Annotated in this window: 50 protein-coding genes (2 of these 50 cut by a window edge); 26 read left to right on the top strand and 24 right to left on the bottom strand. The window is 71.2% G+C overall.

The annotated features are described in order from the left end of the window. Positions 1 to 1,106, bottom strand: the 5' portion of a protein-coding gene (locus DK412_RS24000; RefSeq protein WP_109974015.1) for an efflux RND transporter periplasmic adaptor subunit. It extends 118 nt beyond the left edge of the window; the window shows 1,106 of its 1,224 coding nt (coding positions 1-1,106); the start codon lies at positions 1,104 to 1,106; its stop codon lies off the left edge, out of view. A 277-nt stretch (positions 1,107 to 1,383) separates the two neighbouring features. Beyond that, complete coding sequence (locus DK412_RS23995) at positions 1,384 to 2,358, bottom strand: CoA ester lyase (protein ID WP_109974014.1); 975 nt, start codon at positions 2,356 to 2,358, stop codon at positions 1,384 to 1,386. Between the two features lie 356 nt (positions 2,359 to 2,714). Between DK412_RS23995 and DK412_RS23990 the strand changes: the two genes are divergently transcribed. Both DK412_RS23990 and DK412_RS23985 read left to right on the top strand, forming a co-directional pair. After that, a complete protein-coding gene (locus tag DK412_RS23990) occupies positions 2,715 to 3,431 on the top strand; it encodes a hypothetical protein (protein WP_109973536.1) in 717 nt (238 codons plus the stop codon). Beyond that, positions 3,389 to 4,060, top strand: a complete 672-nt coding sequence (locus DK412_RS23985; RefSeq protein WP_204165412.1) for a transposase — start codon at positions 3,389 to 3,391, stop codon at positions 4,058 to 4,060. The genes DK412_RS23990 and DK412_RS23985 overlap by 43 nt, the downstream gene beginning before the upstream one ends. 121 nt (positions 4,061 to 4,181) lie before the next feature. On the opposite strand, the gene htpG is transcribed toward DK412_RS23985, so the two are convergent. Both htpG and DK412_RS23975 read right to left on the bottom strand, forming a co-directional pair. Next, positions 4,182 to 6,020, bottom strand: a complete 1,839-nt coding sequence (gene htpG / locus DK412_RS23980) for a molecular chaperone HtpG (RefSeq protein ID WP_109974013.1) — start codon at positions 6,018 to 6,020, stop codon at positions 4,182 to 4,184. Positions 6,021 to 6,082: 62 nt separating this feature from the next. Further along, on the bottom strand, positions 6,083 to 6,640 hold the full coding sequence (locus DK412_RS23975; RefSeq protein WP_109974012.1) for a TetR family transcriptional regulator: 558 nt from the start codon (positions 6,638 to 6,640) through the stop codon (positions 6,083 to 6,085). Between the two features lie 100 nt (positions 6,641 to 6,740). Here DK412_RS23975 and DK412_RS23970 point away from each other — a divergent pair, with 100 nt between their 5' ends. After that, the gene (locus DK412_RS23970; protein WP_280953996.1) at positions 6,741 to 7,295 is read left to right on the top strand and encodes a sugar O-acetyltransferase; all 555 of its coding nucleotides are present in this window, start codon (positions 6,741 to 6,743) and stop codon (positions 7,293 to 7,295) included. 267 nt (positions 7,296 to 7,562) lie between these two features. Here the strand turns inward: DK412_RS23970 and DK412_RS23965 are convergent, their stop codons facing one another. The 4 genes from DK412_RS23965 to DK412_RS23950 form a co-directional block, all read right to left on the bottom strand. Beyond that, on the bottom strand, positions 7,563 to 8,015 hold the full coding sequence (locus DK412_RS23965) for a MaoC family dehydratase (RefSeq protein WP_109975461.1): 453 nt from the start codon (positions 8,013 to 8,015) through the stop codon (positions 7,563 to 7,565). A 4-nt stretch (positions 8,016 to 8,019) separates the two neighbouring features. Beyond that, the gene (locus DK412_RS23960) at positions 8,020 to 9,405 is read right to left on the bottom strand and encodes an MATE family efflux transporter (RefSeq protein ID WP_109974010.1); all 1,386 of its coding nucleotides are present in this window, start codon (positions 9,403 to 9,405) and stop codon (positions 8,020 to 8,022) included. Positions 9,406 to 9,892: 487 nt separating this feature from the next. Next, positions 9,893 to 10,804, bottom strand: a complete 912-nt coding sequence (locus DK412_RS23955) for a hypothetical protein (protein ID WP_109974009.1) — start codon at positions 10,802 to 10,804, stop codon at positions 9,893 to 9,895. Between the two features lie 164 nt (positions 10,805 to 10,968). Further along, on the bottom strand, positions 10,969 to 12,045 hold the full coding sequence (locus DK412_RS23950; RefSeq protein WP_109974008.1) for an extracellular solute-binding protein: 1,077 nt from the start codon (positions 12,043 to 12,045) through the stop codon (positions 10,969 to 10,971). Positions 12,046 to 12,376: 331 nt separating this feature from the next. Here DK412_RS23950 and DK412_RS23945 point away from each other — a divergent pair, with 331 nt between their 5' ends. Beyond that, positions 12,377 to 13,090 (top strand): response regulator transcription factor, encoded by a 714-nt coding sequence (locus tag DK412_RS23945; protein ID WP_109974007.1) that lies wholly within the window; start codon positions 12,377 to 12,379, stop codon positions 13,088 to 13,090. A gap of 389 nt (positions 13,091 to 13,479) precedes the next feature. Beyond that, on the top strand, positions 13,480 to 14,649 hold the full coding sequence (locus tag DK412_RS23940) for a PAS domain-containing protein (RefSeq protein WP_109974006.1): 1,170 nt from the start codon (positions 13,480 to 13,482) through the stop codon (positions 14,647 to 14,649). Positions 14,650 to 14,700: 51 nt separating this feature from the next. Here DK412_RS23940 and DK412_RS23935 read toward each other — a convergent pair whose 3' ends face one another. Continuing rightward, on the bottom strand, positions 14,701 to 15,231 hold the full coding sequence (locus tag DK412_RS23935; RefSeq protein WP_109974005.1) for a DoxX family protein: 531 nt from the start codon (positions 15,229 to 15,231) through the stop codon (positions 14,701 to 14,703). A gap of 56 nt (positions 15,232 to 15,287) precedes the next feature. Beyond that, entirely contained in the window at positions 15,288 to 16,559 is a 1,272-nt protein-coding gene (locus DK412_RS23930) for a multidrug effflux MFS transporter (RefSeq protein ID WP_109975460.1), read from the bottom strand. Between the two features lie 320 nt (positions 16,560 to 16,879). Here DK412_RS23930 and DK412_RS23925 point away from each other — a divergent pair, with 320 nt between their 5' ends. Beyond that, positions 16,880 to 18,127 carry a GGDEF domain-containing protein gene (locus DK412_RS23925; RefSeq protein ID WP_109974004.1) on the top strand — a complete coding sequence of 416 codons (1,248 nt, stop codon included), beginning with the start codon at positions 16,880 to 16,882 and terminating at the stop codon, positions 18,125 to 18,127. 85 nt (positions 18,128 to 18,212) lie between these two features. Here the strand turns inward: DK412_RS23925 and DK412_RS23920 are convergent, their stop codons facing one another. The 3 genes from DK412_RS23920 to modA form a co-directional block, all read right to left on the bottom strand. Beyond that, positions 18,213 to 18,479 carry a hypothetical protein gene (locus tag DK412_RS23920; protein WP_109974003.1) on the bottom strand — a complete coding sequence of 89 codons (267 nt, stop codon included), beginning with the start codon at positions 18,477 to 18,479 and terminating at the stop codon, positions 18,213 to 18,215. Positions 18,480 to 18,531: 52 nt separating this feature from the next. After that, the gene (locus tag DK412_RS23915; protein ID WP_109975459.1) at positions 18,532 to 19,242 is read right to left on the bottom strand and encodes a carbonic anhydrase; all 711 of its coding nucleotides are present in this window, start codon (positions 19,240 to 19,242) and stop codon (positions 18,532 to 18,534) included. 187 nt (positions 19,243 to 19,429) lie between these two features. Beyond that, positions 19,430 to 20,212 (bottom strand): molybdate ABC transporter substrate-binding protein, encoded by a 783-nt coding sequence (modA, locus tag DK412_RS23910; protein WP_109974002.1) that lies wholly within the window; start codon positions 20,210 to 20,212, stop codon positions 19,430 to 19,432. Positions 20,213 to 20,397: 185 nt separating this feature from the next. Here modA and DK412_RS23905 point away from each other — a divergent pair, with 185 nt between their 5' ends. The 5 genes from DK412_RS23905 (at position 20,398) to DK412_RS23885 (ending at position 24,302) form a co-directional block, all read left to right on the top strand. Next, complete coding sequence (locus DK412_RS23905) at positions 20,398 to 21,189, top strand: glutathione S-transferase family protein (RefSeq protein ID WP_109974001.1); 792 nt, start codon at positions 20,398 to 20,400, stop codon at positions 21,187 to 21,189. Positions 21,190 to 21,229: 40 nt separating this feature from the next. Further along, entirely contained in the window at positions 21,230 to 21,841 is a 612-nt protein-coding gene (locus DK412_RS23900; RefSeq protein ID WP_109974000.1) for a TRAP transporter small permease, read from the top strand. Beyond that, positions 21,838 to 23,163: a TRAP transporter large permease subunit gene (locus DK412_RS23895; protein ID WP_109973999.1), complete on the top strand. Its 1,326-nt coding sequence runs from the start codon at positions 21,838 to 21,840 to the stop codon at positions 23,161 to 23,163. Before DK412_RS23900 ends, DK412_RS23895 begins: the two co-directional genes overlap by 4 nt. A gap of 57 nt (positions 23,164 to 23,220) precedes the next feature. Further along, positions 23,221 to 23,799 (top strand): NAD(P)H-dependent oxidoreductase, encoded by a 579-nt coding sequence (locus DK412_RS23890; RefSeq protein WP_109973998.1) that lies wholly within the window; start codon positions 23,221 to 23,223, stop codon positions 23,797 to 23,799. 86 nt (positions 23,800 to 23,885) lie between these two features. Next, positions 23,886 to 24,302 (top strand): nuclear transport factor 2 family protein, encoded by a 417-nt coding sequence (locus DK412_RS23885; RefSeq protein ID WP_109973997.1) that lies wholly within the window; start codon positions 23,886 to 23,888, stop codon positions 24,300 to 24,302. Between the two features lie 398 nt (positions 24,303 to 24,700). Here DK412_RS23885 and DK412_RS23880 read toward each other — a convergent pair whose 3' ends face one another. From DK412_RS23880 to pcaF, 3 genes are all read right to left on the bottom strand, one after another. After that, positions 24,701 to 25,741: a KpsF/GutQ family sugar-phosphate isomerase gene (locus tag DK412_RS23880; RefSeq protein WP_109973996.1), complete on the bottom strand. Its 1,041-nt coding sequence runs from the start codon at positions 25,739 to 25,741 to the stop codon at positions 24,701 to 24,703. Positions 25,742 to 25,858: 117 nt separating this feature from the next. Beyond that, entirely contained in the window at positions 25,859 to 26,800 is a 942-nt protein-coding gene (locus tag DK412_RS23875; protein WP_109973995.1) for a helix-turn-helix transcriptional regulator, read from the bottom strand. 315 nt (positions 26,801 to 27,115) lie between these two features. Next, positions 27,116 to 28,330: a 3-oxoadipyl-CoA thiolase gene (gene pcaF / locus DK412_RS23870; RefSeq protein ID WP_109973994.1), complete on the bottom strand. Its 1,215-nt coding sequence runs from the start codon at positions 28,328 to 28,330 to the stop codon at positions 27,116 to 27,118. Between the two features lie 268 nt (positions 28,331 to 28,598). Between pcaF and DK412_RS23865 the strand changes: the two genes are divergently transcribed. The 3 genes from DK412_RS23865 (at position 28,599) to DK412_RS23855 (ending at position 33,477) form a co-directional block, all read left to right on the top strand. Further along, positions 28,599 to 28,856, top strand: coding sequence for a hypothetical protein (locus DK412_RS23865; protein WP_162596285.1), 258 nt, complete (start codon positions 28,599 to 28,601; stop codon positions 28,854 to 28,856). 247 nt (positions 28,857 to 29,103) lie between these two features. Further along, a complete protein-coding gene (locus tag DK412_RS23860; protein ID WP_109973992.1) occupies positions 29,104 to 30,300 on the top strand; it encodes an efflux RND transporter periplasmic adaptor subunit in 1,197 nt (398 codons plus the stop codon). 12 nt (positions 30,301 to 30,312) lie between these two features. Continuing rightward, complete coding sequence (locus DK412_RS23855) at positions 30,313 to 33,477, top strand: efflux RND transporter permease subunit (protein ID WP_109973991.1); 3,165 nt, start codon at positions 30,313 to 30,315, stop codon at positions 33,475 to 33,477. 205 nt (positions 33,478 to 33,682) lie between these two features. On the opposite strand, the gene DK412_RS23850 is transcribed toward DK412_RS23855, so the two are convergent. Next, a complete protein-coding gene (locus tag DK412_RS23850) occupies positions 33,683 to 35,740 on the bottom strand; it encodes a methyl-accepting chemotaxis protein (protein WP_109973990.1) in 2,058 nt (685 codons plus the stop codon). Between the two features lie 264 nt (positions 35,741 to 36,004). Between DK412_RS23850 and DK412_RS23845 the strand changes: the two genes are divergently transcribed. Both DK412_RS23845 and DK412_RS23840 read left to right on the top strand, forming a co-directional pair. Next, positions 36,005 to 37,870: a tetratricopeptide repeat protein gene (locus DK412_RS23845; RefSeq protein ID WP_204165434.1), complete on the top strand. Its 1,866-nt coding sequence runs from the start codon at positions 36,005 to 36,007 to the stop codon at positions 37,868 to 37,870. Positions 37,871 to 37,975: 105 nt separating this feature from the next. Next, the gene (locus DK412_RS23840; RefSeq protein WP_109973989.1) at positions 37,976 to 38,863 is read left to right on the top strand and encodes a 4-(cytidine 5'-diphospho)-2-C-methyl-D-erythritol kinase; all 888 of its coding nucleotides are present in this window, start codon (positions 37,976 to 37,978) and stop codon (positions 38,861 to 38,863) included. A 184-nt stretch (positions 38,864 to 39,047) separates the two neighbouring features. Here DK412_RS23840 and DK412_RS23835 read toward each other — a convergent pair whose 3' ends face one another. After that, on the bottom strand, positions 39,048 to 40,076 hold the full coding sequence (locus DK412_RS23835) for a polyprenyl synthetase family protein (RefSeq protein WP_109973988.1): 1,029 nt from the start codon (positions 40,074 to 40,076) through the stop codon (positions 39,048 to 39,050). A gap of 205 nt (positions 40,077 to 40,281) precedes the next feature. Here DK412_RS23835 and DK412_RS23830 point away from each other — a divergent pair, with 205 nt between their 5' ends. Beyond that, complete coding sequence (locus DK412_RS23830; RefSeq protein ID WP_109975457.1) at positions 40,282 to 40,506, top strand: DUF2007 domain-containing protein; 225 nt, start codon at positions 40,282 to 40,284, stop codon at positions 40,504 to 40,506. After that, on the top strand, positions 40,503 to 41,270 hold the full coding sequence (locus DK412_RS23825; RefSeq protein ID WP_109973987.1) for a methyltransferase: 768 nt from the start codon (positions 40,503 to 40,505) through the stop codon (positions 41,268 to 41,270). The genes DK412_RS23830 and DK412_RS23825 overlap by 4 nt, the downstream gene beginning before the upstream one ends. Before the next feature lie 296 nt (positions 41,271 to 41,566). Here DK412_RS23825 and dprA read toward each other — a convergent pair whose 3' ends face one another. From dprA to DK412_RS23800, 5 genes are all read right to left on the bottom strand, one after another. Continuing rightward, complete coding sequence (dprA, locus tag DK412_RS23820; RefSeq protein ID WP_109973986.1) at positions 41,567 to 42,757, bottom strand: DNA-processing protein DprA; 1,191 nt, start codon at positions 42,755 to 42,757, stop codon at positions 41,567 to 41,569. 37 nt (positions 42,758 to 42,794) lie between these two features. Then, on the bottom strand, positions 42,795 to 43,394 hold the full coding sequence (gene plsY / locus DK412_RS23815) for a glycerol-3-phosphate 1-O-acyltransferase PlsY (protein WP_109973985.1): 600 nt from the start codon (positions 43,392 to 43,394) through the stop codon (positions 42,795 to 42,797). Next, positions 43,394 to 44,692 (bottom strand): dihydroorotase, encoded by a 1,299-nt coding sequence (locus DK412_RS23810; RefSeq protein ID WP_109973984.1) that lies wholly within the window; start codon positions 44,690 to 44,692, stop codon positions 43,394 to 43,396. Before DK412_RS23810 ends, plsY begins: the two co-directional genes overlap by 1 nt. Next, a complete protein-coding gene (locus DK412_RS23805; RefSeq protein WP_109973983.1) occupies positions 44,689 to 45,099 on the bottom strand; it encodes a DUF559 domain-containing protein in 411 nt (136 codons plus the stop codon). The genes DK412_RS23810 and DK412_RS23805 overlap by 4 nt, the downstream gene beginning before the upstream one ends. A gap of 222 nt (positions 45,100 to 45,321) precedes the next feature. Beyond that, entirely contained in the window at positions 45,322 to 46,269 is a 948-nt protein-coding gene (locus tag DK412_RS23800; RefSeq protein WP_093568428.1) for an aspartate carbamoyltransferase catalytic subunit, read from the bottom strand. A gap of 202 nt (positions 46,270 to 46,471) precedes the next feature. Between DK412_RS23800 and topA the strand changes: the two genes are divergently transcribed. Further along, positions 46,472 to 49,249 (top strand): type I DNA topoisomerase, encoded by a 2,778-nt coding sequence (gene topA / locus DK412_RS23795; RefSeq protein WP_109973982.1) that lies wholly within the window; start codon positions 46,472 to 46,474, stop codon positions 49,247 to 49,249. Between the two features lie 345 nt (positions 49,250 to 49,594). Here the strand turns inward: topA and ruvX are convergent, their stop codons facing one another. Beyond that, the gene (gene ruvX, locus DK412_RS23790; RefSeq protein WP_109973981.1) at positions 49,595 to 50,092 is read right to left on the bottom strand and encodes a Holliday junction resolvase RuvX; all 498 of its coding nucleotides are present in this window, start codon (positions 50,090 to 50,092) and stop codon (positions 49,595 to 49,597) included. 110 nt (positions 50,093 to 50,202) lie between these two features. Between ruvX and DK412_RS23785 the strand changes: the two genes are divergently transcribed. The 7 genes from DK412_RS23785 to DK412_RS23755 all read left to right on the top strand — a co-directional run. After that, positions 50,203 to 50,904 (top strand): metal-dependent hydrolase, encoded by a 702-nt coding sequence (locus DK412_RS23785; protein WP_109973980.1) that lies wholly within the window; start codon positions 50,203 to 50,205, stop codon positions 50,902 to 50,904. Positions 50,905 to 51,051: 147 nt separating this feature from the next. Next, on the top strand, positions 51,052 to 51,456 hold the full coding sequence (locus tag DK412_RS23780) for a hypothetical protein (RefSeq protein ID WP_109973979.1): 405 nt from the start codon (positions 51,052 to 51,054) through the stop codon (positions 51,454 to 51,456). Positions 51,457 to 51,567: 111 nt separating this feature from the next. Next, entirely contained in the window at positions 51,568 to 51,855 is a 288-nt protein-coding gene (gene gatC, locus DK412_RS23775) for an Asp-tRNA(Asn)/Glu-tRNA(Gln) amidotransferase subunit GatC (RefSeq protein WP_048429481.1), read from the top strand. Positions 51,856 to 51,937: 82 nt separating this feature from the next. Further along, positions 51,938 to 53,446, top strand: a complete 1,509-nt coding sequence (gatA, locus tag DK412_RS23770; RefSeq protein ID WP_109973978.1) for an Asp-tRNA(Asn)/Glu-tRNA(Gln) amidotransferase subunit GatA — start codon at positions 51,938 to 51,940, stop codon at positions 53,444 to 53,446. Then, entirely contained in the window at positions 53,443 to 53,751 is a 309-nt protein-coding gene (locus tag DK412_RS23765) for a hypothetical protein (protein ID WP_109975456.1), read from the top strand. The genes gatA and DK412_RS23765 overlap by 4 nt, the downstream gene beginning before the upstream one ends. A gap of 223 nt (positions 53,752 to 53,974) precedes the next feature. Continuing rightward, complete coding sequence (gatB, locus tag DK412_RS23760; RefSeq protein ID WP_109973977.1) at positions 53,975 to 55,447, top strand: Asp-tRNA(Asn)/Glu-tRNA(Gln) amidotransferase subunit GatB; 1,473 nt, start codon at positions 53,975 to 53,977, stop codon at positions 55,445 to 55,447. 186 nt (positions 55,448 to 55,633) lie between these two features. Next, positions 55,634 to 56,697: the 5' portion of an NADH:flavin oxidoreductase gene (locus tag DK412_RS23755; RefSeq protein WP_109973976.1), read on the top strand. The gene runs 79 nt beyond the window's last position; only the first 1,064 of its 1,143 coding nucleotides appear in the window; its start codon is at positions 55,634 to 55,636; its stop codon lies beyond the right edge, outside the window.

Genomic DNA, 56,697 nt, shown 5'->3' with positions numbered 1-56,697 from the left:
GACTGGCCGCGCCAGATCACGGTCTGGCCGGGATTCAGCCCCTTCGTCACCTGGGTGCGGCCGTCGGTGGAGCGGCCGACGCTGATCGCCTGCATGTGAGCGCGTCTCTGGTCGTCGACCACGAAGGCGTAGAGCCCCTTCGGCCCGTGCTGCACCGCGTCGTCCGGCACCGTGACGGCGTCGGGGATCGTGCCGGTGCGCATCTTCGTCGAGACCGAGAGGCCCGGCCACAGCGCGTGGTCCTTGTTGGCGAAGGAGGCTTTGAGCCGCACCGTGCCGGTCGCGGTGTCGACCTGGTTGTTGACGAGGTCGAGGCGGCCCTCCGATAGCCGGGTCATCCCGTCGGTGCTCCAGGCCTCGACCGGCACCGGCCCGGCGGCGAGCGCCTTCGTCACCTCGCGCAGCTGCTCCTCGGGTGCGGTGTAGACCACGAAGATCGGTTCGACCTGGGTGATGGTGACGATCGCGGTCTGCTGCGCGGCGTTGACGATGTTGCCGACGTCGATCTGGCGGAAGCCGGTGACGCCGTCGATCGGCGCCTGGATCGTCGCGTAGGAGAGTTGCGTCGCCGCATTGTCGATCGCCGCCTGGTCGGCGGCGATCTGGGCGGTGAGCTGGTTCACCGTGGCGGCCTGGGTGTCGGTCTGCTGGCGCGAAGCGTAGTCGCCGAGCTTGGTGTAGCGCTCGAGATCCGCCTTGGCGTTCTTCACGTTGGCCTCGTCCTGGGCCTTCTTCGCCTTGGCCTGGTCGAGGGCGGCCTGGTACTGGCGCGGATCGACCTGGGCGAGCAGGTCGCCCTTCTTCACCACCTGGCCCTCGCGAAAGCCGATCTTCAGGATCTCGCCGTCGACCCGGCTGCGCACCTGCACGGTGTTGTAGGCCTGCACCGTGCCGAGGCTGCCGAGCACCACCGCGAACGGGCCCTGCTCCACCTGGGCGAACGTCACCGGCACCGCGGCCGGCGCCCTCGCGGCAGGCTTCGCGCTCTCGGCGTGCTGGCGGCTCTGCCACGCATAGGCGCCGCCGGCGCCGGCCAGGATCGCGAGGGCCAGCAGCCATCCACCGCGCCGGCGCTTCTTTCGTCCAGCGCCCTGTTCTGATCTCATCGGTCGCGCGCTTCCACAAGTCCGGAGCCGGCCCGAAGACAAATGTCCGATCCGCCGAAGCGGTTCACCGGACCAGCATGCTTCAGGCGTATGACATTGGACTGTTTCTGCATTATGCGAGGACCGTGCGTCGTTTCTGCGCGGCGGGCAGGCCTGCCCTCCCGCCGCCGCGGGTAACCATCCCCTCCCCGTTATCCCGGGGCCGCGCGGCGGAACCCGGGACGGCGTCGAGAGATGTCAGCCGGCGGCATGCGATCGATGCCGCCGGAGAAGGCTCTCACGCCCGCGCCATGGCATCGGCCTTGCCGATCAGCGCTTCGGCCATGCGGATCGACGCGATGTCGATGAGCCGCCCGTCGAGGGAGACGGCGCCGCGGCCGGCCTTGGCCGCCTCCTCCATCGCCGCCAGGATCCGCCGCGCCTTGGTCACCTCGGCCTCGCTCGGGGTGAAGACCTCGTTGGCGAGATCGATCTGCGAGGGGTGGATCGCCCACTTGCCCTCGAAGCCGAGGGCCGCGCAGCGCCGGGCCGCCGAGCGGTAGCCGTCCGGATCGGAAAAATCGCCGAACGGCCCGTCGATCGGCCGCAACCCATAGGCGCGGCAGGCGACCAGCATCCGGTTCTGGGCGAACAGCCACGGATCCTGCCAGTGGGTCTGGCGCCCGCCGGCCTCGTCCTTGTCGGTGAGTACCGCGTAGTCCGGGTTGACGCCGCCGATCACGGTCGAGCGGGCGCGCAAGGAGGCGGCGTAGTCGGCGACGCCGAAGGACATCGCCTCCAGGCGCTTCGAGGATTGGGCGATCGCCTCGACGTTGGCCATGCCGAGCGCCGTCTCGATCAGCACCTCGAAGCCGATCGTCTTCTCGCGGCGTTTCGCCTGCTCGATCTGCGTCACCAGCACGTCGATGGCGTAGACGTCGGCTGGCACGCCGACCTTCGGGATCAGGATCATGTCGAGGCGCGGACAGGCCTCCACGATGTCGATCACGTCGCGGTACATGTAGTGGGTGTCGAGACCGTTGATGCGGATCATCATCGTCTTCGTCCCCCAGTCGATGTCGTTGAGGGCTTGGACGATGTTCTTGCGCGCCTGCTCCTTGTCGTCGGGCGCCACCGCATCCTCGAGGTCGAGGAAGATCACGTCGGCGGCGGATTTCGCCGACTTCTCCATGAAGGTCGGGTTCGAGCCCGGCACCGCCAGCTCGGAGCGGTGCAGGCGCGGCGTGGCTTGCTGGACGAGAGTGAAGCTCATCGGGGTTCCTCCCTGGCGATCGTTCGGAATTCCTTTGCGGAAGACAATGCACCAGAAGGTGGGGGCTCCCCTCGTCCCGCTCGTGGACGGGTTAGTCGGGGACAATGCCGGTGCGGGTGCATCTCCTGCCGTCCGGGACGTGTCGGGTCATCCGATCATCCTGGTGGGACTGGTGTCCGGGCAGTACTTGCAAGCGAACGATACCCGCGTCGCGCAGCGGCCGGAATGCCCCAATAGGCCAGGGCGATCGGGTCAGGATAAAGCGCGTCTCCCCTCTCCCGTGTGGGCTACGGCCTTGACGGAAATGGTTCGGCGTCTGTGAGTTGGGCGTCTTTGCGGTTCAGCGAGGACAACCGATGCGAGGCTTTGGATCGGGCGACGTACGCACCGAGGCCCGGGGGGCGTGGCTGTTTGAGCGGATCGTCACCACCGGCAGCGTGGTGCTGAGCACGGTGGGCGGCAGCGAAGCCGGTACGGCGGCCGCCCATCGCTACCTTTCCTCGCCCTGCGCTGACTGGCAGGGCATCCTGCAGGCTTTTGCAGCCCGCACGGCCCAGGCCTGCGCCGGGCGTCCGATCGTGGCCGTCCAGGACACGAGCGAGATCAACTTCACCCCAGCTGCTGCTGGCCGCCATGGCCTGGGGCCGGCCGGCAACGGCCGCAATCCCGGCTTCTTCCTGCACCCGGTCATCGCCGTCGATGCCGAGGACGAGGCGGTGCTGGGCTTGGTCGACGCCCAGCTCTGGACCCGCGCCGCCCGCCAGACGGCGCCACGTCACCGGCGGCCAGTCGAGGACAAGGAGAGCCAGCGCTGGATCACCGGAGCGGCCGCTGCCGCGACGGCTTTGGCCGACACGGCCCGGAGCTTGATCGTGGTCGCCGACCAGGAGGGCGACATCTACAGCCACTTCGCCCGTCGGCCCGCGGGCAGCGATCTTCTGGTGCGGGCACGCCATGACCGGCCACTGGTTGAAGGGGCAGCCTTCAGGACAAGGCGTCATGGCCCGTCGCGACAACCGGCACCGTGGAGGTGCCGGCTCGCCCTGGGGTGCCGGCCCGCATCGCCAAGGTGAGGCTGCAGGCCGGACCGGTCGAGGTGGTCCGTCCCTCCGGCCCAGGCGCCCGCGAGCCGGCCAGCCTGAGGCTGCATGGCGTCTGCGTGCAGGAACTCGAGCCGCCTGTGGGCGTGACGCCCTTGTGCTGGCGGCTTCTGACGACGCGGGCGGTGCCGGATGCCGCCGCCGCGCAGGACATGGTGCGGCTGTACCGGTTGAGGTGGCGGATCGAGGAGGTGTTCCGCGCTCTCAAGCGCGACGGGCTCGGCCTGGACGAGACACAGGTGCGGGTGCCAGACAAGCTGTTCCGGCTGAGTGCCTTGGCGCTGGGAGCCGCCGTGCGGATCCTGCAGTTGGTCGATGCCCGCGACGGCAGCCGACGACCGATGCAGGACGTTCTGGATAAGGCGGCTCTGCCAGTGGTCGCGGAACTGGGGCGGGCCTGCGAGGGCAGCACGGACCGCCTGCGCAACCCTCACCCCGTCGGCAACCTGAGCTGGTTAGAGTGGATCGTGGCCCGCCACGGCGGCTGGAACGCTCCCAACTCGCCACCCGGTCCCAAGGTCGTCGCGCGCGGATGGGAGCGCTTCTCGGCCATGCTCGCCGGTGCCCTCCTCGCGAGAGACTCACTTCCGTCAAGGCCGTAGCCCACTCGGGAGAGGGGAGACGCGCTCGATATTGTCCGGAATCTGTCAGCGAGCGCCGCAGGACATACGAAAAGAGGGAGGAGGCTCCTCGCCCCCTCCCTCCTTTGCAACCGGCCGGTCCTCAGCCCTGCGCCAAAGCCGCTGCCACCCGGCGCGCGAAGGCGACCGGGTCGCGCGGCGGGTCGCCGCCCTGGACGTGGGCGAGGTCGACCAGCGTCTGGGCCGCCTCCCCCACATCCTCGCCCGCCGCCGCGCGCTCGGCGATGCGGCGGATCAGCGGGTGCCGCGGGTTCAGCTCCAGCACCGGCTGGCCGCCCATGCCGCCGGCGCCGCGGCCGGCGCGGCGCAGGAGGCGCTGCATCTGCAGGTCCGGCCCGAAGGCCGGGGCCGAGAGCAGGACGGCGCTGTCGACGAGGCGCTGGCTCGCCTTGACGTCGGAGACGTCGTCCTTGAGCGCCTCCTTCAGCTTCGGCAGCAGGTCGGCGAGGTCGGCCGGGGTGTCGCCCTCGGAGACCTCCGGTTCGAAGGCCGAGAGGTCGTCGCCCCCTTGCGTGATGCTGCGGATCGGCTTGCCCTCGAACGTGTCCATCCGCTCGGGCCAGAACGCATCGACGTGGTCGGAGAGCAGCAGCACCTCGAGGCCGCGGGCGGAAAAACCCTCGATCTGGGCCGAGCGCTTCAGCGCCTCGGTGTCGTCGCCGACCAGGATGTAGATCGCCTCCTGGTTCGGCTTCATCCGCGAGACGTAGTCGGCCAGCGAGGTCCAGCCCTCGACGGTCGAGGAGCGGAACCGCAGCAGGCCGGCGATGTCCTGGCGGTGCTCGGCATCCTCCCACAAGCCCTCCTTCAGCACCGGCCCGAAGGCCTGCCAGAAGGTGGCGTAGCTCTCCGCGTCCTTCGCGCGGGTCTTCAGCTCCGAGAGCACCTTCGCCGTGACGGCGCGGCGGATGCGGGCCAGCACCGGCGTGGCCTGCAGCATCTCGCGCGAGACGTTGAGCGGCAGGTCCTCGGTATCGACCACGCCCTTGACGAAGCGCAGCCAGGACGGCAGCAGCCCGGCGTCGTCGGTGATGAACATCCGGCGCACGTGCAGGCGCACCTTGCTCTCGCGCTCCTCCTCGACCGCCATGAAGGGCTTCATGCCCGGCACGAACAGCAGCGCGGTGAATTCGAGCTGGCCTTCGGCCCGCCAGTGCAGCGTCGCCCAGGGCTTGTCGAAGGCGTGCGCGACCTGGCGGTAGAACTCGGTGTACTCCTCCTCGCTCACCTCGGATTTGGCTTTTCGCCAGAGCGCCGTGCCCTTGGTGCTCGGCACCTCCTCGCCGTCGCGCACGAGCGTCACCGGCACGGTGATGTGGTCGGCCCACTTGCGCACGATGGTCTCGAGGCGCAGCGGCTCGAGATACTCCTCCGCATCGGCCTTCATGTGGAGCACGATGTCGGTGCCGGCCTCAGGCTTGGTGGCGGGCGCCAGGGTGTACTCGCCCTGCCCCTCCGAGGCCCAGGTCCAGGCCTCGTCCGATCCGGCCTTGCGCGAGGTGACCTCGACCCGGTCGGCGACCATGAAGGCGGAGTAGAAGCCGACGCCGAACTGGCCGATCAGGCTCGGGCGCTCCTCGGGCTTGGCGTCGGCGAGCGACTGGCTGAAGGCCCGGGTGCCGGAGCGCGCGATGGTGCCGAGATTCTGCGCCAGCTCGTCCTTCCCCATGCCGATCCCGGGATCCGAGATGGTCAGGGTCCGTGCCGCCTTGTCGGGGTTGATCCGCACCTTGGCATCCGCCGGCAGCGCCAGGGCGGAATCGGTCAGTGCCCCGAACCGGCGCCGGTCGACCGCGTCGGCGGCGTTGGCGACCAGCTCGCGGAGAAAAATCTCGCGCTCGGAGTAGAGGGCGTGGACCACGAGGTCCAGGAGGCGCCCGACCTCGGCGCCGAACGAATGCCGCTCCACAGTCTCGCTCACGTGTCGGTTCTCCGTTGGGAACAAATCGTCGCGGGCGGATATGCGGGGCCGGGCCGGGCTTTTCAAGGAAGCGGCGGCGCGGTCAGGCGGGCGACGATCGCCCGGACCTCGTCGCGGCCGGCCGGCGCGAGATCGACCGAGCGGTGGATCGACAGGCCCTCGATCATCGCGTCGAGGGCGCGTGCGGTCTCGGGCGCGAAGTGCTGCTCCAGGGCCGCGCGGCTCTTGCCCATCCAGCCCTGCATCACGCGCCGCAGGGCCGGCACCCGGGCGGCGTAGGCGTAGAGCTCGTAGCTCAAGAGCAGGTTGCGGGGCGTGGCCCAGGCGTCGTCGACGACGAGATCGACGACGGCCTCGCAGGCCTCCGCACGGGTTCCGGCGGCCGCCAGCCGCTCGGTGAACCGGGCCGACACGTCGTCGGCGAGCAGCGTGAACGCCTCGGTCAGGAGATCGTCGAGGCTCGCGAAATGATAGGTCATCGAGCCGAGCGGCACGTCGGCCGCGGCGGCGATCCGCCGGTGCGTGGTGCCGGCGACGCCGTGCGCGGCGATCGTGTCGAGGGCCGCCCGCAGGATGCGGGCGCGGCGGTCGGGATCGTGGCGGCGGGTGGCGGCGGGCAAGCGGGTCTCGCGTCGGTTGGCTTTCGGTCGCGATGCGTACATATGTACGCATCGGCGCGACTCTCGCGCCGACCCTAGCGGAGGACCGGACGCGATGACCATGACGGGCCAGAAGCAGAAGATGCTCGCCGGCGAGCTCTACATCGCCGACGATCCGGAGCTCGCGGCCGACAACCGGCGCATCTCGGCGTGGATGGACCGCTACAATGCCAGCAACACGTTGAGCCAGCCGGAGCGGCAGGCGCTGATGGCGGAGGCCTTCGCCCGAGTCGGCGAGGGCTGCAACATCCGCCCGCCCTTCTTCTGCGACTACGGCTACAACATCAGCCTCGGCCGCGGCGTCTTCCTGAACTTCAACTGCTGCATCCTCGACGTGGTGCAGGTGACGATCGGCGACATGACGCAGATCGGGCCGGGCGTGCAGATCCTCACCGCCGATCACCCACGCGATCCGGTCCAGCGCAAGCAGATGCTCGAATTCGGCCGGCCGGTCGTGATCGGGGCGAATGTCTGGATCGGCGGCGGCGCGATGATCCTGCCGGGGGTGACGATCGGCGACGACGCCATCATCGGGGCCGGCAGCGTGGTCACCCGCGACGTGCCGGCGGGGGGCATCGCGGTCGGCAATCCGGCGCGGGTGCGGGTAGCGGGCTGAGCCGTCGAGAAGAACGTCCGAGGCCCGTGCGTGACGAACTGACATCGACGCATCCACCTCACAGGGTCATCCCGGGGCTCGCCTAAGGCCAGAGCCCGGGGTGCCGCAGGCACGCCCAGAACCGCAGGTGATGCAGAACGAGGCGCGACGCCCTCCGCTTCATTCTGGACGACCTGCGGTTCTGGATCCCGGGCTCCGCTGTGCGGCCCCGGAATGACCCGGCGGGTGCCAAGACCGTCGAGACCGTCCGTCGATGTAAAATTCTCCTCACCCCTCCGGCCGCCGCACCACCAGCAGATTCGCCACCAGCACCTGCACCGCCTCGCCGTGCTGGTTCAACGTCGTGGTGCGCACCTTCGCCAGGCCCTGGCTCGGCCGCGAGCGGGAGGGGCGTACCTCGATCACCTCGCTCTCGAGCCGGATCGTGTCGCCCGGGCGCAGGGGCTTGGGCCAGCGCAGCTCGTCCATGCCGGCTCCGATGATGCCGCCGGCGAGCCGCATCTCGCTGCCGACGAGGAGCCGCATGGTGAGCGACGCGGTGTGCCAGCCGCTCGCCGCGAGCCCGCCGAAGAAGGTCGCCTTGGCCCGCTCGGCGTCGAGGTGGAAGGGCTGCGGATCGAAATCCCCGGCGAAGCGGACGATGTCGGCCTCGGTCACGGTGGTCTCGCCCGAGCCGTAGACCTGGCCCGGCGCCAGGTCGTCGAGGAACAGCTCCCGCATCATCCTACTCCCCTCCCGCTGCGGCGAGGACGGGCGTCGGCGCCCGCTCCCCGCGAAACCATACCCCGGCTGCGACCGCGCCGGCATTGATGAGCCCGAGGGCGGCGAGCCCGAGGCCGAGCGCGAGGAAGACCCCGTCCAGCCCGAGGCCGAGGCGCAAGGCCAGGACGCCGCCGCCGATCGACACCGCCATGCGGGCGAGCCCCGCCACGAGCGGCCAGCCGACCCGGCCGGCGCCTTGCGAGGCGAAGTAGAGGGCGAGCCCGATCCCGGCGAATCCGTAGAACGGCCCGACGAGATGGAGGTAGCGGCTGCCCGTGGCGAGCATCTGCGGGTCGTGGCCGAACAGGCTCAGGAACGGCAGCGGCCAGAAGGCGGCGGCAAGGCCGATGGCCTCCGTCAGCGCCCCGGCGATCGCCGCCCCGGTCCAGGCCACCTTGAGGGCGCGGGCCCGGTCGCCGGCACCGATGCAGGTGCCGACCATCGCGCCGATCGGCGCGCCGAGGCCGAAGACGAGGGGCACGAGCAGGTATTCGAGGCGCGCTCCCGTGCCGTAGCCCGCGACCGCCGCCGGCCCGGCCGCGCCCGCGAAGGCGGTGGCGGCGGCGATGGTGACGTTGGTGGTGGCGCTGACGATCGACGAGACGGCACCGATCCGCAGGATGTCGCGCAGGGGCGCCCAGGCGAGACGCGGCGGGCGGGGAGCGGGCCGCAGCAGGCCGCGCCCGGCCCAGAGATGATGGGCGAAGACGAGGCTGCCGGCGGCGTAGTAGGCCAGCACCGCGACGCCGCCGCCGACGATGCCCAGGCCTGGCACCGGTCCGACCCCGTAGATGAGGGCCGGGGAGAGCGGCACCAGCACGGCGGCGCCGACGCTGATGACGATCGCCGGCAGCGCCATGTTGCCGGTGCCGCGGATCACCGCCGCGAGCGCATTGAACAGCCAGACCAGCACAGCGCCGCAGAAGACCACGCCCCCATAGGTGGTGGCCGCCTGGAGCGAGGCGCCCTCGCCCCCCATCGCCCGGTAGAGCGCCGGCCCGAAGGCGAGGTCGAGAACTGTCGTGAGGAGGCCGAGGACGAGGGCGATGGCGGCGGCGTACCACGGCAGCCGATCGGCCTCCGCCCGCCGCCCGGCCCCGAGCGCGCGCGCCACCGCCGACAGGATGCCGCCGCCCATGGCGCCGGCGGAGATCATCTGCACCAGCATCAGGACCGGAAAGACCAGCGCCATGCCGGCGAGCGCATCGGTGCCGAGCCCGGCGACGAAGGCGGTCTCGATCAGCCCGACCAGGGCCTGGACCAGCATCACGACGACGTTCGGCGCCGCGAGGCGCAGCAGCGTCGCGCCGATCGGGGCGTGGAGCAGGCGGTGGGTGCGCGCGTCCATCGGGCCGCACTCCTCGTTCACGTCAATGCGGCCGGCGGGTCCGGCGCCGCGCAATTAGTGGCATATGCAAGTTTCTCGTCAAGCCGGAAGGTGGTGGATTGCTGTCGTCCGGGTACGATCCGGGATGGTGGCCTGCCAGCGCATCCCGCGGATCCCTCGCCTCGCGCAAGCTCGCCCCCTTTTCCCGAACGACTGAAACGAAGGGGAAGGAGATCCGGGATCCAGCACAAAGAGTCGCGAAGCGTCCGTCTCTCCGCAACGTTGCAGACATAGAGACGCTTCGCGACTTCTTATGCTGGATCCCGGATCTCCTTCCCCTGACGCTGCAGTCGTCCGGGAAAGGGGGTTGCATTCGCAGTCGCGATGTCCTGCTTGGTATTGGCGATCTCTTCGACGGTGTTGGATCGCCGATCGGCTGGGCCATCTTGGTACGGCGCCGCGTCGGCGTACAGGCCAGGCCGGCGGATCGGCCTGAATCTCCAAGCCCCTACGCCACCACCCCCAGAGCCGCCAGCCGCTCCGCCTCGGCGGAGGCGAGGTCGAAATCGTCCTCCGGCACGCGCGGCAGGAAGCGCTCGACCTGCTCGCAGAGCACGATGTCGGGCAGGATCCGCTCGATGTAGCCCCAGTCGAGACTCGACGACCAGATGAAGTGGACCTCGCGAAAGGTCTCGGCCAGCATCGCGGTCAGGCCGTTCTCGGAGAAGTTGGCGCAGGAATCGCCGAACAGCACCAGGGTGCGGGGATCGGCCTCCGGGGAGGCGTTGCGGTAGACCGCGTGGGCGCCGCTATGCAGCTCGCCGAGGCGGCCGGCGGCGGCGTAGGCGTCGATGAGGCGGCCGCCGCCGACCCGCTCGGCATCGCGGAAGAGCCGGTAGTTGCGCACGGTCTCGAGGGGCGGCGCGTCGAGCTTGTTGCCGATGTCGAGCACGGCGTCGAACTCGTCGAACGGCCGCGCCAGGAAGTCGGTGCGCGGGGCGGCGCCGCAGGCCCGGCAGACCAGCCGGTAGGCGAGCAGGCAGCCGTGGATGTTCCAGTGCGTGTCGGTCCGGTAGTGCAGATTCTCGTCCCGCCGGGCCCGCATCGGCCCGACGAGGTCGATCCAGGCCCGGCGCCCCGGCCAGGACCAGCGCATCAGGGTGCCGAGGCGGCGGGCCGGCCCGAGGCGCGGGTCGAGGGTCAGGCCGTCGAAGCGGTCCTCGTAGATGCTGAGCTTCTCGGGCACCACCAGGTGCAGGTAGCGGCTGCCGAGGCCCTGGCAGCGGCGGATGCGCCGCTGGATCTGCCGGCGCCACAGGCGCAGCACCCGGTCCATCGGGCGGATCCGCCGGTACTGGTCCGCGACCTCGTTGGTGCCCCCGGTGAGGAAGAGCCAGCCGTCCTTGCCCGCGTGATACATCCGCTTCCCTGCTCGCGGTCCCGCGAGGGGAGATCCGCCACCCGAGCGGGTCTGCTACGGCGCAGCGGAAAAGGAAAGATGACCGGGCGCCGGATCCGCCCTCGCCGGTCGGCGGGAGCCGATCAGGGCAGGTGGATCAGGGCAGGTGGATCAGGGCAGGTGGATCAGGGCCGGCGGACCTTGGCGCCGTAGCGGCGGCGCCACTCGGCCAGGATGCGGGGCCGGTTGCGGGCCATCCACTCGAGGTCGTTGCGGATCATCCGCGCCTCGGCGTGGGGCGGGTAGAGCGGGCCCGGGCTGGAGACGCCCGGATAGGCCACGATGGCGAAGCTGCGGGCGTAGAGCGCGTTGGCCTCGCGGCTCGCCGCCCAGTCCGCCACCCGCCGGGCGAGCGCCCGGTGCGGCCGGCCGGCCACGACCGCGAAGCCCTCCGCCTCCCAGCCGGTGCCGTCGACCGGCACCACGATGTCGATGGGCGCGCCCGCCGCCTTCTCGGCGGCGGCCCGCATGTCGAGCGAGAGGCCAGCGGCGGCGCGGCCCGCGGCGGCCTCCTGGCACGGGCCCGAGCCGCTCGGCAGGTAGGCGGCGACGTTCTCGTTCAGCGCGTCCATGTAGGCCCAGCCCGCCTCCTCCCCGAGGGTCTGGAGCCAGCCGGCGACCAGCAGGTAGCCGGTGCCGGAGGCCGCCGGATCCGGCATCACGATCCGCCCCTTCAGGGCGGGGCCGAGCAGGTCGCGCCAGAAGCTCGGGCGCGTGATCCGGTCCCGGCCCGCCACCTCGGTGTTGAAGCAGATGACGCCCAGATAGGCGTCCATGCCGGTCCAGCTGTAGGGCGGGCTCGGGTCGCGGAAGAACGGCCGCAGCGCCTCGACGCCGGCGGGCCGGTAGGGATCGAGGAGGTCGGCGGCCTCGAATTGCAGCAGGCTGGTGGCCGCGATGCCGAGGAGGAGGTCGGCCTGCGGCGCCGCGCGCTCGGCGAGCACGCGGTCGGTGATGATTCCGGTCGAGGCGCGCTGCCAGGCGATCTCGACCTCCGGCACCGCCGCCTCGATCGCCCGGCGGATCGGGTCGAGCTGCTCGGGTTCGAGGGCGGTGTAGGTGACGAGCCGGGTGCGCTCCGCGGCGGCGGGCGCCGGGCACGCAACGACGCATGCCGTGAAGCCGGCGACGAGGCAGGCGGCCGCGCGCCGTCCTCCGCTCCCGCTCGCTCGTCGGCCGCCTGACGATGCCGGCCTGCGCATCGCGCTCCCCGTCTCCGATCGGACCTTGCCCCGATTCCTGCCTCGATGCACGCATCCCTCAGCGTAGAATCCTCCGGTGACGATGCGGTGACGCGCCGCAGGCCGCGGCCCGTGCCCTCCCGCGCCCGCTCGTGCCCTTCCGCGCGCCCTTCCGCGCGCGGGAAGTCGGCCGTCCGACATCCGGTATCGACTTGCCCCAACTCCCGGTTCAGCGCGGACCATGCGATAGGTCGTTGATATTGCCAGTTGTTCCCTGTCGGGAGGGTACCCACGCGCCCCCGACTTGCTCTAGGATGATTGCCGCACGGACCGTTTCCAGAGACGCCACGGTATGACCCAACCGACTCCGCCAGTCGCCTTGATCGCGGATGACGACGATTTCTTCCGCCTCGCCGTGGTGGCGATCCTCACCCGCAGCTTCGGCTTCGCCGAGGTCGTCGAGACCGGGTCCCTCGATGCCGCCCTCGACCAGCTCTCGACGCGCCGGGGGGCCGTGACCCTGGCGCTGTTCGACCTCGCGATGCCCGGCATGGAGGGGCCCGGGAGCCTGAGCGCGGTGCGCGAGTGCTTCCCGGCGGTGAAGGTGGCGGTGGTCTCGGCCTCGACCGAGCGCAACAAGATCCTCACCGCCCTCGAGGTCGGCGTCCACGGCTACGTGCCGAAGGGCATCGGCTCGGCCGAGCTGACCCGGGCGGTGGGCATGATCCTCGACGGCCAGATCTTCGTGCCGGCCTCCCTGGCGGTGCTCGACGGCGCCGGCCCGCGCCCGGCGCTCGAAGCGCGCAGCCCCGCCTCCGACGGCCGGCCGGACTGGCGTCCCGACGGGCGCCAGGACGGGCGCCAGCCGCGCATCCCCGACCTGACGCCGCGCCAGCGCGACGTGCTGGCGCTCCTGGTCGAGGGGCGCTCGAACAAGGAGATCGCCCGGCGGCTCCAGCTCGGCGAGGGCACCGTCAAGGTCCACATGGCGGCGCTCCTGCGCAGCCTCGGGGTGCAGAACCGGGCCGCGGCGGCGGTGGTGGGGGCGCGGCTCCTGGCCGATTGAGGCTCCCGGCCGATCGACGCTCGCGGCCGATCACGGGGCGTTTCCGATGGAGCGCCCGCGGTGAGAACATCGTGCAATACTTCCGCTTCGCCGCTCCTTTTATTCCCATGCGCACAAGGCGGCGTGGGAAACGAATTCAACCCGGTCGCCTGTCATCGCCGGGCCTGTGGCGGCCAATTAGTTGACTGATGCTGACCCTGGGTCATTACCTTGGAACCGTTCACGTCTTGACACTGGGATTGGCTGCTTTATCAGCTTATGGTGTGGCGGATCGGCCGGCGGGAAGCGCTCGCATCATCGATTGACCCTCAATCGTGGCGCAACGGAGCGAGGGCGCGTCGCGGACGAATTCCGATCGGCCGCGTGGCGGGGCACGGTGGGTACGAGCGATGGATCGGGAAGCGATCGGGACCGAGAACATCCACGCTACCCTGAACGCTCTGCTGAACCTGCCGCCGCTGAGGAAATCGCCGCAGCTCTCGGCCTTCCTCGCCTACGTGGTCCGCGAGAGCCTGGCCGGGCGCGGCAGCCTGCTGAAGTCCTACACCATCGCGACCGACGCCCTCGGCCGGTCGACCAGCTTCGACCCGGCGACCGACGCCATCGTGCGGGTCGAGGCCCGGCGCCTGCGGCAGGTCCTGCAGCAGATCTACGCCGATCCCGCCTGCCCGCTCGAGGTGCGCATCGACCTGCCGCTGGGCCGCTACGAGCCGAGCTTCCGGCAGATCATGCCGGTCGCGGGATCGCCCGCGCCCGCCGGTCCGTCGACGGTTCCGGCGGTGGGAGGCGCGCACGAGAGCGAGCAGCGCTACCGCGCCCTCGTGGAGGCGAGCGCGGCGGTGGAATGGCGCTCGAGTCCCGACGGCCAGCTGATCCAGACCTTCGGCCTGAGCGCGCGGACCGGCCTGAACGATACCGAACTTCAGGGCTTCGGCTGGCTCTCCACCCTGCATCCGGCCGACCGTGCCGGCGTCGAGGCCCTGTGGCGGGCCTGCTGCCAGAGCGGGACTCCGCTCGATGCGACCTACCGGGTACGCCACCGCAACGGCCAGTACCGCTGGATGCTCGGCCGCGCCGTGCCGCTCGAGAACACCGAGGGGGCGATCCGCGAGTGGGTCGGCACCATGGCCGACATCGACGAGCAGGTCCGCGCCGCCGAGGCCCTGCGCACCAGCGAGGAGCGGCTGCGCCTCGCTGTCGCGGCGGCCGAGATGATGACCTGGGACGTCGATCCGTCGACCCGGGAGGTCACCTGCTCGGAGTTCGGCGAGGGGCTGATGGGCCAGACGAGCGGACCGCTCGACGAGTTCCTGGCGATGGTCCTGCCGGAGGACCTGCCGGCCGTCCTCGCCAGCCTCGAACCGGCCCTGCGCGGCGAGGGCACCTACGACGCGCAGTACCGCGTTGCCAACCCCGATGGCCACGTGCGCTGGATCTCCGCTCGCGGCAGCCTGGTGACGGCGCCCGACGGCCGCGCCCGGCTGATCGGGGTCGCTTGCGACGTCTCGAGCCGCTACATCAACCCGCGCCGCGCCGGCGAGCAGCGAATGTCGGCCTGACGCGGCCGACCTCCGGTCCGGGGGCTCGCGCGGCGGGCCCGGGTGGCGGCTTCAGGCCGCGGCCTTCGCCGGGCGGGGCCCGCGGGGCGCGGCAGCGCGCTTGCGGGCGGGCTTTGCCGCGGGATCCCTGGCAGGCTCCTTCGCGGCCTTGCCGGCGGGCATCGCGCCGCGCTCGGCCCCGTGCCACCAGCCCTGCCAGCTCCAGCGGCCCGGACCGGTGACGGCGTAGAGCACGAAGCCGGCGGCGAGGCCGAGCTGGGCCAGGAACAGCTCCTGCTCGACCCGGGCGACGGCGCCGGAGAACTCCCAGAACCGGTGCAGCAGCAGCCCCGCCACCACCGCGTGGAGGGCGAGGCCCAGGCCGACGAGGCGCGGCACGAGGCCGAGCGCGAGGAGCAGCGGCCCGAAGAGGCCGATCACCACCGAGGCGGTCGCGACCGCGTTCGGGTAGGGCATGCCGGTGCCGGCCAGCGTCAGCGCGAAGCCCGAGGGGTTGAGCGCCCGCGCGATCGCCGCCGGCAGCAGGGACGAGGCCAGGAGCAGCCGCCCGGCGAGCAGGATTCCGTCGTTGCGCGCAGCCATCCCGAGACACCTCACTTCGATGCCGGGACGGTGGCGCGGGACCGGTTAAGGCGCCTCTACCGGGCCCCGCTTCCGAACAGCCGGCCGCGCTCGGTCCACAGCACCATCGCGAGGGCGAGGCTGCTCAGGACGCCGTAACCGATCGCGAGCGGGGTGACGGTGCCGTCGAAGGACTGGCCGACGAGGAGGCCGCAGAACGCCGCGAGCAGCGTGGTGTAGAAGCCGATGAACGACGATGCCGTCCCGGCGATCGCCGCGAGCGGCTCCATCGCCAGGGCGTTGTAGTTCGGCATCGCGAAGCTCATCAGGAACTGGCACGCGGCCAGGGTGACGATCAGGAGCCACAGCGGCGGCGTGCCCGCGAAGGCCACGACCAGCGCGAGCTGGAGGCAGGCGGCGAGGAACAGCCCGAGCGTGCCCGCATGCGCCAGCCGCCGCATGCCGAGCCGGCGCACCAGGCGCGCGTTGATCAGCGTCGCGACGCCCATCGCGCCGGCGATCAGCGCGAAGGCGACCGGGAACAGCGGCCCGAGATGGTAGAGGCCGGTGTCGAACACGGCCTGCGCCGAGCCGACATAGCCCATGATGCAGCCGGTGGTGAGGCCGAGCGCCGTGGCGTAGCCGAACGAGGCGCGGGTGCGCACCGTGACGCCGATGCCCGCCCCGATCGCCCGGGCCGAGACCGGACGGCGGAAGGCGGGGTGCAGGGTCTCGGGCAGGCGCGTGCCGAACCACGCGAGCGTGACGAGGGCGAGCGCCAGCATCATGCCGAAGATCAGGCGCCAGTGGCCGAAAACGAGCACGGCGCCGCCCATCGAGGGGGCGAGGATCGGCACGATGAGGAAGACCATCATGCAGAACGACATCACCCGGGCCATGTCGCGGCCCTCGTAGCGGTCGCGCACGATCGCCACCGCGAGCACGCGGCCCGCCGCGCCGCCCACGCCCTGGATCGCGCGGGCCAGCAGCAGCACCTCGAAGCTCGGCGCCAGCATCGCGAGCACGCTGCCGGCGAGATAGATACCGATGCCGACGATCAGGGCCGGGCGCCGCCCGGTCCCGTCCGAGACCGGGCCGTAGAGGAGCTGGGCGGTGCCGAAGCCCAGCATGTAGACGTAGACCAGCAATTGCAGCCGGTTGGGATCCTGGACCGCGAAGTCGCGCTGGATCGCCGGGAAGGCCGGCAGGAAGCTGTCGATGGTGACCGCGGTCAGGCCCATCATCAGCGCCATCAGGGCCACGAACTCGACGAAGCCGGGCCCTGCCCAGCCCGATTCGGCCCGGATGGTCTCGACGGGACTCGCCCCGCCGCTCGCGCTGGTCGCCATGGTCATCCCGAGGGGCCGGCTCGCGGGAAGGGAAGCCGGCACGGTTGCCGAGCAGTGCCGGAGACCGCCCGCACCCGCAAGGCGGGCCGGGGCATGGCTGCGATGCGGCGACTCCCGCCGCCCCGGGCAGCGATGCGGCAGCTGGCGCGTGATATGACCGATGATCTCCTGCATGCCGAACGACTAGATCTTGTTCCGACAAGGCGGCCGCCCCGTAATGTAGGATAAAATTCTGATTCGACGACCTGCCGGTCATTCATCAACGGTTAGATGATTTCGACGTAACGGAAGCCGGTCTGTCGCAAGACAAGCAAGAGGGCATGACCTTGACTGCTGACGATCCCGTCGCGCCGCGGGTGCCCGAGCCCGTCCCCATCGAGCATCTCGACTGGCTGCTGCGGTTCGATCCCTGCGTCGAGGCGCGGCACGAGGCGGAGCATGGCCGGGATCGCGCCGCCGGGCTGCCGCAGATCATCCTGGTCGGGATGGTCATCTACAACGTCTACAACTTCACCAGCTTCTCGCTGACGCCGGACATCGCCGAATTGAGCGTCATGGCCCGCCTTCTGGTGGTGACGCCGATGGCTCTGGCGATCGCCTGGCTGGTCGTCCGCGTCGGGCCGGTCCTTCGCGAAGGCCTGATCCTCGGCGGAATGATCGGGGGCGTGGTGGCTCCGATACTGTTGTTCTGGTTGACGCGGGCCCCTCTCGGCAACCACACGTTCGTCGAGCCGGTCCTGGTCATCATCTACGGCAACGTCTTGCTCGCGATGCGCTTCCGCCACGCCCTCGCCTTCTCGGCCGTCGCATCCGCCTGCGCCATCCTGGCCGCTCACACCAAGGTGGGCCTCGATCCGATCCTGCGTGACGCCTTCTGCGTGCAATTCGAGACCGCCTGCCTCTTCAGCCTCTACGCCAATTATCGCATGGAGGAGCGGCGCTGCCGTGAATACCTGCGGACCCTGGCGGCGCAGGACGCCTCGATGGCGGCCGAGACGGCGCGCCGCCGCTATCAAGGCTTGTCGAGCACCGACGCCCTCACGGGCCTGCCGAACCGCCGCGCTCTCGACGAGACCGCCGAGGCCTGGTTGGCCGAGGAGCGTCCCGCCGCCCTGATGATGATCGACGTCGATCACTTCAAGGCGTTCAACGACACCCTCGGGCACCCCGAGGGCGATGCGTGCCTGCGCCGGATCGCAACGCTGTTCGCGACCTTCGTGCCCGGTCCCAACATCCTGGCCGCCCGCTTCGGCGGGGAGGAGTTCGCCTTCGTCGTGCGGGATGCCGGCGCGCCGGAGGTGGTCCGGCTCGCCGCCGCCCTGGTGCGCGCCGTGGAGGCGCTCCATATCGTTCATCCGGGCCGCCCGGACGGGCATGGCGTCGTCACCGTCAGCGTCGGCATCGCGCTCAAGGAAGCGGGCGTCGCGTGCACCCGGGAGGCCCTGCTCGCGAAGGCCGACCAGGCCCTCTACCGGGCCAAGCGCCTGGGGCGGAACCGCCATGCCCTGGCGGAACACAACTCCGTCGCGGCGATCCCGTCGGTGTCGGTGATCGTGAAATCCGCCTGACCCGCCCGGGCCGTCCCGGCCCGGTGACGTCGTCAGGCGAGGTCCGGAACGGTACGGGAGCCGCCCCGGCGGGGCCGTGGCTCGATCAGCGCCCGGTGCAGCGCAGGGCCTCGCGCTGGCAGGCGAAGCCCGGCGTCGAGCAATGGACCCCGTCGGCGCCGCGGGTGCAGACGCGGCAGGAATCGGTCCATTCGCGGCAGCCCGGATCCTCGGCCGGCGACGCGACGGTCGGTGGGGGCACCGGCCCCCGGGCCGGCGCGAAATTCGCGACGAGGATCGTCGCCAGGGTGGCGATGGCGGCGATCCACGCGAAGGCGGCGTCGCGGGAGCGGTCGGGTCGGGTCTCGGCCATGCCGGGGGTCCTCACCCGCCGCCCCTCGCCTGTCAATCCGCCATCTGCATCCTTACTCGGCCGCCCTGACCTCCGGGGTGGCGACGCCCGCCGCCGCGAGCCGCGGCGCGTTCGCGGCCTCGGCCACCGGCAGCGCGTCCTCCTCGGCCAGGACCACGAAGCGCCCGGCCTCGCCGTCATAGACCAGCAGGTGCCCGGTCTCGATCTCGAACAGCCAGCCGTGCAGGGTGAGCTGGCCCGAGGCGAGCGCGCTCGCCACCGCCGGATGGGTGCGCAGGTGGTTGAGCTGGGCGAGCACGTTCTCCATCGCCAGGGCGTGGAGGCGGCGCTTGTCGTCGATGTCGTCCGGATAGGCGTCGCAGACGATCTTGCGCGCCGCCTCGCCGTGGCGCAGCCACGCCGCGACGCTCGGCATCTTCTCGGCGAGGCCCGGGGTGAGCAGGCCCTTCATCGCCCCGCAATCCGAGTGGCCGCAGACCACGATGTCCCGGACGTTGAGCGCCATCACGGCGTATTCCACCGCCGCGGTCACGCCGCCCATCATGGTGGCGAAGGGCGGCACGATGTTGCCGACGTTGCGGGTGACGAACAGCTCGCCGGGGCCCGCCTGGGTGATCAGCTCCGGCACGACGCGGGAATCGGCGCAGGAGATCACCAGCGCCTTCGGCTTCTGGCCGTCATGGACGAGGCGCTGATAGACCGAGCGCTGGCTCGGAAACACCTGCTCGCGGAACTGGGTGAACCCCTGGACGATGTTGTCCATCATCGGCAACCTCCTCTCTCTCGGCCGCAACCGTGCGGGCCCGTTCGAGGGCCGCGCCATGACGCCGAGAACGTCGCGAGGGGCCGGCGGGTTGCCCCGGGTCACGCCTCTCCCTGTGCGTCATCTGGCCCGGCAAGCGGCCGGGATGAGACTTCGGTCCTCGTGCGTGACCGGCGCGCCGGGCACCCTACTGCGACGCCCCCTCCCCGATCATCGTGAAGCCCTGCGCCTCGAAGAAACGCCGGGCGGCCTTGCTCCTGAGATAGGCGAGGAAGCGCGCGCCGCCCTCGCCCTTGGCCTCGGCCGTCACCGCGAAGGGGTAGACCACCGGCGGATGGCTGTCCGCCGGAAACACCCCCACCACCTTCACGCCCGGATCCGACCTGGCGTCGCTCTCGTAGACCACGCCGAGGGGCGCCTCGCCGCGGGAGACCAGCGCCAGAGCCGCCCGCACGTTGTCGGCTTGCGCCAGCCGCGGCTGCACCTGCGCCCACAGGCCCAGCTTCTCGAACGCCGCCTTGGCGTACTTGCCGATCGGCACCGAACTGACCTCGCCGGTGGCGAGCCGCCCGTCCGGCCCGAGCGCCCGGGTGACCCACTCCGCCGTGAACGCCGCCTCGGACACGGTCGCGTCCTTGGGCGCCACCACGACCAGGCGGTTGGCGAGCAGGTTCACCCGGGTCTCCGGCCGGATCAGCTTGCGGGCGGCGAGATAGTCCATCCATTCGAGGTCGGCCGAGGCGAACAGGTCGGCCGGCGCGCCCTGCTCGATCTGGCGCGCCAGCGCCGAGGAGGCGGCGTAGCTCGCCCGGACCGGGAGGCCGCTCTCGGCCGTAAAGGCCTTGCCGGCCTCGTCGAGGGCGTTCTTCAGGCTCGCCGCCGCGAACACCGTCGCGGGTTCGGCCGCCGCGGCCGGGAGGGCGAGGGTCGCGGCGAAGAGCAGGCAGGCGGCCCGGACGATGCGGCGCATGGCGATGGATCCTCGGCAGGCAACGGCTGTCCGCGTTATATGCGGCCCGTCATAACATCGGCCAGCCCCGGACCGCGGATCGATCCTTTTCTTGCGGTCACCAACCATCGTCGGGTTCGCCGGGGCCTCCGGCGCGTGCGACACTCCCCCCAAACGAACGAGACGGTCCGGGGGGAACCGACACCATGCTGCTCTACGAGCACCCGCTCTCGTCCTATGCGCAGAAGGTCAAGATCGCCCTGCGCGAGAAGGGGGTGGCCTTCACGGCCGAAGTGCCGGAGACCTTCGGCACCGGGCGGAGCGACGGTGCGTTCGCCAAGGCCAATCCCCGCACCGAGGTGCCGGTGCTGATCGACGGCGGGGTGAGCCTCTTCGACTCGACCGTGATCCTCGAATACGTCGAGGAGCGCTGGCCCGACCCGCCGCTGCTGCCGCGCGATCCCGCCGCCCGCGCTTTCGCCCGCATGACCGAGGATGTCTGCGACACCCAGTACGAGGCGGTGAACTGGGGTTTCGGCGAGATCCTGTGGTTCCGCCGCGCCACCGGCGCGCTGGCCGACCAGCTGCGCGCCGAGGCCGCGGCGCAGACGAAGACCTTGCAGGACTGGCTGACCGGCCGCCTCGGCGAGTCCGAGTGGTTCGGGGGTGAGCGGTTCGGCTGGGCCGACGCGGCCGCGGCCCCAATGGTCAACCGCTCGGTGCATTACGGGCTCGGGCCCGCCGAGGGCAGCCCGCTCGCCCGCTGGCACGCGCGGATCCGCGAGCGCCCCTCGGTGGCGCAGACGTTCCGGGAATTCGACGCAGCGGCGGCCCGGATGGCCGAGGCCGCCGCCCTCTACACCACCGGCGGGCGCCGGCGGGAATACCGCGACCACCGCCTCGAATGGATGGTGAAGTCCGGCGGCGTCGAGGTGGTGCTGGCGGGCCTGCGCGACCGCACCATCCGCTTTCCCTGGCCCGGCGGCGGGGAACCCTGACGCCGCCCCGCCCAAAACAAGAACAGTCCCGGGAGACCCCATGCACCCCCTGCGCATCCTCGACCGACTCGAGGAGATCCTGATCGCGAGCCTGATGGCGGGCGCGACGCTGCTGATCTTCGTCGCCGTCGTGCACCGCTACGCGTCCGGCATCGACGCCCTCTATTCCATCACCACCGCGATCCACCTCTCCTGGGCCCAGGAGCTGTGCATCTACATGTTCGTGTGGATGGCGAAGTTCGGCGCGGCCTACGGCGTGCGCACCGGCATCCATGTCGGGGTCGACGTGGCGGTGAACCAGCTGCCGCCCGCCTGGCGCGACCGGATCGTGCTGTTCGGCCTCCTCTGCGGCGCGCTGTTCACCGCGATCGTCGGCACGATGGGCGCCCGCTTCGTCTACGGCCTCGTCGACACCGACCAGACCACCCCCGACCTCGAGATCCCGAGCTGGGTCGTCTACCTGGCGATCCCGCTCGGTTCGTACCTCATGTGCTTCCGCTTCCTCCAGGTGGCGTGGAGCTTCTGGCGCACCGGGGAGCTGCCCCACCACGATCCGGGCCACGTCGAGGGCGTGGTCGAGAGCCCGCAGGCTGCCCAAGATCTCGCGCAGGACCTCGCTGCCGAAGCCCGCACCGGAGGCCGTGCCCGATGAACGCCGCCATCATCTTCGGGCTGCTCATCGCCCTGATGCTCACCGGCATGCCGATCTCGATCGCGCTCGGCCTCTCGGTGCTCACCTTCCTGTTCACCATGACCACCGTGCCGATCGAGGCGGTGGCGCTCAAGCTGTTCACCGGGATCGAGAATTTCGAGATCATGGCGATCCCGTTCTTCATCCTGTCGGGCAACTTCCTCACCCATGGCGGCGTCGCCCGGCGGATGATCAACTTCGCCACCGCGATGATCGGCCACTGGCACGGCGGCCTGGGGCTCGCCGGCGTCATGGCCTGCGCGCTGTTCGCCGCCATCTCGGGCTCGAGCCCGGCCACCGTCGTGGCGATCGGCTCCATCATCCTGCCCGCCATGGTGGCGCAGGGCTTCCCCAAGCGCTTCGGCGCCGGCGTCATCACCACCTCCGGCGCGCTCGGCATCCTGATCCCGCCCTCGATCGTCATGGTGATGTACTCGGTCGCCACGAGCGGCGCGGTGGTGACCGGGCCCGACGGCCAGCGCGTCTCCTCGGCCTCGATCTCGACGCTCTTCGTCGCCGGCGTGATCCCGGGCCTGATGCTGGCGGCGCTCCTCGGCCTCACCACCTGGTACCGGGCGCGCAAGTTCGGCTATCCGCGCATGCCGAAGGCGAGCTGGCGCGAGCGCTGGGTCGCGTTCCGCAAGTCGGTCTGGGGCCTCCTGCTGATCGTGCTGGTGCTGGGCGGCATCTATAGCGGCGCCTTCACCCCGACCGAGGCGGCGGCGGTCAGCGCGGTCTACGCATTCGTGATCGCGCTGTTCGTCTACCGCGACCTCACCTGGCGCGACGTGCCGCGGGTGCTGCTCGATTCGGCCAACATGAGCGCGATGCTGCTCTACATCATCACCAACGCGGTGCTGTTCTCGTTCCTGATGACGAGCGAGCAGATCCCGCAGGCGATGGCGAGCTGGATCACCGGGGCCGGCCTGAACTGGGTGGTGTTCCTGCTCATCGTCAACCTGCTGCTACTCGTCGCCGGCAACGTGATGGAGCCCTCCTCCATCGTGCTGATCATGGCGCCGATCCTGTTCCCGATCGCCGCCAAGCTTGGCATCGACCCGGTGCATTTCGGCATCCTGATCGTGGTCAACATGGAGGTCGGCATGTGCCACCCGCCGGTCGGCCTCAACCTCTACGTCGCGTCGGGCATCACCCGCATGGGCATCACGGAACTGACCATCGCGGTCTGGCCGTGGCTCCTGACCATGCTGATGTTCCTCGTCGTCGTGACCTACGTCCCGGCGATCTCCCTGTGGCTGCCGCGGATGCTCGGGATGATGTGAGATCCCGCCGAGACGCTGTAGGGTCCGGGCGGTGTCAGATCCGTCCGGAGTTCCACCATGACCCTCGTGATCCCGGTGATCCTCGGCTCGGTGCGCCAGGGGCGCAACGGCCTGCGCGCCGCCCGCTACGTCGCGGGCGCCCTCGCCGCCCGCGGCCACGAGGCGCCGCTGGTCGATCCGGCCGAGCTCGGCCTGCCGCTTCTGGACAGGATGTACAAGGAATACCCGAAGGGCGAGGCGCCCGACGCCCTGGAGCGGCTGGCGGCGCTCCTGCGCCGGTCGGACGCCTTCGTGGTCGTCTCGGCGGAGTACAACCACAGCATCCCGCCGGCCCTGTCGAACACCCTGGACCATTTCCTGGAGGAGTATTTCTGGCGGCCCTCGGCGATCGTCTGCTACTCCGCCGGCCGCTACGGCGGCGTGCGCGCGGCGATGCAGCTGCGCGCCATGCTGGGCGAGCTCGGCACCCCGAGCATCCCCTCGCTGCTGCCGATCCCCGAGGTGCACAAGGCGCTCGATGAGGAGGGCCGGCCCCTCCTTCCCTGGCTGGAGCGCCCGACCGGGCGGTTCCTCGACGAGCTGACCTGGTACGCCGAGGCGCTGCGGGAGAAGCGGCGGGGCGGGGTGCCGTACTGACGCTTCGGCGGGGACTGAAGCATCCGCGGCGCGCGCGGGGCTAGCGTCCGCCACCGGCCCATTTCCGGTGCCGGAGGGGACCGACCATGAACCCGGACGCCGCCATCCGCCACATCCACCGGCAGTGGCACGACAGCGTCGTGCATCGCGACATCGAGGGACTGACGGCGCTCTACGCCGAGGACGCCGTCTTCGAGAGCCCGCTGGTCTGGGCGTCCCGGCCGGAGGGCGACAGCGGGATCCTCACCGGCAGGGCGACGATCCGGGACTTTTTCGAGGACGGCTTCCGGTCGCCGCAGAACGGCTTGGGCCGCTGGTACCGCACCGGAATCGTCTTCTCCGCGGGGCAGCAGATGGCATGGGAATACCCGCGCCAGACGCCGGACGGCGACCAGATCGACCTGATGGAGATGATCGACCTCGCCGATGGGCTCATCGCCCACCATCGGGTCTATTGGGGCTGGGTCGGCGTCCGAACGCTCGCGCGCCTGCTGCCGCGATAGAACTTCATCCGACGAAGCGGATACCGGTTCGTCGAGAGACAGCGACGGTTCCGAGCGGCCAAGATCCCGAGGGGAGACAAGATCCGGAGGGGAGACATGCCGCTTCCACCTCCGTCCCTTTCCCGGACGACTGTAACGAAGTGGAAGGAGATCCGGGATCCAGCGCAAAAAGTCGCGAAGCGTCCATCTGCTTGCAACGGTGCAAAGATAGAGCCGCTTCGCGGCACTTCCTAGCTGGATCCCGGATCTCCTTCCGCTAACGCTGCAGTCGTCCGGGAAAGGGGGAGAAGCGGCAGCGGGTTTGGCTGAGCGAGGAAACTCGGCGGCACCGAACTTTCGCTCTATGCCAGTGTCGTGCGCCGTGCCGCGTCGCAAGCAGACGTTGCTCCATCCCGCCGTCAGACCACCCCCGCCCGCAAAATATCGTGGATGTGCAGGATCCCCACCGGGCGCCCGCGCTCCACCGCGAACAGGGCGGTGATCTGGCTGCGGTTCATCAGCTCCAGGGCGGCGCTGGCGAAGGTGCCGGGGCTGGTGGTGATCGGCGACGGCGTCATGATCTCCTCGACCCGGCGGGCGAGGAGGTCGCTGTGGCCGGTGCCGGCGCTCATGTGGCGGCGCACGTCTCCGTCGGTGATCATGCCGACGAGCCGCCCCGCATCGTCGACGATGCCGGCGCAGCCGAAGCGCTTGCCCATCACGGCGATCAGCGCCTCGGAGACCCGCAGGCCCCGGGGCACCAGCGGCATCTCCTCGCCGGCGTGCATCAGCTGGGCCACGGTCTTGAGCCGGGCCGCGAGCTTGCCGCCGGGATGGAAGAGCTTGAAGTCGCTGGCCGAGAAACCGCGGCGCTCGAGAAGCGCCACCGCCAGCGCGTCGCCGAGGGCGAGCTGGATCACGCTCGACGAGGTCGGCGCGAGGTTGTGCGGGCAGGCCTCCTTCACCAGCGGCAGCGGCAGCAGGATGTCGGCGGCCTGGCCGAGCGTGCTGCCCGGGTTCGAGGTCATGCCGATCAGCGTGACGGCGAAGCGCTTGGAGAAGCTGATCAGGTCGCCGAGCTCGGCGGTCTCGCCGGACCAGGACAGGGCGATGACGATGTCCTGCTGGGTGATCATCCCGAGGTCGCCGTGGCTGGCCTCGCTCGGGTGGATGAACGAGGCCGGGGTGCCGGTGGAGGCGAGCGTCGAGGCGATCTTGCGCCCGATATGGCCGCTCTTGCCGATGCCCGACACGATCACCCGGCCCGGAATGGCGTGGATCGCCGCGACGGCGGCGCCGAACCCGGCCTTCAGCTCGTGGTCGAGGGCGCGGGCGAGGGTCAGGAGCGCCTCGGCCTCGGTACGGACGCTGCGGATGGCGGAGAAATGCGCCGCCTCGACCACCTGCGCCGCCGCACCCTCGTGCGCCTCGTAGCTCTCGGCCCGGTTCGAACTCTCCATCGTGCTCCTCGATCGCGACGTGATCCTGCGGCCCGGAGCCTGCCGACTCATTTGCGGCCAGAATACGTGTGCCGGCGCCGCCGCCCGGTGATTTTCGGCGGTGGCGGCGCCGGCGCCTCAGGCGCCGCGCCGCCCGCCGAGGTAGTTCTCCACGAGGCCGGTCAGCTCGGCGGCGGTCTCGGCCACATTGTGGTCGGCGGTGTCGACCACCGCCCGGGCCCGGGCGTAGAGCGGCTCGCGGCTCATCAGGATGCCGCGGATCTCCCTGAGCGCGTTGTCGCTGTCGGGCATCCGCGTCGGGGCGATGCCCTTGGCGGCCTGCTCGCGAACGCGGTGGATATGCTCCTCCGGCCGCGCCTTGAGCCAGACGGTGAAGAACGAGGACAGCAGGAGGTCGAAGGTGACCGGCTCGGCGACGATGCCGCCGCCGGTCGCCAGCACCATCGGGCCCGGCCGCTCGGCGAGGCGCCGCAGCGCCCCCTGCTCCAGGCGGCGATAGGTCTCCTGGCCGTAGATCGCGAAGATCTCGGCGACCGACAGGCCGTTCTCGCGCTCGATCTCGCGGTTGAGCTCGACGAAGGTCCAGCCCATCCGCTCGGCGAGGATCCGCCCGAGGGTCGACTTGCCGGCGCCGCGCAGGCCGATCAGCGCCACGCGCTGCGTCGGGGCGCCGCCCGGCGCGGCCGCGCCCGAGAGCACGCGCTTGGCCTCGGCGATCTGGTCCGCCGAGGCCTTTTCCAGGAGGTCGCGCACCACCGGCCAGTCCGGCGGGCTCTCGACCGCCGCGATCAGGTCCTCGAGCCGCACGCCCATGGCGAGCGCGACCCGGCGCAGCAGGATGATCGAGACGTTGCCCTGCCCGCCCTCGAGCTGCGCGATGTAGCGCTCGGACAGGCCGGAGGTCTGCGACAGCATCTTGCGCGACATCGCCCGCACCGCCCGCATGGTGCGGACGCGCTGGCCGAGGACGGCCAGGAAGTCGGATTCCGGATCGTCCGCCTGGGTGGCGCCGGCCGGGAGCTCGTCCGCGCCCGGGCGCGGTCCTTGTCTGCTGGGCATCGCTCGCGCCTCACCGGGACCGGAGGACGAAGCGGCGGCTTCGTCCGGGCGGCGGAAGGGCGGGGCCGGAGATGAGGTTGGAGCGTGTCATGGGATCGTCTGCCGGCGATCGTCCCGCCGAGGGCGGGCGCGTCGTCCGGGCGGTTCCTCGGGACGGACAAGGGGACAGGCGGGAAGGGACTGCTTACCGCATGCCGGGCGCGCGTGCCATGGTGCAGTGCGGGATGACCGTAACCTTCGCGGCGTTTCGGCTGCCGCCCCCAGCTTTTTCCGCTGCGGCGGGGCTCCGTGCGGCGCCCCGCCGCGGTGGGGCGCTCAGCCGACGCGCTCGACCGCCAGCGCGACGCCCTGGCCGACGCCGACGCACATCGTGGCGAGGCCCAGCCGCCCGCCGGTCCGGGCGAGCTGGAGCGCGACGCTGCCGGCGATGCGCGCGCCCGACATGCCGAGCGGGTGGCCGAGCGCGATGGCGCCGCCATGCGGGTTCACGTGGTCGGCATCGTCCGGCAGCCCGAGGCCGCGCAGGCAGGCCAGGGCCTGCGAGGCGAAGGCCTCGTTGAGCTCGACGGCGTCGAAGTCGGACGGCTTCAGGCCGAGGCGCGCGCAGAGCCGCTCGACGGCCGGAACCGGCCCGATGCCCATCACCCGGGGCGGCACGCCGGCCGAGGCCAGGCCGAGCACCCGGGCAATCGGGGTGAGGCCGTGGCGCTCGGCGGCTTCGAGCGAGGCCAGCACCAGGGCGGCGGCGCCGTCGTTGACGCCGGACGCGTTGCCGGCGGTCACCGTGCCGTCCTTCTTCACGAAGGGTTTCAGCTTGGTGAGGCCCTCGGCCGTGGTGTCGGCCCGCGGGTGCTCGTCGCGATCGACCCTGATGTGAGTGCCCTTGCGGTCGGGAATCTCGACCGCGACGATTTCCTGGGCGAAGGTCCCGTCGCCCTGCGCGCGGGTGGCGCGCTGTTGCGAGCGCAGCGCGAAGGCGTCCTGGTCGGCGCGGCCGACCTGGTAGTCCTCGGCGACGTTCTCGGCGGTCTCCGGCATCGAATCGACGCCGTACTGGTGCTTGAGCACCGGGTTGATGAAGCGCCAGCCGATCGTGGTGTCGTGGATCTCGGCCTGGCGCTGGAACGCGCCCTCGCTCTTGCCCATCACGAACGGTGCCCGGGTCATCGATTCGACGCCGCCCGCCACCGCGAGGTCGAGGTCGCCGGCGCGGATCGCCCGGGCCGCCGCCCCGACCGCGTCGAGGCCCGAGGCGCAGAGACGGTTCAGGGTCAGGCCCGGCACGTGCGCGGGGTAGTCGGCGAGCAGCAGCGCCATGCGGGCGACGTTGCGGTTGTCCTCGCCGGCCTGGTTGGCGCAGCCGAGGAACACCTCCTCCACCGCCTCCTTCAGGGCCGGGTTGCGGCGCGCGAGTTCGGCGAGCGGCACAGCCGCGAGGTCGTCCGCCCGCACCTTCGCGAGCGCGCCGCCGTAGCGGCCGATCGGCGTGCGCACGTAATCGCAGATGTAGACGTCCCGCGCCGCGCTCATGGGGCTCCTCCCGGTGCTCGTTTCGAAAAATCGGTACGGCGGCGGGCCCGTCCGATCAAGCCCCCGCACCCGACCGGGCCGGTCCGGTCCGGGCTCTGACAGAATGTCGCGGCGCCTTGTGCGGTGCGGTCGGAACCCCCACTGTCGCGCTGTGACCGGTCGACTCTGGACATCTCTCGCGCGCTTCTGTGCGACCGCCCTTCTCGGCCTCGGCTTCGCCCTTCTTGCGATGTCGGCGGCGGATGCCGCGGGCAGCCGTCCGGAGCCGGTGCTGCGTGCCAGCCACGGCGCCTCGCCGATGGCGAGCCTGCACGCGCACTGGGTCAAGAGCCCGGCCTGCACCCTGACAGCCGGCGGCGTCGACAATCCCCGCCCGGACGACAGCGGTGCGGCGAGCGCGAACCTCGCCTGCCCGACCGACGGCCCGGCCGCCCCCGCCGCCACGCTGCTGCCGCCGCGCCGCCTCGGCGCCCTGGTCCAGGCCGGTGCCGCCCTGCCCGAGCGCCCGCCGAAGCGTCTCGCCTGACGGACCGGTCTCCCGCCGGATCTCCGTCACATCTCCGCCTCGGAACCCTGCGAGCCTCCGACGCTCACCCATGCCGTGTGCCGACCGGCGGCAGGACCGACGCGCGATCTTGTAGAGTTCCCGACACCTGATTCGGGTGATCCGAGCCGCGCCGACCGCGGCCCCGATCCCTCGCCCTGATCTCTCGCGGGAAGCCCCGCGGCGCTGATGCGCCCGCTTCCCGAAAACCGCGCAGGAAAGACCGCCCGTGACCCAACGCCGCCGCATCCTCCTCGGAGCGACCGCCCTCTTCCTCGGGCTCGCCGCCTGCAAGCCGGCCGAGCAGGCCGCCGCCCCCGCGGCCCCGACCGCCCCGCCGGAAGTCTCGATCGTCACGGTCAAGCACCAGCCGATCCCCTACGAGCGCGACCTGCCGGGCCGCGCCGCGCCGACCCGCATCGCCGAGGTGCGCGCCCGCGTCGCCGGCCTCGTGATCAAGCGCACCTTCGAGCAGGGCAGCCAGGTCAAGGAGGGCGACGTCCTCTACAAGATCGACCCGATGCCGTTCCGCGCCGATCTCGCCAGCGCCGAGGCGACGCTGGCCAAGGCGGAGGCCGCCCTCGTGCTCGCCCGCCAGCAGGCCGAGCGCCTGGAGACCCTGCTCTCGCGCCAGACCGCGAGCCAGGCCCAGTACGACGCCGCCTTCGCGGGCCAGAAGCAGGCCGAGGCCGAGGTCGCCGGCGCCAAGGCGGCGCGGGACCGCGCCCAGCTCAACCTCGGCTACACGGACGTCCGGGCGCCGATCTCGGGCCGCATCGGCCGGGCGCTGGTGACGGAAGGAGCGCTCGTCGAGCAGGGCGGCGCCAGCAACCTGGCGACCGTCCAGCAGCTCGACCCGATCTACGTCGACATCACCCAGTCGGTCGGTGAGTTGAACAAGCTGCGCCGGGACCTCGCCAGCGGCGAGCTCGACCGCCTCGCCGCCGACGTGGCGAGCGTGCGCGTGATCATGGATGACGGCTCGCTCTACCCCGAGCCCGGCCGGCTGCTGTTCTCCGACGTGACCGCCGATCCGAGCACCGGCCAGGTGACGCTCCGCGCCGTGGTGCCGAACCCGCACGGCGAGCTCTTCCCCGGCATGTACGTTCGCGCCCGGATCAAGCAGGGCATCGATTCCGACGCCATCGCGGTGCCGCAGCAGGCGGTGCACCGCTCCAACGACGGCCGCGCCCAGGTCTGGCTCGTCGGCCCCGATGAGAAGGTGGTGCTCCAGCCGGTCGAGGTCGGTCCCGTCGTCGAGGGCCAGTGGGTGATCCGCGACGGGCTCAAGGCCGGCGACCGGGTCGTCGCCGAGGGCTTCCAGAAGATCGTCGCCGGCACCAAGGTCGCCGCGGTGCCGTTCGAGACCACCACCATGGCCGCGGCCGGGGCCGGGCGCCAGCCCGCCTCGACCGAGCAGCGCTGAGGAGGCACCATCGTGGCGAGCTTCTTCATCGACCGGCCGATCTTCGCCTGGGTCGTCGCGCTGTTCATCTGCCTCGGCGGCGTCCTGACGATCCCGATGCTGCCGGTGGCGCAGTACCCGATCATCGCGCCGCCCTCGATCGCCCTCTCGACCGCCTTCCCGGGCGCCTCGGTCGAGGACCTCTATACCGGCACGACGCGCCTCATCGAGGATGAGCTGAACGGCGCGGCCAACATCCAGAGCTTCGAATCGGCGAGCGACTCGTTCGGCGTCGTCGAGATCACGGCGAACTTCGAGCCCGGCACCGATCCGGGCTATGCCGGCGTCGAGGTGCAGAACCGCCTCAAGCGCGTCGAGGCGCGGCTTCCGGCGGAGGTGCGCCAGCAGGGTATCCTGGTCGAGGAGGCCTCGGCGGCGACCCTCAACATCATCACGCTGGTCTCCAAGGACGGGTCGATGGACGAGGTCGCGCTCGGCGACTTCCTCATCCGCAACGTCATCAACGAGATCCGCCGCATCCCGGGCGTCGGCCGCGCCACCCTGTACTCGACCGAGCGCTCGTTGCGCGTCTGGATCGACCCCGACAAGCTGCGCGGCCTGTCGCTCAACGCCTCCGACGTGACCCAGGCGATCACGCGCCAGAACGTCCAGATCGCGTCCGGCGCCGTCGGCGCCCAGCCGAGCCCGGAGGTCCACAAGGTCAACTTCCCGATCGTCGTGAAGGGCCAGATGCGGGCGCCGGAGGAGTTCGGCGCGATCGTGCTGCGGGCGAATCCCGACGGCTCGACCGTGCGGCTGCGCGACGTCGCCCGGATCGAGCTCGGCGGCGAGGATTACAAGTTCACCACCCGGCTCAACGGCGGGCCCGCCGCCGGCATCTCGGTGACGCTCGCCCCCGACGGCAACGCGCTCGACACCGCCAAGGCGATCCGCGCCAAGATGGAGGAGCTGTCGCAGTTCTTCCCCGACACGGTGAAGTGGGACATCCCCTACGACATCACGCCGGCGGTCGAGGCCTCGATCGAGAAGGTGCTGCACACCCTCGTCGAGGCGGTGGTGCTGGTGTTCATCGTGATGTTCCTGTTCCTGCAGAACATCCGCTACACCCTGATCCCGACGATCGTGGTGCCGATCGCGCTGCTCGGCACCTGCACGATCATGCTGCTCGCCGGCTTCTCGATCAACGTGCTCACCATGTTCGGCATGGTGCTCGCCATCGGCATCCTGGTCGACGACGCGATCGTGGTGGTCGAGAACGTCGAGCGGATCATGTCCGAGGAGGGCCTGTCGCCGAAGGAGGCGACCCGCAAGGCGATGGGCCAGATCACCGGCGCGATCATCGGCATCACGCTGGTGGTCGTCGCGGTGTTCATCCCGATGGCGTTCTTCCCCGGCTCCGTCGGCATCATCTACCGCCAGTTCTCGATCGCGATGGTGACCTCGATCGCCTTCTCGGCCTTCCTGGCGCTCTCGCTCACCCCGGCCCTCTGCGCCACGCTCCTGAAGCCCGTCGAGCCCGGCCACCACCACGCCAAGCGCGGCTTCTTCGGCTGGTTCAACCGGATCGTCGACCGCGAGACCGCGCGCTACGGCCGCGGCGTCGCCTGGGCGGTCGCCAAATCCGGCCGGATGATGGTCGTCTACCTGATCCTGGTCGCGGGCGTGGCCTACGCCTTCGTGCGCCTGCCCGAGGGCTTCCTGCCGGTCGAGGACCAGGGCTTCTTCACCGTCGACATCCAGACCCCGCCGGGCTCGTCGTTCAACCGCACGCTGGCCGCGGTGAAGAAGACCGAGGAGCACCTGATGGCCCAGCCGGGCGTGGCGACCGTCACGATCGTCAACGGCTTCTCGTTCTCGGGGCAGGGCCAGATGACCTCGCAGGCCTTCGTCACGCTCAAGCCCTGGTCGGAGCGCGGCAAGGACCAGTCGGCCGCGGCGCTGGTCGTCGGCACCAACAAGGCGATGGCGAGCTACCGCGACGCGGTGATCCAGGCGCTGGAGCCGCCGCCGATCGACAACCTCGGCAACGCCTCGGGCTTCAGCTTCCGCCTCCAGGACCGGGCCCAGAAGGGCTACGCCGCCCTGATGGCGGCCCAGGAGCAGCTGCTGGCGCTCGCCCGCAAGAGCCCGATCCTGAAGAACGTCTACGTCGAGGGCCTGCCGCCCGCGCCGCAGGCCGAACTGGTGATCGACCGCGAGAAGGCGGCGGCGCTCGGCGTCTCGTTCGCCGACATCAACGACACGATCCAGGTCAATCTCGGCTCGGTCTACACCAACGACTTCCCCAACCGGGGCAAGATGCAGCGGGTGATCGTCCAGGCCGAGGACGGCCAGCGCCTCAACGCCACCGACCTGCTGAACTACAGCGTTAAGAACCACCTCGGCACGATGGTGCCGATGTCGTCCTTCGCCGACCTGAAATGGAGCGTCGGCCCGGCCCAGATCATCGGCTTCAACGGCTACCAGTCGGTCCGCTTCACCGGCGAGCCGGCGGCGGGCTTCACCTCCGGCGAGGCGATCGCCGAGATGGAGCGGCTGATGACGCAGCTGCCGAAGGGCTTCGGCTATACCTGGACCGGGCAGTCGCTGCAGGAGAAGCAGGCCGGCTCGCAGGCGACGCTGCTGCTGGCGCTCTCGGTCCTGATCGTGTTCCTGTGCCTCGCGGCCCTGTATGAGAGCTGGTCGATCCCGCTCGCGGTGATGCTGGTCATCCCCCTCGGCGTCATCGGCTCGGTCGCCGGCGTGCTGATCCGCGAGATGCCGAACGACGTCTACTTCAAGATCGGCCTCATCACGATCATCGGCCTGTCGGCGAAGAACGCGATCCTGATCATCGAGTTCGCCCGCGAACTGTGGAAGCCCGGCACGAAGCTCGTTCCGGCGACGGTCGAGGCGTCGCGCCTGCGCTTCCGGCCGATCGTGATGACCTCGCTCGCCTTCATCTTCGGCGTCGTGCCCCTCGCCATCGCGACCGGCGCGGCCTCGAAGAGCCAGCAGGCGATCGGCACCGGCGTGATGGGCGGGATGATCTCCGCCACCGTGCTGGCGGTGATCCTGGTCCCGGTCTTCTTCGTCGTCGCGATGCGGTTCTTCCAGCGCCGCCGGGTGCGGGCGGAGAACGAGGCGGGGGCGGTGCAGGCGCCGGAGCCGGTGCGGGAGCACGCGCACGGACACTGATCGCGGCCTGCGCGGGCCAGCTCTTCCGGGCCGGTCCGCGCAGGTCTTTTGGCCGTTGGTGGCCCTCGCCTCGGGGAACGCGGGGTGCTCTCCCCTGGGCAACAGGCGGGTGCCTGATCGGCGCTCTGTCGCCCGGCCAGCGAGCGCCGGGACGACGGCGAGAGTTCGATGAACGGGCGTTCAACGGACCTCCGGCCCTCGGAACTCACGCCGCCCTGACGGTCGTCAGGAACCGCCCGACCTCCCCGCGCAGGTGCTCCGACTGGCGCGACAGCTCGCTCGCCGCCGACAGGACCTGGCTCGCCGCGGCCCCCGTCTCGTCGGCCGCGCCCGCGACCCGCACGACGCTGCCCGTCACCTCGTCCGTGCCCTTGGCGGCCTCCGAGATGGTGCGGACGATCTCCCGGGTCGCCGCGCCCTGCTCCTCCACCGCCGCCGCGATGGCGGTCGAGGCCGCGCTGATCTCGCCGATCTGCCCGGCGATGCCGCCGATCGCCGCGACGGCCTGCTCGGTCGAGCCCTGGATGCGGGCGACCTGGTCGGCGATCTCCGCGGTGGCGCGGCCGGTCTGGCCGGCGAGCGCCTTGACCTCGGCGGCCACCACCGCGAAGCCCCGGCCCGCCGCACCCGCCCGCGCCGCCTCGATCGTGGCGTTGAGCGCCAGCAGGTTGGTCTGGTCGGCGATCGACGAGATCAGGCCGAGCACGTCGCCGATCCGCGCCGCGCCCTGGCGCAGCTCGTGGACGAGACGCGCGGTCTGGCCGGCGGCCTCGGCTGCGGCCCGGGCCATCTCGGCGGAGGTGCCGGCCCGGCCGCCGATCTCGTGCACCGAGGCGCCGAGCTGGCCCGCCGCCGCCGCGACGGTTGCGACGTTCGAGGAAGCCTCCTCGGCGGCGGCGGCGACGCTGGTGCTCTGGTCGGCGGTGCGGCCGGCGATGTCGCTCATGCCGCGCGCCGTGGCCTCCATCTCGGACGAGGCGGCGGTCACCGCCGCCAGCACGCCGCCGACCGAGCTCTCGAACCGGTCGGCGAGCTCGCGCAGCGCCGCGCGGCGCTGAGCCTCGGCCCCTTCGCGGGCGGCGGCCGCCTCCTGCTCCAGGGCGGCGGCGCGGGCGAGGCCGTCGCGCAATTGCACCATCGCCGTCGCCATCGCGCCGATCTCGCTGCGGGACGAGGCCGCCGGTACCGCGACCGCGAGATCGCCGGCGGTGAGGCGGCGCATCGCCTCGATCATCCGGGCGAGAGGCCCGGTCACGCCGCGCACCAGCATCAGCGCGCCGCCGCCGACCGCCGCGCAGGCGCCGGCGAGGATCGCCAGCGCGGCGAGCAGCCAGGTCTCGGCGGCCCGGCTCTCCGCCGCCACGATCGCACCGAGCGACGCGGTGGCCGCTGCCCGGGCCTCGGCGATGCCGGCGACGACGTCGCTCGCCTGCCGGAACCACTCCTCCGCCGTGACGGGGTAGGGCTCGCGCGCCGCGCCGGCCCGGATCACCGCCGCGCGGGTCGCCTCGAACGCCTCGGCCCGGCGCGAGGCCGACGCCAGCGCGGTCCGGAATTCCGGCGAGAGGGCCGGCCCGGAGGCGCGGGCCTGGGCCAAAGCGGCCTCGACCCGCCCGGCGAGCCCGGAAAGCGCGCGGACCTGCTCGACGGGAAGCGCCTGCCGCCCGGCGATGGCGGCGTTGAGCCGGCCGCGCTCGCGGCCCGCGAACTCGCCCGCATCCCACAGGGCGCGCTTGATATCGAGCCCGTGATGCAGTGCGCCGGGCACCGAGCCGGCGAGGCCGGCCCGCACCGCGTCGAACAGGGCCTGTTCGCGGGCGATCACGCCGGTCGCGGCCGGGAACCAGGCCGCCGTCAGGTCGGCATCGGGCGTGCCGGCGAGCACGCGGTCGACCCGCCGGCGCAGGTCCGCGAGGTCGCGGCGCGCCTCGCCGAGGGCCGTCGCCGCCGTCGCGGCCGCTCCGTCCTGCCGCAGGGTCTCCAGGGAGAGGGCGAGCTGGCGGTCCCCCTCCTCGCGCAAACGTGCCAGGGTCGGGAGTTCTCCGGCCGCCGGCGGCTTGGCGAGCCAGCCGTTGGTCAGGCCCCGCTCGGCTGCCAGCGACGCGGCGGCGGCGGCGAGCCCGTCAGTCACCCGGTTGGCCTCCGCCGCCCGCCGCATGATGTCGGCCTGGTTCCAGGCGTCAGTGACCTGATAACCCGCGAGCCAGACCAGCAGGCAGCCGATCAGGCCCAGGATGAGGAATATTTGTCTACGCAGCGACATGTTTGGCGGCTCTGACGGTCGACTTGAGCAATCTAACGACTCTATCGCGGCGATTGCTTAAGATAGGTCTTACACCCTGAATCTCGAGCCGCGGGAGGGCCATCCTCGGGCCGGCACGGACGGCCCGCCCGGCCCGCCCCGGCAGCAGCCCCCGACACATCGCCGCCGCCGTTTGGTCTTGCCGCTGCCCCGCGCAGGGTCCAATGTCCCGCCGATTTCGCGTGCCGGCGCCGCGGCCGGCGCGATCACGGAGCCACGAGTTTGGTGCTCAAGACCCGAATCCCCGCCCCCCGCCGCGGAGTTGCGCGCGCCGCGCTGGCCCTGCTTCTCGCCGCCTCGACGGCGCCGGCCCTCGCGGCCCGGCTGCCGGCGCGGGAGATCGCCGCTCCGCAGGCCTACGAGCCGGCGGATTCGCTGGAAGGCAACTTCCTCGCCGCCTACATCGCCGGCGCCTCCCGCGACACGGCCGCCGCCGCCACCTATTACCGCGAGGCGGTGAAGGGCGACCCCCGCAACGCCGAGCTGCTCGAACGCTCCTTCGTGGCCCTGCTCGCCGACGGCTCGCTGCCGGAGGCGTTCCGCGCCGCCGAGCGCCTGACGGCGCGGGACGGCGCCAACGGCCTCGCCCAGCTCGCGCTCGGCGTGCAGAAGATCAAGGCCAAGCAATTCGCCGCGGCGCGCCAGAACCTGCAGCGCGGCGGCAAGGGCGCGGCGGCCGACCTGACCTCGACCCTCCTGACGGCATGGTCCTATGCCGGCGCCGGCGAGGGCAAGAAGGCGCTCGAGACCATCAACAAGCTGAAGGGCGAGCGCTACTACAACGTCTTTCGCGATTACCACGCCGGGCTGATCGCGGCGCTCGTCGGCGACAAGGTCGAGGCGGAGCGTCGGCTGAAGGCGGCCTACGATGCCGACCGCAACACCCTGCGCATCGTCGACGCCTACGGCCGCTTCGAGGCCGAATCCGGCCGGCCCGACCTCGCGGTGGCGGCCTACCAGGAATTCGACAACGTCCTGCCGCGCCACCCGATCGTGCGCGACGCCCTCGACAAGCTGAAGGCCGGCAAGCCGCTCACGCCGCTGATCGGCTCGGCCCAGGAAGGCGCGGCGGAGGTGCTCTACGGCCTCGGCTCGGCCGGGACCTCGCAGGGCGACGAACTGCCGGCGGTCGTCTACCTGCGCCTCGCCCTCTACCTCGCCCCCGAGCACTCGCTGGCGCTGCTGACGCTCGCCGACACGCTGGAGCGGATGAAGGCGCCCGACCGGGCGAACGAGGTCTTCGCCCGCATGCCGGCCTCCTCGCCGCTCAAGCTCAACGCCGACATCCAGATCGGCCTCAACCTCGAGCAGATGGGCAAGGGCGAGGAGGCGATCGCCCATCTCGACCAAGTCGCCAAGACCTATCCCAACGACATCGACGTGATCTCGGCGCTCGGCAACGTCCAGCGCTCGCGCAAGAAGTACGCCGAGTCGGCCCAGACCTACACCAAGGCGATCGACCTGATCGGCGACCAGCCGGCGCGCAACTACTGGACCCTGTACTACTTCCGCGGCACGTCATACGAGCGCGCCAAGGAGTGGCCGAAGGCCGAGGCCGACCTGAAGAAGGCGCTCGACCTCGTGCCGGCGACGCAGCCGAACGGCCGCGCCCAGGTGCTGAACTATCTCGCCTATTCCTGGGTCGACCAGAACATGAACATCGACGAGGCGTTCCGCATGCTGAAGCAGGCGGTCGACCTCCAGCCGCGCGACGGCATGATCATCGACAGCCTCGGCTGGGCCTATTTCCGCCTCGGCCGCTGGGACGACGCGGTGCGCGAGCTCGAGAAGGCGATCGAGCTGAAGCCGGGCGACCCCACCATCAACGACCACCTCGGCGACGCCTACTGGCGCAGCGGCCGGCGCCTCGAGGGCAAGTTCCAGTGGCAGCACGCCAAGGACCTGAACCCCGAGCCGGAGGACCTGGCCAAGATCGAGGCCAAGCTCAAGGACGGGCTACCGGAGCTGGAGAAGCCCGCCGCGACCGCCGAGAGCCAGCCCGCCTCCGCGCCCCAGCCCGAGATGCCGAAGGGCGCCCCGGCCCCGACGGAGCCGCCGGCGATGGGCACCGAGACGAAGAGCGGGGGCTGAACGCCCCTGCTCTCCCAGCATCGAGACGACATCGCGGGCGCGGCGCCGGACAGGCGCCGCGCCCCTTCGCCGTTCAATGACCTTGCCCGTTCGAGAGACGTCGCCGTGCTCCCCCTCACGACCCGCGCGCCCGCCAAGATCAACCTGACCCTGCACGTCCTCGGCCGGCGCCCCGGCGACGGCTACCACGAGTTGGAGAGCCTGGTGGTGTTCGCGGGGTCCAATGCCGGCGATCTCCTGACCCTGGAGCCGGAGCCGGCGCTCGATCTCGTCGTCACCGGCCCGACCGCGGGGCCCGCCGGACCGACCGACGACAACCTGGTGATGCGGGCGGCCCGCCACCTCGCCGCCGAGATCCCCGGACTGACGCTCGGGCGGTTCCACCTCGTGAAGCGCCTGCCGGTGGCGGCGGGGATCGGCGGCGGCTCGTCGGATGCGGCCGCGGCCCTGCGGCTGCTCGGCCGCCTCAACGGTCTTACCCCCGATCACCCGGCCCTGATGGCGGCGGCGCGCCGCACCGGCGCCGACGTGCCGGTCTGCCTCGATCCCCGCGCCCGGATGATGCGCGGGGCCGGCGAGGCGGTCGGCCCGGCCCTCGCCCTGGCCCCGGTGCCGGCGGTGCTGATCAACCCTGGCGTACCGGTCGAGACCGCGCCGGTCTTCCGCGCCCTCGGGCTCACGGTCGGCGAGGCGCATCCCCGCGCCGCCGAAAAGCATCCGGACATTGATGGGGCGGACGGTCTCGATGCGCTCTTCGCCCGCATCGGGCCTGCCCGCAACGACCTCGAGGCCCCGGCCCTCACGGTCGCCCCGGTGATCGGCGACACGCTGGCGGCCCTGCGCGACCAGGCCGGCTGCCGGCTCGCCCGGATGTCGGGGTCGGGTGCGACGGTGTTCGGGCTGTTCGGCTACCGTTCCGAGGCGGTGCGGGCGGCGCGGGCGATCGCGGCGGCGCAAGCAGGCTGGTGGGTGCGGGCGACTTTGCTGCGCTGAGCGCGCGGCGAGGTGGGCCGCGACCCCTCCTGTCAGCCGAGGGCGTGTTCGACCTGCCCGACGAACCTGATACCCTCAGCGTCATCCCGGGGCCGCGCAGCGGAACCCGGGATGACGTGACGGTGTCGGCTTGCGTGCCCGATCGATCGGCACGGTCGATCGAAGAATTGCCGGCGCAGGCGCCTCAGCGCGCCCGGGCGATGCAGAAATCCACCGCTTCGAGCAGTGCCTGCTTCATCGGCGAGGCCGGAAAGGGCGCCAGCGCGTCCTTCGCCCTGTCGCCGTAATGGCGGGCGCGCTCGATCGTATCCTCGAGAGCGGAGTGGCGGCGCATGATCGCGAGCGCCGCGTCGAGGTCGCGGGGCTCCTCGATCTCCTGGCGCTCCAGGGTGCGGCGCCAGAAGGCCCGCTCCTCGTCGCTGCCGCGGCGGAACGACAGCACCACCGGCAGGGTGATCTTGCCCTCGCGAAAATCGTCGCCGACGTTCTTGCCGAGATCGGCGCTGGTGCCGCCGTAATCGAGGGCGTCGTCGACGAGCTGGAAGGCGATGCCGAGATTCATGCCGTAGCTGCGGCAGGCGGCGATCTCGGCCGTCGGCCGCTCGGCGATGACCGGGCCGACCTCGCAGGCGGCGGCGAACAGCTCGGCGGTCTTCGCCCGGATCACCGCCAGGTACTCGTCCTCGGTGGTCTCGGTCGAGCGGGCGGCGGTGAGCTGCATTACCTCGCCCTCGGCGATCACCGAGGCGGCGGAGGAGAGGATGTCGAGGGCGCGCAGCGAGCCGACCTCGACCATCATCTTGAAGGCCTGGCCGAGCAGGAAGTCGCCGACGAGGACGCTGGCCTCGTTGCCCCACTTGATCCGGGCCGCGACCTTGCCGCGGCGCATGTCGCTCTCGTCGACGACGTCGTCGTGGAGCAGCGTCGCGGTGTGCATGAACTCGACGCTGGCGGCGAGCTTCACGTCGCCGTCGGCGGCCGGGTCGTAGCCGGCCAGCGACGCGGTCGCGAGGGTCAGGATCGGGCGCAGGCGCTTGCCGCCCGAGGAGATCAGGTGGTTGGCGACCTCCGGGATCATCGTCACGTCGGAGCCGGTGCGCGACAGGATCATCGCGTTGACGCGCTCCATCCCGCCCGCCACGAGGCCCACCAGGGCGTCGAGGCTGGCCTCCGGATCGGAGGGTCTGTCCTGAAGGGGAAGTACGACGCCCACGCCCGCGCGATCTCCTCGGAGACGGCCCCGAACCGCGGGGCATCTCGATCAACTCCCGCCCCCTTTGGCACGCGAGCGCCCCCGGCGGCAACACGCAAGCTGCCGCAAGGCCTGGTTGCCGGCCCCGCGGCCTGGGGATGCGGCGCAACCGGCGCGCTTGTGTGGTATGGCCGCCGCGATCCGAACAGGGACCCTGTGCCGCACCATGATCGAGCTGATCCGCACCAACGACCTCGTCCTGATCGGCTTCGCGGAATCCCTCCTCACCGGCGCCGAGATCCCGGTACTGGTCGCCGACAACCACATCAGCGTGATGGAGGGGATGATCGGCGCCTTCCCGCGCCGGCTCCTGGTGCCGGAGGACCATGCGCGCCAGGCCCGGCGCATCCTCACCGATGCGGGCCTCGCGCACGAGCTGCGCCACCCGTGAGCAGCGCGGCCGACGCCCCTCCCCCCGCCGAAGCCTGGCTCGGCGGGTGTCTCACCTTGCGCCAGCCGCCGCGGGGTGCCCACCGGGCCGGGACCGACGCGGTGCTGCTCGCCGCGAGCGCCGGCGCGCAAGCCGGCGAGACGGTGTGCGATCTGGGCGCGGGCACCGGCGCGGTCGGGCTCGCGGTCGCTCGCGCCTGCCCGGAGACGCGGGTGATGCTGGTCGAGCGCGACCCGGAGGCCGCGGCGCTGGCTTGCCTCAACGCGGAGGAGAACGGACTATCGGCCCGCGTCCGGGTGATCGAGGCCGACGTGACGGCGCAGGGCCGCGAGCGACGGAGCGCAGGCCTCCTTCCCGATTCGGTCGATCTGCTGCTCACCAACCCACCCTTCTTCGAGCCCGGCCGGCATCGCGCCTCGCCGGTGGCGGCCCGGGCCGCGGCGCACGGCTTCTCCGAGCCCGGCGGATTGGAGGCATGGCTGCGCACCTGTGCCGACCTGCTGCGTCCCGGCGGCCGGCTGGTGCTGATCCACCGGGCCGACGCCCTCCCCGCCTGCCTCGACGCGCTGGCGGGACGGTTCGGCGGGATCCAGGTCACGCCGGTTCAGCCGCGGGCGGATACCGCGGCGATCCGGGTGCTGGTGGCGGGGGTACGCGGCAGCCGGGCGCCGTTCGTCCTGATGCCGGCCCTGGTGCTGCACGGGCCGGATGGGCGGTTCACGGACAGGGTGGAGGCGATGCACCGAGGTGAAGGGCTGTCATAGGGTTATCGTACAACGAGAAAGTCGCGGGATCCCCTCTCCAGGCGATGCCGGGCTTGCCAGAGATCCTTGCCCGGTATCGCTGCAAGGCGTGGGAGAGGGGTCGGGGCGATCGAAGATCGCGCGAGGGTGGCTCGGTCTCCGCAATGTTCCTGGACAGTTGAGCTACCCGCACGACGCTCAGCGATTCACACTGAAGCGTGTCACCCTCACCCCTGACCCCTCTCCCAAACGGGAGAGGGGAAGCGCGCTACTTGGAAGCATGAGTGCAGATCACAACATGATCTCGACTTCCGCTCTCACCGCAGCGATACCGCCCCACCCGGATGCCGCCAGATCTTCCCGTCGAGTTCCAGCTCCATCAACAAGCCCTGAACCACCCGCGCCGGCATCCCGGCCTGGCGCGCGAGCGCGTCGACCGGCACCGGCGACGGCCCGCGGAGTTCGAGCAGGATGGTGCGCTCCTCCCGCGGCCCGGGTCGCGCGGGTGCCTCGTCGAGAGGGCGCTGCGCCGGCTCGGCCGCCATGGCGGTGACGGGCTCCTCGGCGGAGAAGTCGATTTCGTCCCAGTAGAGCGCGGGCTCCGGCCGGTCCGCCGCATCCTCGGCCCCGGTGTCGGGGGCAGGTCCCCCGATCAGGGGCGCCAGCACCGCCATCACGTGCTCGGGGGCGGCGCAGAGCGTGGCGCCGTCGCGGATGAGGTCGTTGGTGCCCTCGGCCCGGGGATCGAGGGGCGAACCCGGGACGGCGAAGACCTCGCGACCCTGCTCCAGGGCGAAACGGGCGGTGATGAGCGAGCCGGAGCGCCGCGCTGCCTCCACGACGACAGTGCCGAGGGAAAGGCCGGAGATGATGCGGTTGCGGCGCGGGAAGTCGCGGCCGCGGGGTTCCCAGCCGATCGGCATCTCGGCGACGACCGCGCCGCCGTTATCGAGGATGCGCGCGACCAACTCCTCGTGCTCGGACGGATAGATCCTGTCGTGTCCGCCGGCGAGCACCGCGACGGTGCCGGTCGCGAGCGCCGCCTTGTGGGCACGGGCATCGACGCCGCGGGCCAACCCTGAGACGATCACCATCCCCTCGGCGCCGAGCGCGTGCGACAGCCGCTCGGTGAAGGTGAGGCCGGCGGCGGAGGCATTGCGTGAGCCGACGATGGCGACCGCCGGCCGCCTCAGGCAGGCGGCGTCGCCGCGTAAGGAGATCAGCGGCGGCGCGTCGGCGGTGGCCTGGAGCGGCAGCGGGTAATCGGGCTCGCCCATCGCCACGAACCGGGCGCCGAGGCGGGCGGCCGCCGCGATCTCGCGCTCGGCCTCGGCCTTGGTGGTCACCCGGATCGGTTTGCCCCGGGCCTTGGCGAGGCCCGGCAGGGCCTTCAGCGCGGGGCCGGCGCCGCCGAACTTGTTCACCAATCCCCGGAAGGTGCGCGGGCCGACGCCCTCGGAGCGGATCAGCCGGAGCCAGTCGAGGCGCTGCGCGTCGCTTAAGGTCACGGCCCTCTCCCTCTGGGTGAGGGTCGATGTCAGACCTTCAGCCCTTCTGCCCGATGCGCCCCTCGGTCCCCGCGGCGAGGCGGCGGATATTGGGCGCGTGCTTCCACCATAGCAGCAGGGCGAGCACGCAGAACAGCACGGCGAGGCGACCCTGCCCGAACGCCCACAGGGCGGCGGGGGTGGCGGCCGAGGCGGCGAGCGCCGAGGCCGAGGAGTAGCGCAGCAGGAAGGCGAGGCCGAGCCAGACCACCGCGAAGACCAGGACCCCGAGGGGAAACAGCCCGAGCAGCACGCCGATGAAGGTGGCGACACCCTTGCCGCCCTTGAAGCCGAGCCAGACCGGGAAGAGGTGGCCGAGGAAGGCGCCGAGCCCGGCGGCCAGCGCCGCCTCCTGGCCACCGAACCGGGACGCGATCAGCACCGCGACGGTGCCCTTGAGCGCGTCGCCGAGCAAAGTCGCGGCGGCGAGACCCTTGCGGCCGGTGCGCAGCACGTTGGTGGCGCCGATATTGCCCGACCCGATCGCCCGTACGTCGCCGAGGCCGGCGAAGCGCGTGAGGATCAGCCCGAAGGGGATCGCCCCGAACAGGTAGCCGACGGCGAGCCAGAGGGCGATCTGCGTCCAGTCCGGCGCCATCAGCGCGTCTCCTCGAGGCGATGGACGATGCGGCCGGCGACCATGGTGAGGGCGGCCTGCCCCTGGAGCCGGGCCTCGTCGAAGGGCGAGTTCTTCGAACGCGATTTCAGTTGCCGCTTGTCGAGGACGTAGGGCGCGTCGGGGTCGATCAGCACGAGGTCGGCCGGGGCGCCCGGCCTGAGGTGCCCGGTCTCGCGGCCGAGGACCCGCGACGGCGCCGCCGAGAGGGCCGCAAGCAGCCGCGGCAGCGCGATGTCGCCGGCATGCACCAGGCGTAAGGAGGCGGCGAGCAGCGTCTCGATCCCGAGGGCCCCGTCGGCGGCCTCGGCGAAGGGGAGGCGCTTGGTCTCGACGTCCTGCGGGTTGTGGTCGGAGACGATCACGTCGATCACCCCCTCGTTGAGCGCCGCCACCACGGCCTGGCGGTCGGCTTCCGTGCGCAAGGGAGGCGAGAGCTTGCAGAAGGTGCGGTAGTGGCCAATGTCGTTCTCGTTCAGCACCAGGTTGTTGACCGAGACGCCGCAGGTCACCGGCAGGCCGGCCTCCTTCGCCCGCCGCACGATCTCGACCGAATCGGCGCAGGAGATCATCGCCGCGTGGTAGCGCCCGCCGGTGAGGCGCACGAGGCGGATGTCGCGTTCCAGGAGAATCGTCTCGGCCTCGCGCGGGATGCCGTGGAGCCCCAGCCGCGAGGCCATCTCGCCCTCGTTCATCACCCCGTCGCCGACCAGCGTCGGCTCCTCGACGTGCTGCATCAGGAGCACGCCGAAATCGCGGGCATAGGTGAGCGCGCGGCGCATCACCTGGGCGTTGGTGACGGCCTTGAGGCCGTCGGTGAAGGCGACGGCGCCGGCCTCGGTGAGCAGGCCGAACTCCGTCATCACCTGGCCGGCGAGCCCCTTGGTGATGGCGGCGGCCGGCAGCACGTGGGTGCTGGCGGTATCGCGGGCGCGCCGCAGCACGAAGTCGACGATGGCCGGATCGTCGATCGGCGGGTTGGTGTCGGGCATGCACACGAGCGTGGTCACGCCGCCGGCGGCGGCCGCGGCGCTGGCGCTCGCCAGGGTCTCGCGGTGCTCGGCCCCCGGCTCGCCGACGAAGGCGCGCAGATCCACGAGGCCGGCGGTGAGCACCTGGCCCCCGCACTCGATCACCTCGGCGCCCTCGGGCACGGAGGCGGGCGTGCCCCAGTGCACGTCGGCGATGCGATCGTCGCGGACGAGCACCGCGCCCGGGCCCTCGCGGCCGGTGGCGGGGTCGATCAGGTGGGCGTTGGTGAGGAGGAGGAGTGTCGTCATCGGATGGGCCGCTCGGGGTTCGGCGGAGGCATGGCGGAGCGTTGCTCGATCGCGGCGAGCACGGTGTCGAGCGCTCGCAGGGGATTGCCGAGGAAGGCTTCGTTCGTGAACCGCATGATTTCGAAAGTCTGGCTTCGGAGCCAGGCATCCCGGGTCGCGTCACGCCTGCGGCGTTCGGCGGTGTCGTGCGGCTCGCCGTCGAGTTCGACGATCAGGCGGGCCGACGGGCAGAGGAAATCGACGATGTAGGGGGTGATGGGAACCTGACGCTTGAACTTGTGGCCGGAGAGGCGGCCGGCGCGGACCTGGCTCCAGAACAGGGCTTCGGCGCGAGTTGCAAGAATGCGCTGGTCCTTGGCGAAATCGCGGAGCCGCTCGGAAACTGGGTTTCGCTTTTCCTGCTCCACCCGCCCCTCCTCACAAGTTCGCCGCCCCTGATCCCTCCCCCCTCTGCGGGGGAGGGTGCCCGGCGGAGCCGGGCGGGAGAGGGGAACCCCGTTTCCGGATAGACCTGAACCGTTCTGGCGGGCGCGCGCTGGATCACCGTCGCGCTGCCCCTCTCCCGTCTCACTTCGTTCGCCACCCTCCCCCGCAGAGGGGGGAGGGTTGGGCCGGTGCGCCTATCCCCATCACGCATTCGGCAGGTGCATGGCCAGCGCTTCCAGCACCGCCATCCGCACCGCGACCCCCATCTCGACCTGCTCCCTGATCAGCGACTGCGCCCCGTCGGCGACCTCGGACGAGATCTCGACGCCGCGGTTCATCGGGCCGGGATGCATCACGAGCGCGTCGGGTTTCGCGTGGCGCAGCTTGTCGCCGTCGAGGCCGAAATAGCGGAAGTACTCCTTCACCGACGGCACGAAGGAACCGTTCATCCGCTCGCGCTGGAGCCGCAGCATCATCACGATGTCGGCGTCCTTGAGCCCCGCCCGCATGTCGGTGAAGACCTCGACGCCGAAGCGCGACAGCCCGGGCGGCAGCAGGGTCGAGGGGCCGATCACCCGCACCCGGGCGCCGAGCGCCATCAGCAGGATGATGTTGGAGCGCGCCACCCGCGAATGCAGGACGTCGCCGCAGATCGCGACGGTGAGCCCCTCGACCCGGCCCTTGTTGCGCCGGATCGTCAGCGCGTCGAGGAGCGCCTGGGTCGGGTGCTCGTGGGCGCCGTCGCCGGCATTGACCACAGAACAATCGACCTTGCGGGCGAGGAGATGCACCGCGCCGGCCTGGTGGTGGCGCACCACGATGATGTCGGGGCGCATCGCGTTGAGGGTCGCGGCGGTGTCGATCAGGGTCTCGCCCTTCTTCACCGACGAGGAGGCGACCGACATGTTCATCACGTCGGCGCCGAGGCGCTTGCCGGCCAGCTCGAACGAGGACTGCGTCCGGGTCGAGGGCTCGAAGAACAGGTTGATCTGGGTGCGCCCGCGCAGGGTCGTGCGCTTCTTCTCGACCTGGCGGCTGATCTCGACGGCCTCGTCGGCACGGTCGAGGAGCGCCGCGATCTCGAGGGGCGAGAGGCCCTCGATGCCGAGGAGGTGGCGGTGCGGGAAGCCGGGGGGTGCCTGGGTGCTCATCCTGAGACGAGCGCTATAGGAGCCGCGGGCCCGGGCCGCAAGGACGGCCTTTGCGGAACGCATCCGGATCATCGGGGGTATTTGACAACCGCCGCGTCATCACCCACTTGTCCGCTTCGCCACGCCAAAATCCGCGCCGGCCGCCCCGCACAAGTTGAAGCCCGATCTGCCGCGGTGTGCTCTTCGAAGAGGCAGCCCGTCCATGAAAGTCGTCGTCGTCGAGTCGCCCGCCAAAGCCAAGACGATCAATAAATACCTCGGCAGCGACTACGAGGTGCTGGCCTCGTTCGGGCATATCCGGGATCTTCCGGCGAAAGACGGCTCGGTCGATCCCGAGCAGGACTTCCATATGCTGTGGGAGCTGGAGGATCGCGGGGCGAAACGCGTCGCCGAGATCGCGAAAGCGGTGAAGGGCGCCGACACGCTGATCCTGGCGACCGACCCGGACCGCGAGGGCGAGGCGATCTCCTGGCACGTGCTGGAGGCGCTGCAGGCCAAGAAAGTGCTGAAGGACGTCGCCGTCGAGCGCGTCACCTTCAACGCCATCACCAAGGACGCGGTCGCGACCGCGATGGCCCAGCCGCGGGCGATCGACCAGGCGCTGGTCGACGCCTACCTGGCGCGCCGGGCGCTGGATTACCTCGTCGGCTTCAACCTCTCGCCGGTCCTGTGGCGCAAGCTGCCGGGGGCCCGCTCGGCCGGCCGCGTGCAGTCGGTGGCGCTCCGCCTCGTCTGCGACCGCGAGCGCGAGATCGAGACCTTCAAGCCGCGGGAATACTGGTCGATCGTCGCGACGCTGAAGACCGCGAACGGCGCGGTGTTCGAGGCGCGCCTCGTCGGCGCCGACGGCAAGCGGATCCAGCGCCTCGACGTCGGCACCGCCGAGGAGGCCGAGGCCTTCCGGCGCGACCTGGAACTCGCGACCTTCACGGTCGCCTCGGTCGAGGCCAAGCCCGCCAAGCGCCATCCCCAGCCGCCCTTCACCACCTCGACCCTGCAGCAGGAGGCCTCGCGCAAGCTCGGCCTCGCCCCGGCCCAGACGATGCGGGTGGCCCAGCGCCTCTACGAGGGCGTCGAGATCGGCGGCGAGACCGTCGGCCTCATCACCTACATGCGGACCGACGGCGTCGACATGGCTCCCGAGGCGGTCGCTCAGGCCCGCGAGGTGATCGGCGCCGAGTACGGCGACGCCTACGTGCCGGGCGCTCCGCGCAAGTACAGCGTGAAGGCCAAGAACGCGCAGGAAGCCCACGAGGCGGTGCGCCCGACCGATCTCAGCCGGCTGCCCAAGGAGGTCGCCCGCTTCCTCGATCCGGAGCAGGCCAAGCTCTACGAGCTGATCTGGACCCGCACGGTGGCGAGCCAGATGGAATCGGCGGAACTCGAGCGCACCACGGTCGAGATCGCGGCCCAGGTCGGGCCGCGTCGCATCGATCTGCGCGCCACCGGCCAGGTGGTGAAGTTCGACGGCTTCCTCACCCTCTACCAGGAGGGCAAGGACGACGAGGAGGACGAGGAATCGCGCCGCCTGCCGCCGATGCGCAAGGACGACGCGCTGACCCGCGAGCGCATCGCCGCGACCCAGCACTTCACCGAGCCGCCGCCGCGCTACTCCGAGGCGAGCCTGGTCAAGCGGATGGAGGAGCTCGGCATCGGCCGGCCCTCGACCTACGCCGCCGTGCTCCAGGTCCTGCGCGACCGCGAATACGTCAAGATCGACAAGAAGCGCCTGGTGCCGGAGGACAAGGGCCGGATCGTCACCGGCTTCCTCGAGAGCTTTTTTCGCCGCTACGTCGAGTACGACTTCACCGCCGACCTCGAGACGCAGCTCGACCGCGTCTCGAACGCCGAGATCGACTGGCGCGCGGTGCTGCGCGACTTCTGGCGCGACTTCTCCGCGGCGATCGCCGGCACCAAGGAACTGCGCACGACGGAGGTGCTGGAGGCGCTGAACGGGCTGCTCGCCGAGCACATCTTCCCGGCCAAGGCCGACGGCTCGAACCCGCGGGCCTGCCCGAACTGCGCCAGCGGCCAGCTCTCGCTCAAGCTCGGCAAGTTCGGCGCCTTCGTTGGCTGCTCGAACTATCCCGAGTGCAAGTACACCCGCCAGCTCAACGCGACAGGCCTCGACGGCGACGGCGAGGGGGCCAGTGAGGGCGGCCAACCCGGCGTGCGGGTGCTCGGCGACGATCCCGAGACCGGCCTGCCGGTCACCCTGCGCGACGGCCGCTTCGGCCCGTTCCTGCAACTCGGCGAGGCCTCGGCCGAGAAGGGGGCGGAGAAGCCGAAGCGCTCCTCCCTGCCCAAGGGTCTGTCGCCGTCGGCGGTCGATCTCGAGAAGGCCTTGAAGCTCCTCTCGCTGCCGCGCGAGGTGGCGCGCCACCCGGAGACCGGCGAGCCGATCCTGGCCAATATCGGCCGCTACGGTCCCTACGTGCAGCACGGCAAGACCTACGCCAATCTCGGCAAGGACGACGACGTGCTGGAGGTCGGCGCCAACCGCGCCATCGACCTGATCGTCCAGAAGGAGCAGGGCGGCGGGCGCCCGGCGCAGGATCCCGGCCGGCTGATCGGCACGGCGCCCGACAGCGGCAAGCCCGTCACCGTCAAGGCCGGCCGCTACGGCGCCTACGTCACCGACGGCGAGATCAACGCCACCCTGCCGAATGGGGCCGATGCCGAGGCGGTGACGCTCGACGAGGCCCTGCGGCTGATCGCGGCCCGCCGCGAGGCTGGGGGTGGGACGAAGAAGAAGGCGGGCGCGCGCAAGGCCCCGGCCAAGGCGTCGGCCGGCAAGACCGCCGCCGGCAAGGCGAAGGCTGCGGCGAAGGGCGAGACGGAGGCCTCCGGCGACGAGGCCGCCGAGGCGAAGCCGAAGTCTGCGGCGCGCAAGACCCCGGCTAAGAGCGCTGCCGCCAAGCCGGCCGCCAAGAAGGCTCCGGCGAAGAAGCCGGCGGCGAAGAGCGCGGCCGGCGAGTAGGGTGCTGCGGCCGAGCGCGTGACCCCTGCCCCTTCTTTGTGGGACTGTCCGGGGAAAAGAACGGCGCGGGCATTCCCCTCTCCCCGCGGGCGGGGAGAGGCCTGAGCTCCGAAGGGGCTCAGGGAGCAGCGAACCCAAGGTTCGCTGCGAGGGTGAGGGGGTGTCTCCGGATAAGACTCCTCCGGAAACACCCCCTCACCCTCGCTTCGGCCTTCGCCTGCGCTCACTTCATCGACGACAAGGTCGATGAAGTCCTCTCCCCGCCCGCGGGGAGAGGGGGAAACCCGCGCCGTTCCTTCTCACGGACAGCCCTGCCACAGAGGAGGAAGGGTTGGGCGTCACGCCCTACCCTTCCGAAAAGTCGTCCTCCCCCTCCTCCCGCAGCCCGTCCAGCACATCCAGGCAGCCCTGCAGGATGTAGGCGGCGGCCAGCTTGTCGACGAGTTCGCCGCGGCGCGCCCGGGAGGCGTCGGCCTCCAGCAGGGTGCGGGTGACGGCCGCCGTCGACAGGCGCTCGTCCCAGAACAGGACCGGCAGGGGCAGGATCGGCTTCAGGTTGCGCACGAAGGCCCGGGTCGATTGCACCCGCGGGCCCTCGCTGCCGTCCATGTTGAGGGGCAGCCCGACCACCAGCCCGCCGACCCCGTGCTTTGTCGCGATCCCCGCCAGGGTCGCCGCGTCGGGCGTGAACTTGACCCGCTTGATCGTCTCCAGCGGCGAGGCGATCCGGCGCTGCACGTCCGAGAGGGCGAGCCCGATGGTCTTGGTGCCGAGGTCGAGCCCGAGCAGGCGGGCGCCCCCGCGCGACTCGGCCGCGAAGGCTGCGATCGTCTCCCGGTTCACGGCCGGCCTCCGCGCGTTAAGTAGGCGGTGCCGGCCCCGCCCCGCCGCAGCGTCCGGGCGGGCTGCCGCCGAGTCCCACACCGAAAAAATCCTCGCCCGGAGACCATCCGATGCGCATCACCTGGTTCGGCCATTCCACCTTCCGCCTCGATTTCGGCTGCGCTCACGTGTTGATCGATCCGTTCTTCAGCGGCAACCCGGCCTTCGAGGGCGACCGCAAGGCGGCGACCGAGGGCGCGACCCACATCCTGATCACCCACGGCCACGGCGACCATGTCGGCGACACGGTCGAGATCGCCGCCGAGACCGGTGCCAAGGTCGTCACCAACTACGACCTGTGCATGTGGCTGTCCTCGAAGGGCGTGACGCAGTTCGAGCCGATGAACACCGGCGGCACGGTCGATGTCGGGGGCTTCAGGGTCAGCCTGGTGCGGGCCGACCACTCGGCCGGCATGAGCGAGGCCGGGGTGACGGTGCCGCTCGGGCTGCCGAACGGCGTGATCGTGCGGGCCGAGGGCGAGCCGACGGTCTACCACATGGGCGACACCGACATCTTCGGCGACATGGCGCTGATCCAGGAGATCTACCGCCCCGATGTGCTGATGGTGCCGGTCGGCGACCGCTTCACCATGGGGGCGGAGACCGCGGCGCTCGCCGTCACGCGCTTCTTCAAGCCCAAGGCCGTGATCCCCTGCCACTACGGCTCCTTCCCGATCGTCGATCCGAGCGCCGACCGCTTCGTCGCCGCCATGGACGGCAGCGGCGTGCAGGTGATCGTGCCGCACAAGGGCACCGCCGTCACGGTGCAGTAGAACCAGGGCGGCCGCCCTCCGCCGGGGCGGCCGTCGCGCCGCGCCGCGGCCGGCGGCGTTAAGGTTAACGAAAGGTTGACATGGCGGGGCGGGGCCGGTGGGATTAACCAGGCGTTAACCTGTCGTCTCCCTTCACCGAGGTCGCCCGTGGCTGCCGACATCCTTCCCTTCGCGCTCGCTCCCGGCCGGCAGGAGCCAAGCCCCGCCGACGGATCGGCGCCGCGGATCCCGGGTGCGACGGCCCTCGACCGCGACGGGAGCGTCCCGACCGATGCCGCGCCCCGCCGGCGCGTGCCGGCGGACGCGATCCTCGCCATCGGCCGCGGGATCCGCCCTGCCGCGGGCCGCCCGGACGCGGCCCCCGCGCCCGTGCCGGCGCGCCGGCGGATGGAGCGCAAGCACAAGCTGATGCTGGTGACCGCCGCCGCGGTCCTCTACTTCGGCGGCTCGGAGGCGCGCCGCCACTTCAAGCCCCGGGCGGTGCTGATCGAGGTGCCGAACGCCCGCACCAACGCCATCGCGGCGCTGCCGCTGCGGATCCCGACGGCCTGACCCTCCGCCCGTTGCGGCAGCGCGAAAGCCGGTGCTATAGCGCCCCGCGGCCGTGACCCGGCCGCCGGGCCGTGTCGCGCCCGGTCTCCCGCTTGTCCGAACGGAGTGCCCATGTCGGTCGACGCCAAGACGGTCCGGCGCATCGCGCACCTGGCGCGGATCGCAGTCACCGACGAGGAGGTGGCACCGCTCCAGGACGAGCTCAACGCCATCCTGTCCTTCGTCGAGCAGCTCGACGCGGTCGACGTCTCCGGCGTCGAGCCGATGACCTCGGTGACCCCGATGGCGATGAAGAGCCGCGAGGACGTGATCACCGACGGCGGGCATGCCCGCGAGATCGTGTTCAACGCACCTCTGACCGAGGACAACTATTTCGTGGTGCCGAAGGTCGTCGAGTAGGCTCGGCTCCGAGCAACCTCGACCTGCAGACCCCTTTCAGCGCACCCATGGCGGCCGACGGGCCGCGACAGGACGGACGATCGTGAGCACCAAGCCGGCAGAGCTGACCGACCTCACCCTGGCGCAGGCCCGCGACGGCCTGCGGGCGAAGGAGTTCTCCGCCCGGGAGCTGGCGCAGGCCCATCTCGACGCGATGGAGAAGGCCCGCCTCCTCAACGCCTACCTGCTCGAGACGCCCGACCGGGCGCTCGCGATGGCGGAGGTCGCCGACCAGAAGCTCGCCGCCGGCGAGGCGCGGCCCCTCGAGGGCCTGCCGCTCGGCATCAAGGACCTGTTCTGCACCCACGGGGTCGCCACCACCGCGGGCTCGAAGATCCTCGAAGGCTTCCAGCCGCACTACGAATCCACCGTCAGCCACAACCTGTGGCGCGACGGCGCGGTGATGCTCGGCAAGCTCAACCTCGACGAGTTCGCCATGGGCTCGTCGAACGAGACCAGCGCCTACGGCCCGGTGATCTCGCCGTGGCGGCGCCAAGGTGCCGACGGCAAGCTTTCCGACGCCAAGCTGGTGCCCGGCGGCTCGTCGGGCGGCTCGGCCGCCGCGGTCGCGGCCCGCCTGTGCCTGGGCGCCACCGCCACCGACACCGGCGGCTCGATCCGCCAGCCGGCGGCCTTCACCGGCACCGTCGGCATCAAGCCGACCTACGGCCGCTGCTCCCGCTGGGGCACCGTCGCCTTCGCCTCGTCCCTCGACCAGGCCGGGCCGATCGCCCGCACGGTGCGCGACACCGCGATCCTGCTCACCTCGATGTCCGGCCACGACGACAAGGACACCACCTCGGTCGACATCCCGGTGCCCGACTTCGAGGCGGCGGTGAATCGCGGCGTCAAGGGCCTGACCATCGGCATCCCGAAGGAGTACCGGGTCGACGGCATGCCGGCCGAGATCGAGCGGCTGTGGCAGCAGGGCGCCGATTGGCTGCGCGACGCCGGCGCCAAGGTGGTCGAGGTCTCGCTGCCGCACACCAAGTATGCCCTGCCGGCCTACTACATCGTGGCGCCGGCCGAGGCCTCCTCGAACCTCGCCCGCTACGACGGCGTCCGCTACGGCCTGCGCGTGCCGGGGCGTGACATCGTCGGGATGTACGAGGCGACCCGCGCCGCCGGCTTCGGCCGCGAGGTCAAGCGCCGGATCATGATCGGCACCTACGTGCTCTCGGCCGGCTATTACGACGCCTATTACGTCCGGGCCCAGAAGATCCGCACGCTGATCAAGCGCGACTTCGAAGAGGTCTACGCCTCGGGCGTCGACGCGATCCTCACCCCCACCACCCCGTCCGCCGCCTTCGGCTTCGGCGAGAAGGCGAAGGCCGACCCGGTCGAGATGTACCTCCTCGACGTGTTCACCGTGACGGTGAACATGGCGGGCCTGCCCGGCCTCGCGGTGCCGGCGGGGCTCGACGCGCAAGGCCTGCCCCTCGGCCTCCAGCTCATCGGCCGTCCCTTCGACGAGGAGACCCTGTTCGCCGCGGGCCAGGTGATCGAGGAGGCGGCGGGCTGCATCGCCCTGCCGCAGGCGTGGTGGGCGTGAACCACCCGACCGTCCCCTACTACCCGCCCTCCGTCTGGATCCTGGCGGCGTTCGATCCGGTCCTGATCGGGCTCGCGCTCTACCTCGGCTGGAAGGCGGACCAGTTCGGCAAGGTCGTGCTCGTCGCGATGATCGCGCTCGTCGGCTCGGTGCTGGTGTCGTGGGTGCTGACCGGGATCGGCGTGCCGTGGCCGGCGCCGATCGGGCGGGAACTTCCGACCTTCTTTCCCGTGCGCACCGGTGCGGCGCTGATCTACGCGATCATCGGCTACACCGCCCGGCGAGCCATCGCGCCGCGCGCTTGACGCGCTTGACCGGCTGGCGCCACCCTTCCTACTAGACTCAACCTACCCCCCCTCTCCCGTGTGGGAGAGGGGCTGGGGGTGAGGGTGCTACGGTTCAGTGTAAGTCGCTGACCGTTGTGCTGGCAGCTCAACGCCGAGTGCTCGACTTAGAACCGTAGCACCCTCACCCCCGGCCCCTCTCCCACACGGGAGAGGGGAGAATCGCTTGAGAGACCAGACCCTCATGAACGCTCCCGTGAACCCCAAGAAGCTGATCAAGGGCGCGCTGGGCGACTGGGAGGTGGTGATCGGCATGGAGATCCATGCCCAGGTCACCAGCCGCTCGAAGCTGTTTTCCGGCGCGCCGACCGCCTTCGGGGCCGAGCCGAACGACAACGTCTCGCTGGTCGACGCCGCGATGCCCGGCATGCTGCCGGTGATCAACCGCGAATGCGTCGCGCAGGCGGTGCGCACGGGCTTAGGCCTCAAGGCGCAGATCAACCACCGCTCGGTGTTCGACCGGAAGAACTACTTCTACCCGGACCTGCCCCAGGGCTACCAGATCAGCCAGTACAAGAGCCCGATCGTCGGCGAGGGCGAGGTGCTGGTCGACCTGCCCGACGGCGAGAGCATCCGGGTCGGGATCGAGCGCCTGCACCTCGAGCAGGATGCCGGCAAGTCGCTGCACGACCAGTCCCCGACGATGAGCTTCGTCGACCTCAACCGGTCGGGCGTGGCGCTGATGGAGATCGTCTCGAAGCCGGACCTGCGCTCGTCGGAGGAGGCCAAGGCCTACGTGACGAAGCTGCGCACCATCCTGCGCTATCTCGGCACCTGCGACGGCGACATGGAGAAGGGCAATCTCCGGGCCGACGTGAACGTCTCGGTGCGCAAGCCCGGCGACCCCTTCGGCACCCGCTGCGAGATCAAGAACGTCAACTCGATCCGCTTCATCGGCCAGGCGATCGAGGTCGAGGCGCGGCGCCAGATCGCGATCATCGAGGATGGCGGCACGATCGACCAGGAGACCCGCCTGTTCGACCCGAACAAGGGCGAGACCCGCTCGATGCGCTCGAAGGAAGAGGCGCACGATTACCGCTACTTCCCCGATCCGGACCTGCTGCCGCTCGAATTCGACCAGGCCTTCGTCGACGGCCTCGCCGCCGGCCTGCCGGAGCTGCCCGACGCCAAGAAGGCCCGCTTCATCGACGCGTACGGCCTCTCGCCCTACGACGCGACGGTGCTGGTGGCCGAGCGTGCGTCCGCCGACTACTTCGAGGCGGTGGCCAAGGGCCGCGACGGCAAGATCGCGGCGAACTGGGTCATCAACGAGCTGTTCGGCCGCCTGAACAAGGAGGGCAAGGGCATCGAGGACAGCCCGGTCTCGGCGGACCAGCTCGGCGCGATCGTCGACCTCATCGGCGACGGCACCATCTCGGGCAAGATCGCCAAGGACGTGTTCGAGATCGTCTGGAGCGAGGGCGGCGACCCGCGCCAGGTCGTCGAGAGCCGCGGCCTGCGCCAGGTCACCGATACCGGCGCGATCGAGGCGGCGATCGACCAGATCATCGCGGCCAATCCCGACAAGGTCGAGCAGGCCAAGGCCAAGCCGACCCTGCTCGGCTGGTTCGTCGGCCAGACCATGAAGGCGACGGGCGGCAAGGCCAACCCGGCGGCGGTGAACGCGCTGCTGAAGGCGAAGCTCGGGATCGAGTAATCGGCCTCACCCTCCCCGCGTGAACCCTCCCCCGCAGAGGGGGAAGGGTTCAGGAGGGTGCGCCTCGTCCCGCGACGGATCGCCCTCGTCGCGCAGGCTCCCTTGCCGGCTCCGCGTCCGGCTCCGTACCCTCGCGAGCGGCCCACCGGCTCGATGGTCGGGCGGCCGTCCCTCCCGCGAGGCCGCATGCCCGACCTGTTCAGCCCCTTCACCCTCAAGGACGTCACGCTCCGCAACCGGATCGCGATGTCGCCGATGACCATGCACCGGTCGGTCGACGGGGCGATGGGCGACTACCACGTCATGCTCTACGGCTCGCGGGCGGCCGGCGGGTTCGGGCTCGTCTTCCCCGAGCAGATCGCGATCACCCCGGAAGGGCGCACCACCACCGCCTGCGCGGGCATCTGGGACGACCGGCACGTCGAGGGCCTCGCCCGCGTCACCCGCATCATCCGGGAGATGGGCGGGGTACCGGCGATCCAGCTCGGGCATACCGGGCGGAAAGGCAGCGAGCAGAAGCCCTGGGAGGGCAAGCTGCAACTGCCGCCGGACCATCCCGACGGCTGGCAGCTCAAGGCCCCCTCCCCGATCTCCTACGGCGGCCGCTACACCTACCCGGTCCAGGAACTGACGGTCGAGGAGATCGCCGGCATCCACCGGGCCTACGCGGAGGCCGCCCGCCGGGCCGTCGAGGCCGGGTTCGAGTGGCTGGAGATGCACTTCGCCCACGGCTATCTCGGCGCGAGCTTCTTCTCGCCCCTCGCCAACCAGCGCACGGACCGATACGGCGGCAGCCTCGACAACCGGCTCCGGTTCCACCTCGAGGCGCTCGACGCCGTGCGGGCGGTCTGGCCGGAGCGCCTGCCGCTCACCATGCGGCTCGGCTCCGACGACCTCCACCCGGACGGCGTGCAGTTCGACGAAGCGGTGGTGGCGGTCGGGCGGATGAAGGCGCACGGCCTCGACCTCGCCGACCTGTCGATCGGCTTCAACACCGACGCGATGACCGATCCGCCCTTCGCCCGGATGTCGTTCATGGTCGAGCGCGGCACGCGGGTGCGACGCGAGGTCGGGATCCCGGTCGGGGTGAGCTGGAATCTCGGCCTGCCGGCAGTGGCCGACCGGGTGATCCGCGACGAGCTGATCGACCTCGTCTTCCTCGGCCGGCCGGCCCTGTCGAACCCGCACTGGCCGGTCTGGGCGGCGCGGGAGCTGGCGCATCCCGACCCGTTCGCGCTGGTGCCGGAGGA

Source organism: Methylobacterium sp. 17Sr1-1, from assembly GCF_003173775.1.
GTDB lineage: Bacteria > Pseudomonadota > Alphaproteobacteria > Rhizobiales > Beijerinckiaceae > Methylobacterium.
The sequence above is the reverse complement of the archived record's forward strand: the minus strand, read 5'-3'. Positions and strand labels throughout refer to the sequence as shown.

Excerpts from the sequence above, each read along its gene's own strand:
- DK412_RS23925 (WP_109974004.1), top strand. The coding sequence starts at position 16,880 with ATGACCTTGACTGCTGACGATCCCGTCGCGCCGCGGGTGCCCGAGCCC.
- DK412_RS23995 (WP_109974014.1), bottom strand. The coding sequence starts at position 2,358 with ATGAGCTTCACTCTCGTCCAGCAAGCCACGCCGCGCCTGCACCGCTCC.
- topA (WP_109973982.1), top strand. The coding sequence starts at position 46,472 with ATGAAAGTCGTCGTCGTCGAGTCGCCCGCCAAAGCCAAGACGATCAAT.
- DK412_RS23960 (WP_109974010.1), bottom strand. The coding sequence starts at position 9,405 with ATGGACGCGCGCACCCACCGCCTGCTCCACGCCCCGATCGGCGCGACG.
- DK412_RS23915 (WP_109975459.1), bottom strand. The coding sequence starts at position 19,242 with ATGGACAACATCGTCCAGGGGTTCACCCAGTTCCGCGAGCAGGTGTTT.
- DK412_RS23940 (WP_109974006.1), top strand. The coding sequence starts at position 13,480 with ATGGATCGGGAAGCGATCGGGACCGAGAACATCCACGCTACCCTGAAC.
- gatC (WP_048429481.1), top strand. The coding sequence starts at position 51,568 with ATGTCGGTCGACGCCAAGACGGTCCGGCGCATCGCGCACCTGGCGCGG.
- DK412_RS23905 (WP_109974001.1), top strand. The coding sequence starts at position 20,398 with ATGCTGCTCTACGAGCACCCGCTCTCGTCCTATGCGCAGAAGGTCAAG.
- DK412_RS23885 (WP_109973997.1), top strand. The coding sequence starts at position 23,886 with ATGAACCCGGACGCCGCCATCCGCCACATCCACCGGCAGTGGCACGAC.
- DK412_RS23930 (WP_109975460.1), bottom strand. The coding sequence starts at position 16,559 with ATGGCGACCAGCGCGAGCGGCGGGGCGAGTCCCGTCGAGACCATCCGG.
- DK412_RS23890 (WP_109973998.1), top strand. The coding sequence starts at position 23,221 with ATGACCCTCGTGATCCCGGTGATCCTCGGCTCGGTGCGCCAGGGGCGC.
- modA (WP_109974002.1), bottom strand. The coding sequence starts at position 20,212 with ATGCGCCGCATCGTCCGGGCCGCCTGCCTGCTCTTCGCCGCGACCCTC.
- DK412_RS23990 (WP_109973536.1), top strand. The coding sequence starts at position 2,715 with ATGCGAGGCTTTGGATCGGGCGACGTACGCACCGAGGCCCGGGGGGCG.
- DK412_RS23955 (WP_109974009.1), bottom strand. The coding sequence starts at position 10,804 with ATGTATCACGCGGGCAAGGACGGCTGGCTCTTCCTCACCGGGGGCACC.
- DK412_RS23945 (WP_109974007.1), top strand. The coding sequence starts at position 12,377 with ATGACCCAACCGACTCCGCCAGTCGCCTTGATCGCGGATGACGACGAT.
- DK412_RS23875 (WP_109973995.1), bottom strand. The coding sequence starts at position 26,800 with ATGCCCAGCAGACAAGGACCGCGCCCGGGCGCGGACGAGCTCCCGGCC.
- DK412_RS23810 (WP_109973984.1), bottom strand. The coding sequence starts at position 44,692 with ATGACGACACTCCTCCTCCTCACCAACGCCCACCTGATCGACCCCGCC.
- DK412_RS23965 (WP_109975461.1), bottom strand. The coding sequence starts at position 8,015 with ATGCGGGAGCTGTTCCTCGACGACCTGGCGCCGGGCCAGGTCTACGGC.
- gatB (WP_109973977.1), top strand. The coding sequence starts at position 53,975 with ATGAACGCTCCCGTGAACCCCAAGAAGCTGATCAAGGGCGCGCTGGGC.
- DK412_RS23850 (WP_109973990.1), bottom strand. The coding sequence starts at position 35,740 with ATGTCGCTGCGTAGACAAATATTCCTCATCCTGGGCCTGATCGGCTGC.
- DK412_RS23830 (WP_109975457.1), top strand. The coding sequence starts at position 40,282 with ATGATCGAGCTGATCCGCACCAACGACCTCGTCCTGATCGGCTTCGCG.
- DK412_RS23970 (WP_280953996.1), top strand. The coding sequence starts at position 6,741 with ATGACGGGCCAGAAGCAGAAGATGCTCGCCGGCGAGCTCTACATCGCC.
- plsY (WP_109973985.1), bottom strand. The coding sequence starts at position 43,394 with ATGGCGCCGGACTGGACGCAGATCGCCCTCTGGCTCGCCGTCGGCTAC.
- DK412_RS23800 (WP_093568428.1), bottom strand. The coding sequence starts at position 46,269 with ATGAGCACCCAGGCACCCCCCGGCTTCCCGCACCGCCACCTCCTCGGC.
- DK412_RS23880 (WP_109973996.1), bottom strand. The coding sequence starts at position 25,741 with ATGGAGAGTTCGAACCGGGCCGAGAGCTACGAGGCGCACGAGGGTGCG.
- DK412_RS23935 (WP_109974005.1), bottom strand. The coding sequence starts at position 15,231 with ATGGCTGCGCGCAACGACGGAATCCTGCTCGCCGGGCGGCTGCTCCTG.
- DK412_RS23920 (WP_109974003.1), bottom strand. The coding sequence starts at position 18,479 with ATGGCCGAGACCCGACCCGACCGCTCCCGCGACGCCGCCTTCGCGTGG.
- DK412_RS23785 (WP_109973980.1), top strand. The coding sequence starts at position 50,203 with ATGCGCATCACCTGGTTCGGCCATTCCACCTTCCGCCTCGATTTCGGC.
- DK412_RS23895 (WP_109973999.1), top strand. The coding sequence starts at position 21,838 with ATGAACGCCGCCATCATCTTCGGGCTGCTCATCGCCCTGATGCTCACC.
- DK412_RS23900 (WP_109974000.1), top strand. The coding sequence starts at position 21,230 with ATGCACCCCCTGCGCATCCTCGACCGACTCGAGGAGATCCTGATCGCG.
- DK412_RS23950 (WP_109974008.1), bottom strand. The coding sequence starts at position 12,045 with ATGCGCAGGCCGGCATCGTCAGGCGGCCGACGAGCGAGCGGGAGCGGA.
- pcaF (WP_109973994.1), bottom strand. The coding sequence starts at position 28,330 with ATGAGCGCGGCGCGGGACGTCTACATCTGCGATTACGTGCGCACGCCG.